This window comes from Muricoprocola aceti (assembly GCF_025567005.1).
GTDB classification, from domain to species: Bacteria; Bacillota; Clostridia; order Lachnospirales; family Lachnospiraceae; genus Marvinbryantia; species Marvinbryantia aceti.
Genome location: NZ_JAOQKE010000007.1, coordinates 782 through 58452 on the forward strand (window position 1 = coordinate 782; position 57671 = coordinate 58452).

The following is a 57671-nucleotide window of genomic DNA, read 5'->3' on the forward strand; positions in this document are numbered from 1 at the left end:
GCCGACCAAAGGCATCGACAGCTTCTTCAAGCAGAAGTTTGCAGATATCATGATGAAGTTAAAGGAGCGGGGCGTGACCATCATTATGGTGTCCCACGATGTGGAATTCTGTGCCCGGTATGCGGATCTGGTCAGCATGTTCTTTGATGGCGGCATCGTCACCACCAACACGCCAAAGCGGTTCTTCTCCCGCAACAGCTTCTATACCACGGCGGCCAATCGTATGAGCCGGCATGTATTTACCAATGCCATTACCAATGAGGATGTGATCGAATTATGTCAGAAAAACAGATAGAAAAAAATAAGAAAAAGATACCAGCCCATACCTGGATCAGTGTAGTGGTGATCTGCCTGATGATTCCGGTGGTGCTACTGGCTTCCCGTTACTTTGGCAACCGGAAGTATTACCTGTGCAGCATGGTGCTGATCATTTTATCCATGGTGCCGTTCTTCTTAAGCTTTGAAAAGCGCAAGCCGGAAGCCCGTGAGATCGTGACGCTGGCGGTGATGTGTGCCATTGCCGTGGCCTCCCGTGCAGCTTTTATCATGCTGCCGCATTTTAAGCCGCTGGTGGGTATCGTCATCATTACCGGGATGGCATTTGGGGCAGAATCCGGATTCCTGACCGGTGCAGTCAGTGCCTTTGTCAGCAACTTTATTTTTGGACAGGGACCGTGGACCCCGTGGCAGATGTTTGCCTATGGAATCGCAGGATTTCTGGCAGGCCTCCTGACCCATGCGGGGGTACTGAAGAAGGACAAAAATGTGCCGGCAGCCATCTTTGGCGGACTGGAAGTACTGCTGGTGACGGGGCCTCTCCTGGATACCTGCTCGTTATTCCTGATGACCAATGAGATTAACAAGGCTTCGGCAGCCGCTATTTATGCATCCGGACTTCCGGTAAATGCCATCCATGCACTGGCGACCTTCCTGACGGTACTGCTTCTGGAGAAGCCGATCATGGAGAAGCTGAACCGGATCAAAGTAAAATACGGTATGATGGAAGAGGATGAAGCATGAGATTTGACAGTTACCATCCAATGATCAACCTGATCTATTTTGTGACCGCCATCGTCTGTGCAGTGAACTTCGACCACCCGGTTTATCTGGCCATTTCGTTCCTGTGCGCCTTTGTCTATTCCATCAAGTTAAATGGGAAGCGGTCGCTGATTTTTAACTTGTGTCTGATTCCGCTGATCGGGGCTTACACAGCCTGGTATTCTTATTATAACCACTTTGGAATTACCAATCTGCGGATGAATTTTATCGGCAATCAGATCACGCTGGAAGCTGTGACGGTGGGGATTGTCAGGGGAACGAAGATCGCCACCGTACTGATGATCGTTTCCTGCATCTTTGCAGTGGTATCCGCAGACAAAGTAGTCTATTTATTTGGCAGAATTTCCCCAAGACTGTCCCTGTATCTGTCTATTCTGCTCCGGTTTGTACCGAGGGTAAAACAGAGGGGACGAAGAATCGAGCTGTCCCGCAGAGGCATTGGCAAAGGCTGTTTTCAGGGCAATCCGCTGCAGTGTCTGCTGCATATGTGCAGCTTTCTTTCCATTTTAATTACCTGGACACTGGAGGACTTCATGGACAGTGCGGCTTCTATGAAATGCCGTGGATATTCCCTGCGGGGACGGACGGCATTCTCCATCTACCGGTTCGATAACCGTGACAGGAGCTTTGTCATTGCCATATTTGCCTGTATCACAGTTACTTTTATGGCGGTGGCATTTAACCAGACAAGCATTCAGTATAATCCGATGATTATGATGAATCGGATCACGGGAATGTCGGTGGTGTTCTATGGAGCTTACGCAGTATTGTTATTGCTGCCGATGGGGCTGCAGATGATTGGAGAAAAACGTTTTTCAGCAGCAACCTCAAAAAAAGCTTAAAGAAAAGTTCACAATTTTAAGATAGGAAAACCGAACTGTCCGTGTTATACTGAGGAATAGAAACCGTACCATGAGAGAATGGAGGATATCAAATGAGACATAGATGGAAAAGGGGAGCGGCAGCATTGCTGACGGTCTCTATGTTATTTTCAAATATCAGTATGACCGGTCTGGCTGAGGAAGAGTCTGCGCAGGCAGAGGAGATTGCTACGCAGGCAGAGGAAGCACCAACGGAGGCACCAGCCACGGAAGCCCCGACCGAGGCGCCAGCCACAGAGGCTCCGACAGAAGCACCAACGGAGGCACCAGCTCCTGCTACAGAAGCGCCAACGGAGGCACCAGCCACGGAAGCTCCGACAGAAGCGCCAGCTCCTGCTACAGAGGCACCAACGGAGACTCCAACAGAGAAGCAGAGCGAGAGCAGTACGCAGGCAACCGAAAAGCAGACCGATACCGAGAAAAAGACGGAAAAAGAAACGGAAGATGGTATCTACACAGCTGGGGAGAAGAACTATACCGTCAGCATAGAGGTTCCAGATGACATGGATCTGCCAGAAGGGGCAGAACTGGTAGCAGATGTTGTAAAAAAGGATACGAAAGAAGCAAAAGAGGATCTGAAACTGGCAGAAGAAGCTGCTGGCCGGTATGAGATCACCGGCTATCAGATCTACGATCTGCACTTTGAAAAGAATAACAAAGAGATCGAGCTGACACCGAGAGAAAAAGCAGACATTAAGGTGACAGTAGTGATCGATAAGAAGGAATTCCAGAAGGATCTGAAAGAAGAAGGGCTGGAAGTATTCCATATCCGTGATCTGACAGACGAAGAACTGGATGCAATAAAGAAGCAAAATGCAGAAGGCGAAGAGACAGCGTCTGAAGCAGAGACTGAGAAGACAACAGAAGCTGGATCCACCAGTGAAAAAGAGCAGACTGCCGAGAAGCTGGAGATAAAAAAAGCAGAAGAAAAAGATGGTAAAGAGACCATCACATTTTCTACCGATGGATTTTCTGATTATCTGTTTGCAGTAACCAAAGAAAAAGAGACAGAAAAACAGAGTGAATCCGAGACAGTGAAAGAGACAGAAGTTCCGGCTACCGAGGTTGAGACTACGGCCCCAGAGACAAAGGAACCGGAAACTGTAACATCAGAGACGACGGCACCGCAGATTGCAGTGCAGGAAGGCGAGACACAGGCGCAGCAGGCCGATCTCACACTGACAGTGCAGTCTGTTGGAACTGATAAACCGACAGCAAAAGATTTGGTTATCAGCGCAACGAATATTGCAGATCTGCAGAATGCCGTGCCTGCAATAACAATTGCGCAGATTACAGACACCGGTGAAAAGGATATCACGACTGATACAAATGCAGCCCAGATAACAGGCAGCCAAATAACAATTGCGGCAGCTATTGTAAACAGCAGTAAAGGAATTAAGATTTCTGGCCTTCCTGTAAATGGAACAGCAGCAGAAGGCGAAGTAGTGCCGAAAGCGACATATACCATCAATGCCGGTGGCAATTATATCAGTAACAATACATTTGTCGGAAATGCAGATTATTATACCATATATAAGAATACAGCGGGTGTTGCCCTGACATCAGGTGCAGACGGAAGCAGTCAGTTCAGTCTGGATGGAGATTTTGGTATTACCATCGAGAATGTATATTCTGAGGTTACGCTTTCTGCAACCGGAACAGACAAGCCAGATAAAAAGTTTGACGGTATGAAGTTCAGTGTCACACCAGAAGGTACGACAACACCGGTGATTACCGCAGCAGCAGACAATAGCGGGATTGCTGTGATCAGGGGACTCCCGGAAGGAAAGTATACAGTAACCGGAGATGCGGGTACAATTCCGGCACAGTACTGGATGGAGAGCAAATCACAGGAGATCACAGTGGATGATCAGAAGAGTCTGACTCCATCCGCAGTATTGTCCTATAAACCGATGACATTGACGGTAAAATCCGTAGACAGCAGAAGTGGCAAAGCAATGGCCAACACCAAAATTACGGTGAAGAAGTATGTCAGCAGTGATAAGACCACTACCGTAGCCTCTGCTACCACAGACAGCAATGGCCAGGCAAAGCTGGTTGGCGTGCTGGAGCGCGGAGAAAAATACAGCATTACACAGAACAGAGTCAGCGGACATTACAGTGCCACGACTTCGGATCTGAAGAGCGGCACCTATACGGTGGAGAAACAAGGCGCAGATCCAACCATTACGTTTTCTAATCAGCCAACCGTAGTAAAGGTAGGAGTGATTGACAATGTATCCAAAACATCTCCATATTCAGGAAGCTATGTAAGTGGAGCAACCATTGCAATTAAAAAAGAGAATGCTGTGTTGAAGACGATTACCACAGAAGGACAGCTGACAGAAGTTGTGGGACTGCTTGATCCTAACACAAAGTACCAGATAGTGCAGACCTCAGCTCCGGCAGGTTACATTATAGGGGCACCTACAGCGTCAGGATCTTACAGTGTCGGTAAACAGTTCGCACTTTCTTCCAGAACCAGACAGGAAAAAACGGTAGCGATTTCAGCAGATACCGTAAAAGTTCTGGTAACCAGAAAAGGTTACGACAGCAGAACACAGGTGACCAGGAATGGAAAAAAAGCTTATGAATATACGAATCTGAAGATTCTGTCCGGTGCAAAGCTGGAGATCCGTGACAAGGATGGCAATGTAGTAAAAGATAAAAATGGAAATGCGGTATCCTGGACATCCAGTGAAAAGGGCGGCCATCTGGTAGAAGGTGTACTGGCAGCAAATACGGAGTATACTCTGGTAGAGACCGGAGCTCCAACCGGATATGATCTGGCGGGCTCTGGTGTGTTCCACACTTATAAGAGTGGAAATCAGGCAGCAGTTACCATGCAGACCAGAAGAGCCAGCGGAACCATTCGGGTAGTGATGCGTGCTGCTTATAAAGGAAATGCCATCAAGGTGAATGGAACTTATTACTGTGCCCTGTTTACCGATAAGAATCTGACAAAGAGATATACAGCAGCAGGTGTGCGCAGACTGACCATGACTACCAGTCAGGTCTATGCGGAAGCAACTTTTGAGAATATACCGGCAGGAGTATATTATGTAGCGGAGACCGATAAGAACGGCAATCCATTAAAGGATAATGCGACTTTCAAGGTAAACAATCCGGAAGATGGACTGCATATGGACACCAGCAAGGATCTGATTGCGGAGATCACCAATGATTATGTAACAGAACCAGCGGGCGCACAGGCAGTATCTTCCAGTGAACTGAGGAATTCTTACAATGCAGAATACGCCGGATATGGGGGATCTGCATCAGCGGCAGCAGAACTGGCGGCCGGTGGCAATTCCGTACAGACAGGAGATACAACAAATGTGGCACTCTATCTGTCTATGTTGGCCGCTGCATGTATCTTGTTTGCAGCAGTACTCATAAAAAAACGAAGAAAAGAATAATAGAATCAGACACCCGGGACATAGACTGTAAAAAGTAGATGTCCCGGGTGATTTTATGGAAATCCTGAATTATGTATCTGTACTGACAATTCCGTTACTGGTCACTGTGATCGTGATGGACGGGATATTAAAAAAAAGACCAGTATATTCGATCTTTTTAAAAGGAGCGGCAAAAGGTCTGAAAACAACTGCGCAGTTACTTCCTGCGTGGATTGGACTGTTGACAGCAGCAGGAGTCCTGCGTGGGTCCGGGCTGCTGGATAAAATTGTGGATTTGCTGGGAGCTCTGCTGAAAAACAGTGGGTTTCCGACAGAAATTCTGCCGGTATTGGTGGTGCGGCTGTTTTCCGCCAGCGCAGCGACCGGGCTGACGCTGGATCTGTTTCAAAAGTATGGACCAGATTCTGACATTGGTCTGCTTGCGTCTATATTTATGAGCTGCACGGAGACGGTTTTTTACACAATGAGTGTTTATTTTGCGGCAGTTTCCATAAAAAAAGGACGCTATACGAGAAATGGAGCATTGCTGGCTACGATGGCAGGGATTCTGGCAAGTTTTGTGATTGTTACATATTTGTAAAATAATGGAATAGTAGTAAAGTGTGAAAACAGGTGGGTTTCCCTTTGACAAGGCTATATGTCTGTGATAGAATTGTTACAACTATGTTAAATGATAATACCAGATATCATCCAGATCAATGGAGATCTGTGGGTATCAGGATAGTAAATAAATATAAGGGGTGCATGAAAGTGGATAAATACGAATACCAGGCAAAGCTGGAAGAGATGAAAAAACTGGTGGATAAAGAAGAATATGAAGAGGCAGTTGCCATTGCAGATACCATTGAATGGAAGAGAGTCAGAAGTGTACGTACCCTTTGTCTGGTGAGCGAGATCTATGAGATCGTTGGCCGGGCAGAAGACAGCAAGAATATTTTATATCGTGCTTACAGACGTTCTCCAGGCAGCAGACAGATTCTGTACCGCCTGACAGAGGCATGTGTGCAGACACAGGATTTTGATGACGCAGTAGAATACTATACAGAATATGTGAATCTTGCCCCTCATGACAATAATAAATACATTTTGAAGTATGAGATTTACAAAGGAAGAGGTTCCTCTGTAGAAGAACAGATTCAGGTACTGGAAGAACTGAAGAGTCAGGAATATACCGAACAGTGGGCGTATGAACTGGCCAGGCTGTATGCACAGGCAGGTATGATTGATAAGTGTATTGCAGAATGCGATGATCTGGCATTGTGGTTCCACAATGGGGAGTATGTGGTACAGGCGCTGGAACTGAAGAAGAAGTATGCACCGCTGACACCGGAGCAGCAGACAATTTATGATAATCCAAGCAGTATTGTAGATATGGAGACCAAGGAAGCTGCTATTGAGGCAGCAGTGCCTACACTGGATGAAGAGATCACTAAGGAACTGCCGAAGTCTGAGACAGAGGTGATCGCAGACAGTATTATGATGAATACAGAAAAAGAGATCGCAGCAGCCGTTGCAGAACATAAAGAAGAGACTACACAGGAAGAACAGACGGCAGAACCAGCCAGACCAAAGGATTTTAATACAGTTGAGATGCAGAATGAACTGGCCAACAGTATGAGACAGATTCTTTCTGGTATGAGAGGAAGCAAGCCTGCAGCAGAACCAGAACCGATTCCGGAAGCAGCAGTAGCAGCAACGCAGGAAGAAGAACCAGAAGAAGAACAGCAGATGGAAGGCCAGATGTCAATTGATGATATTCTGACGGGTGCCGCTGAGGAACCGAAGCAGTCTCCTGTATCCGAAGCAGCCCCGGCGGCACAGGTGGAGGAGACACAGCCACAGGATATCCTCAGTGCAGAAACGATTAATCTGTCTGACAGCATTCACAGAGAGATCGGTGACAGAGATCTGCGTTCCTATGCGACAGAACTGGCAGCAAGGCAGAGAGAGGCAGCGGCAGTACAGATTCCTGTACCGGAACCAGTAAAAGAACCAGTGTTGAAAGATGTTCCGGTTATGAATAAAGAAAAGAAAGAGAAGCAGCAGCCTGTGCAGGAAGAGGTGCAGGATGTACAGCCAGTTCAGGAAACAGTTCAGAATGTACAGCCAGTTCAGGAAGCAGTTCAGGCAGTAGAACCTGAGAAGCCAGCAGAGGCAGCGGAAGCTGCAGAAGAGACTCCTGTTCAGACAGCACAGCAGGAAGCAGAACCTCAGCAGCCGAAGATTGATCCTATGAGTTATGTGAGAACCGGACTGGATGAGAAGGAAAAGAGCCTTCTTGGATTCTGGAGCAGTATTCGTGGCATGAATGAGCAGGTCAATGAAGTAGTGACTCTGATGATGCGCAGCATCCTGACAGATAAGACATCCTCTCATGGAAATGTACTTCTGATCGGAGACGCAGGAAATGGACGTACCACACTGGCCCTTGGCATGGCAAAGATTCTCGGAAGATGCAAAGGTCTGCAGAGTCAGAAGGTTGCCAAGATTTATGCAGAAGATCTGAATGGCAAGGACATTGCTGCAACAGTAAATAAGATCGCAGGTGGTATCCTGATTATCGAGGAAGCAGGAGATCTCAGTGATAGTGCGGCAGCACAGCTGTCTATGGCAATGGATTTTAAGACAGACGGCCTGATTGTATTCCTGGAAGACGAGAGAAGATATCTGATGGATCTGCTGGGACGCAATCCACAGTTTGCGCAGAAGTTTGATATCACATTGAATGTACCGACCCTGACGAATGATGAACTGGTAGAGTTTGGTAAATATTATGCACTTCAGAATGACTGTGTCATGGATGATTCTGCAGTACTGACACTGTATGACGGTATCGGAGTTCTGCAGAATTCGGAACAGCCGGTAGCGATTCTGGATGTAAAAGAGATCATGGACAAGGCGATCAAAAAGGCAAATAAGTTCAGTCTTGGCAAGCTTTTCTCCACAGTATCCGGCAAACGTTATGATGCAGAAGACCGCATCATCATTAAAGGAAAATACTTTGGAAAGATAAAGTAAAAGTTATACAAAAAATACCTTGTAAAAATGGCAGGTTGCTGATTTTACAGGGTATTTTTTTATTCTTCTTGACATAGAATATACCGTTCGGTATACTTAAATTTAGACAATGAAGAACTTAACAGCAAGGGAGAAGGAGCAGACTGGCCTGGTGGTGGAGAGCAGGAAAATGGATAATCGAGAAAACATACTGACATGTACATTAGAACTTTTTTATCAGAGAGGCTATGATGCAGTCGGCATACAGGAGATCTGTCAGGCTGCCGGGATTACCAAGCCAACGTTATATCATTATTTTGGAAGCAAGTACGGACTGTTAGAGGTACTTCTGGAGCGGGAATTTTCCGGATTTTTCGGAAGATTGTCAGAAAATGCACGGTTTCAGAATGGCATAGAGGAATCCTTAACTGCATTTGCCGGGACACTGATTGATTTTGCCAATGAGAACCGCAAGGCGTATATGCTGTTTATGGCATTCAGCTATTCAGCCAGGGAGAATGAGGTATATACCGCTGTGCGGCCATATATTACGCAGCTGTATAATCTGACGGTGCAGCTTTTCGAACAGGCATCCGGACAGCTGGGAAATATGAATGGCAGACAGAAGCAGTTCGCAATTGGTTTCCTGGGATTGATGAATCATTACATATTGTTTCTGGGATATCAGGATGGCGGCGAGGATAACATTACGGTATCAGAAGAGCAGAAGGGCAGTCTGATACATCAGTTTATGCATGGAATCTGGACATAACGGCGAGGAAGAAGTACCGGAATATAGGTTAAAAGATATTAGAAAAAGGGGGACAGAATCATGGAATTAAAAGAAGTGCGGATTGGAGAACTGGATCAGTATCTCTTTGGGCAGGGCACACATTATGATATATATAAGAAGCTGGGAGCGCACCTGGCGACCAATGAGGGCAAAAAAGGTGTTTATTTTGCCGTGTGGGCACCGCATGCTGCCAAGGTACACGTAGTAGGTGATTTTAATGAATGGGAAGAACGGGAAGCTTATGAGATGACCCGTGTCGGTGAGATCGGTATCTATGAGATCTTTGTAGAAGGAATCGGTGTGGGAGAACTATATAAGTTCCTGATTACTACCAGTGATGGAAGAAAGCTGTATAAGGCAGATCCATATGGCAATCAGGCAGAGTTCCGTCCGGGAACTGCTTCCAGGGTGACGGATATCTCTCGTCTGAAGTGGGCAGATGCCAGATGGCTGAAGGCCAGAGGGAAACAGAATGTGGATGAAATCCCGATGGCAATTTACGAAGTACATCCGGGTTCCTGGAGAAAGCATCCGGTGACAGAAGAGGATCCGGATGGATTTTACAATTATCGTGAATTCGCCCATGAACTGACAGAGTATGTAAAGGACATGGGGTATACACATGTGGAACTGATGGGGATTGCCGAGCATCCATTTGATGGTTCCTGGGGCTATCAGGTGATTGGCTACTATGCACCGACAGCCAGATATGGTACACCGGAAGATTTCCAGTATATGGTGAACTACTTCCATAAGAATGGAATAGGTGTGATTCTGGACTGGGTACCGGCGCATTTTCCGAAGGATGCCGCAGGTCTGGCAGATTTTGACGGACAGGCACTGTATGAATATGCAGATCCAAGAAAGGGCGAGCATCCGGATTGGGGAACCAAGGTATTTGATTATGCTAAGAACGAAGTAAAGAATTTCCTGATTGCCAATGCTCTGTACTGGGTAGAACAGTTCCATATTGACGGATTGCGTGTAGATGCGGTGGCCTCCATGCTGTATCTGGATTATGGCCGCAGTGCAGGCAACTGGGTGCCGAATATCTATGGAGAGAATAAGAATCTGGAAGCGATCGAATTCTTCAAACATCTGAATACAGTAGTGACTGGACGAAATCACGGAACCATGATTATTGCAGAGGAATCCACAGCATGGCCACAGGTGACCGGAAGACCGGAAGACGGCGGACTGGGATTTACCATGAAGTGGAACATGGGATGGATGCACGATTTTCTTGATTACATGAAGCTGGATCCATATTTCAGAAGCTACAACCATAACAAGATGACATTCTCTATGACTTACGCATTTTCAGAAAAATATGTGCTGGTGCTGTCTCACGATGAAGTAGTACATATGAAGGGCTCCATGATCAATAAGATGCCGGGAGAATATGATGATAAATTTGCAAACCTGAAGGCAGGATACAGCTTTATGATGGGACATCCTGGTAAGAAGCTGTTGTTTATGGGACAGGATTTTGCCCAGTTCCGTGAATGGAGTGAAGCGAGAGAACTGGACTGGTATCTGCTGGCGGAAGAAAAGCATGTTCAGATGAAAGAGTATGTGAAGGAACTGCTTCATCTGTATCAGGGAAGCCCGGCTCTGTATGAGACTGATGACAACTGGGAAGGCTTTGAGTGGGTCAATGCAGATGACAGCGAACGCAGTATCTTCAGCTTTATCCGTCATTCTAAGGATGGCAAGAACAACCTGCTCTTTGTAGTGAACTTTACACCGGTAGAACGACCGGAGTATCGTGTAGGGGTACCGCAGTCTGGAAGCTATAAGCTGGTATTGAACAGTGATGAGGCTCGCTTTGGCGGAAGCGGAGAAAAGAGAGCATCCAGCTATCGCTCTAAAAAGGGAGTCTGCGACAATAAACCATATTCCATCGGATACAGCCTTCCGGCATATGGGGTGGCCGTATTCCAGTATGAAAAAAAGGACAAGACTGTAAAAAAGGCTACAGCACGTAAAAATGCTGTAAAAAAAGAGACGACAGCCAGAAAGACATCAGCAGCAAAAAAGACAGCTGCTAAGAAAAATGCATAAAAAAACAGCATAAAAAAACAGAACATTCTGCCGGAAAGTTTGGCTCCCGGCAGAATGTTTTTTTGTGGAAAATTTGAAATGCCTGTGATAGACTGAAGCCAGATAGAGACTTATGAAATGGACTGCTTAGGAAAAGGGGAAAACAGTGAAAAAAATCAAATCATATCACAGACAGAAAAATTTCAAATGGCAGATACTCCACGTATGTGTTTTGATGGGACTTTTACTGGTAATGTTATCCAGTATGGGAGATGCACAGGCGTATGACTGGCCAATAGAGGGGCAGGATAGCATTTTTGCCAATGGCAGTCTTCAGCCGAAGGCGAAGACCGAAGAGAATAACAGGCAGGATGATTCTCCGGAAAATACATTGAAACTGTACCGGAACGGAGTGGCGGCCTATTATGGTGCACAGCTGGAAACGGCAAATGAACAGACGGTTTATACGGAGCTGGTCGCGGCGCAACAGCAGAATCGGATTAAAGGAGCTGTTTCACAAAGCAGCGCCATCGAGATTACTCTGGCCAGACAGGTAGTATTGCCCCTGGTGAACAGCACGGGATCCAGTGCTTATCAGAATCTGTGCAGTGAAGTGGGAAAAGCGGTCGATGCGTTCCTGTTTGATTACAATGAGAATTACTGGATTTATGGTTATCGGTGGGTGCCGGAGGGAGCCAGCAACCAAATCAGTAAGATCCGAATGTGGTTTACCGATTATTACAGTGATATTCGTTCTGAACTGAATCTGACAGATGAGGAACTGAGCAGACTGGAGCAGAAGATAACAGGAACTAACCGATATGAAGTGGTAAAGAGAGCTTATGAAGAAGTGATTCGGCTGGTGGTTTATCCAACGGATGATCGAATGGCCTATCATACCATTACCGGTGGTTTGCTGGAAAAGTACAGTCACAAGGGCGTTTGTGACTGTTATGCAAGATTGTTCAAGCTATTGTGTCAGAAAAAAGGAATCGCATGTATTCTGGTGCCAGGCGGGTCTGATATGATTGATGGAGAGGTGCAGATGGACCACATCTGGAATTATGTGCAGATGGAGGATGGAAAATGGTATCTGGTGGATTGTACATGGGATGACCTGGGAACTTCCACACCGCGGATGACCCATTTTCTGGCAGGATATCAGACCCCCGGACTGTATTCAGAGACAGTTGGCCAGAATCATCTGGCTGTGGGCAGATTCACAAGCAGCAGTTATACTCCATTTTCCGTACCACAGCTATCTGCCACAGCCTATCGAAAAGATGGCAGTTATAGTTCTATACCGTTTAGCGCATATTTCACACCAGGCAGCCTGACGATGAATATTGGAAAAAGTGAGAAATTGACAGCAACGATTCAACCAGCCTCTGTGCCAACGGACGAACTGAAATGGCACAGCTCTAATACAGCGGTAGCCAGTGTGATTGAAGTAGGAGGAGCCGATCAGGCTTATATTACTGCAAAGGGAGCAGGAACAGCACAGATCACACTGTCCTATGTATCCAGAGTGCTGGCTTCCTGCCAGGTGACAGTGAAGGGAAAACAGAACGCTGCGGCGTCTTATAAGATCAGCCTGAATGTCACCAGCCTTCCGATGCAGGCGAAGAAGAGTACAAAAGCATTGAAGGTAACTTCGCTGCAGGCCGGGGACAGCGTCAAAGTGTGGAAGTCTTCCAACAGCAAAGTAGTAAAGGTAGATCGTCGTACTGGAAAACTGACCGCACTGAAAAAAGGTACGGCAGTCATTACTGTAACCAGTCGGAAGGGTGCGAAAGCCTCCTGTAAGATAAAGGTGCAGAAAGGGAAAGTAGCTACAAAAAAGATTAAGCTGAAAAAGACCTGTGTGGAACTGAAAAAAGGAAAGTGTTTTTCTATAAAATATACACGTACGCCTCTGACTGCAAATGATAAGGTAACTTATAAGACTTCGAATAAAAAAGTGGCAACAGTCAGTGCCAGCGGGAAAGTAAAGGCAAAAAAGAAAGGAAAAGCAACGATTACAGTTCGAAGTGCCAGCGGAAAAACAGCAAAACTGAAGATAAAGGTAAGATAGAGATAAGCATAATGGCGGTATTCTGGCATATACTTACACAAACAAAAAAGGTTGGTGGAGTATGTCAGAATATCGCCATTTTATAGCATATATGTATGAATATGAGGATGGAAAAAAGACAAAGAATGCCGGATTTGTGAAAGTAAATATGCGAAATGGAATCTGTCGGATGCAGCTAAAGATCAGGGGCGGAAGAAAAGAGCCGATGGAATGTCGGATTTATGGATTTTTTCATGAGAGAGAATGGCTGTATGGAATTCTGATGGGCAGATCGGTAATGCGTGGTGGAAGTTGTGAGTGCACCGTGACGACATCAGAAAATGTTTTTCAGGAGCAGGGATATTCTTTTACACAGATCAGCGGAGTGTGGATACAGGCAGAGACTGAAGAAAAACAGCCAGGAGGCCTGTTCCTTACCGTATGGGATGAACGGCCGGTGGACAGCAGAAAGCTGACAACAGAACATTTTACAGAGAAGAAAAAGGATGAAACAGAATCTGAAGCAGAGCCTGAAGCTGACAGCAAGAAAGAGGCAGAAGAGCAGCAGGAACTTGAAGCACAGAACCGGCAAGGCGACCAGCCAGAAAAATACAGTCTGAGCGGTCGCTGGGAACAGTTTCAGTTTCATTATCCGCATATGATACCATTTACAGACAGTGAGATTACGGAATGCATTCAGATCGCTCCGAAGGATATTATGTTTCTGGGAGAAAAAGAGAGTGTGTATGCGTCCAGTCCATTTGTACAACAAAAATATATGAAATATCATCATTTGATGCTGGGGCGTCATGAGAGTGGGCAATACATACTGGCAGTGCCGGGACTGAACCGGGGAACACAGGATCGGAATCTGGCGGCCATGTACGGATTTCCGGAATACAAAGCGGCAGAAGAAAAAGAATTTGGGTACTGGTATCATTTTTTATAAAAACAATGCAACAAAACCATACTTTTTTTACACTATATAAGTGAACAGAAGAAAAGGAGAAAGAAGATGGAAAAAGAGACGGCACTTGTGCGGAAGGCACGAAGAGGAGATGCATCTGCATTTGCTGCTCTGTATCAGGAATATTATCAGGATCTGTATCGGTTTGCTCTTTATACATTAAAGAACCGTCATGATGCAGAAGATATGGTCGGTGATACAGTGGCAGATGCCTGGGCACAGATGAGTGGCCTGAAGAAGGCAGAGTCATTTAAATCCTGGATATTTCGTATACTATCCAACAAATGCAGAATGCGGTTAAAGGATTATTTGAATAAGACAGAAGAGATACCGGAAGATCTGAAAGCGGCAGGAAGAGATGTCGAAGAGTCGGCAGATGTGCGCGCAGCATTTGCCAGACTTGGGGATGAAGAGAGACTGATTCTGTCACTGAATCTGTTCGGCGGGTACACCAGCAAAGAGATTGGCAGAATCTTAGATCTGAATGATAATACCGTGCGTTCCAGACAGAAGCGGGCACTTGCGAAGATGGCAGAATATTTGGAAAAGTAGGAGGAGACCAGAATGGATCAGAAGGAATTACTGGATAAGATAAGACATTCTGCGGAAGGAATAGAGATACCGGAGCAGCTGACTCCGCAGAGTGTAGAGGAGAAGCTGAAGAGGGAAGCACAACAGAAGAAGATACAAAGGAGGAAGATCATGATCAGATGGATGGAAGCAGCAGCGGTGCTGGCTATTGTGGCAGCAGGCGGGACACAGACAGAGTTGTATAAGCAGTGGAAGGAACCAGCATTGTCTTCCGAGGCTGATATGGAGAAGCCTGTGGCAGAACAGGATACAGAGAGCAGTGTACAGCCGGAGGAAGTCGATGCATCAGGTGAATTTAAGCAGGCTGACAGTGAAGAAGAACTGTATAAGACATTGCAGGAACTTGAAAAGCAGACGGGCAGTTATGCACGGGGTGGAGATGTAATGCTGCTGGAAGAATCAGCAGAGATCACCACGATGGATGCCGGAGCCGCTGATACAGCAGCAAATCAAAAAGTGACAGGAGAAGCTGATTATTCACAGACAAATGTGCGGGAGGCAGGTGTAGATGAAGGAGATGTAGTGAAGACAGATGGAAGCTATCTGTATATATTGAAGTCTTCCGGAAGTGTACGGATTGTGGATATCCGGGGGACGAAGATGAAGGAGATTGCTGAGATTCAGCCAGAGAAGCTGAATGAGAGTATAGAGGATCTGTATCTGGATGGGGACAGGCTGATGCTGGTAACCACCGGATATGAGAGCAGTATGGAAGAAGCTGAGAGCGATATGTATACAGTGAATCGTTATCAGTACACAGCCCTGACTGTTTATGATATCACAGAACGTGAGCATCCGGAGATGACCGGAAGGATCACGCAGGAGGGGGATTACCGGCAGAGCCGGAAAAATGGAGATTATGTGTATCTGCTGACACAGTACAGCCCGTCTTTAGGGGATTCTTTTGAAGACAGCAGCGTGATGCCTCTGGTCAATGAACAAAAGCTGGCAATATCCGATGTCTATCTGCCAGATCAGACCAGCCAGCCAGACTATCTTGTGGCATCTGGAATCAATATTCAGGATCCGGAAAACGTGATCAGTTCCAAGGCTATTGTATCCGGCGCAGCGGATTTTTATATGAGCAGTGACAATCTGTTCATCTGCAACAATAATTGGAATGACGGAAAGAGTAGTACGGAGATTCTGCGGTTTGCCTGTGAGGATGGAGAGATTACAGCTGGTGCAATGTGTGAATTACCAGGATTTCTGAATGATACGTTCTCGTTGGATGAATATCAGGGGTATCTGAGGGTATTATTGACAGAGGACAGCAACGGGGAAAGCAACAGCCTGTATATACTGGATGCAGATATGCAGGTGACAGGAGCTATTCGAGATCTGGCGGATGGCGAGACGATTCGATCTGCAAGATTTATGGGAACAATAGCATATTTTGTCACATTTCGTCAGACGGATCCGCTGTTTTGTGCAGATCTGTCCGATCCGGACAATCCCCAGATCTTAAGTGAACTGAAGCTCACGGGATTTTCTTCGTACTTGCATCCGTATGGAGATCATCTGCTTTTGGGAGTTGGCTATGAGGCAGAGGAAGAAACCGGAAGCCAGACAGGAGTGAAACTATCTATGTTTGACATCTCAGAACCGTCACAGGTAGAGGAACTGGATAAGTATGTGATCAAAGGGGCATCCTATTTGCCATCCGATTATGACTATAAGGCAATTCTGGCTGATGGAGAGAAGAATCTGATTGGATTTGTCTGCGATGGGGAATATCTGGTATTTTCTTACGACGAAGAGAAGGGATTTCAGAATCTTCTGACTTACACTATGAGTGACTGGGAGTACTGGGATGGTGATGCCAGCTGCAGAGGAGTCTATGCAGGGGATGAGTTCTATATTGTAGATCAGGATGAGGTACTTTGCTTCGATATGAATCAGGATTTTACATTGACAGACCGGCTCGCCTGGAATTGACGGAATACTCTTAAAAATGGTATAATTTTTCTGCACCAGGATAAGAATCCTGGACAAAAAACAATGGTTGCAGGAGGATAAGCACGATGGAAGAAGAAAGACAGGAACTTGCAGAAAAAGCAGATACAGCAGCTCATACAGAGAGCATGGCTGACTTTGAGGAGGAACTGAATGCATCTTTAAAACAGATACATGAAGGTGATGTGATCACAGGTACCGTAATTGATGTGACAGAAGATGAGGTAGTTCTGGATCTGAAGTATTATACGGAAGGTGTAATCAGACGGGAAGATTTCAGTGCAGATCCTACCCTGAACTTAAAAGAAACAGTACAGGTGGGAGATGAGATCTCTGCAACTGTAGTCAGAAGAGATGGGGGACAGGGACAGATTATGCTGTCAAAGAAGGATGCAGCGAATCTGGTTGCCTGGGATAAGTTAAGAAGCCTGAAAGAGACCCAGAGCAATATTCGTGTAAAAGTAGCAGGTATTGTGAAATCTGGTGTGATTGCTTATGTAGAAGACATCCGTGGATTTATCCCGGCTTCCAAGCTGGCGTTGGATTATGTGGATGAAGATGATCTGAATGACTGGCTGGGAAAGGAATTGGAAGTGCGTGCTATTACCGTAGATGAAGAAGATGGTAAGCTGGTACTTTCTGCAAAAGAAATCTTGCGTGAAAAAGAAGCAGAAGAGAAGAAAGCCCGTATCTCCAATGTACAGGTGGGATTGGTAACAGAAGGAAAAGTAGAGTCTATCCAGCCATACGGTGCGTTTATTGACCTTGGAAATGGACTGACTGGCCTGGTGCACATTTCTCAGATCTGTGAGAAGAGAATTAAGACTCCTGCAGCAGTACTTCATGTAGGAGATGAAGTAAAGGTAAAGGTCATTGCAGTCAAAGATGGCAAGCTGAGTCTGAGCATGAAGGCTCTGCAGGATGTGGCAGCAGAAGAGATCCAGGAAGAGAGCGTAGAACTTCCGGAATCAGAAGAGCTGACCACGAATCTGGGTTCTCTGTTTGCAAATATTAAGTTGAACTAAGAAAGAATTATCTGGTTATAAGTTACAAAAAAAGTTTGGAGGAGAAAGAAAAAATATAAAAAATAACAAGAAAATTATAAAATATTCATAGAATGTTCATAATTACTTGTTATCATATAGACAGTCACAAAAGATGGAACAGACAAATAGATAAATTTTTTCATAATTGCCTCCGGTGCACCAGACATCGGGGGCACTCCTCATTTTTAAGGACTTTTTTCTGGAACAGGGAATGCAAAATGAAGAGTACAAAATGAAAAACAAAGAAAAAAATTTCACAGATGAAATCGTATGTATGGTATATTGTAGTTATGGAGCAATGATTCTTTTGATGGCAGCAAAAGAAAAATGCAGGAGGGTGTATGGAAGAGAACACAAAGAATCAGATTTATGTGATAGGTCATAAGAATCCGGATACAGATTCGATCTGTTCGGCGATCGCATATGCATATTTGAAGAATCAGACAGATGATGGAGAATTTGTACCGAAACGGGCAGGCAGTATCAGTACTGAGACACAGTATGTACTGAACAGATTTCAGATAGAGACACCAGGGTATGTGCCGAATGTGAAGACGAAGGTCAGCGACATGGAGATTCGTCATACAGAAGGTGTGAAGAAAAGCATTTCTCTGAAGAATGCATGGACGATCCTGAACGAGACCAAGGGCACGACCCTTCCGATTGTGACGGATGATAATATGCTGGAAGGTTTGATCAGCATTGGTGATATTGCGAGATCCTATATGGCGGTTATTGACAGTGCTATTCTCTCTAAGGCTCATACGCAGTATAAGAATATTCTGGAAACACTGGACGGTACGCTCTATGTGGGAGACGAAGAGGCCTATTTTGACAAAGGAAAAGTTGTGGTAGCAGCTTCCAGTCCGGAAGTGATGGAGTCTTACATAGAACCAAATGATATGGTTATCCTGGGCAATCGCTATGAGACACAGCTCTGTGCCATCGAGATGAATGCAGGCTGTATTATTCTCTGTGGAGATGCCAAAGTGACCAAGACCATTCAGATCCTTGGCCGGGAGAAGAACTGTACGATTATTGCCACACCATATGATACCTATACAGTAGCGCATCTGATCAATCAGAGTATGCCGATCAGCTATTTTATGAAGGCGGAAGATCTGATCCTGTTTCATGAGGATGATTTTACAGATGATATCAAGGACATCATGGCCAGCAAACGGCACCGTGATTTCCCGATCCTGGATAAAAAGGAACAGTATGTGGGTACCATTTCCAGACGAAATCTGTTGGGTATCAAGAAGCGCAGACTGATTCTGGTGGATCATAATGAGGCAACACAGGCAGTGGATCATATCGAAGATGCACAGATTCTGGAGATTATCGATCATCACAGACTGGGATCTCTGGAGACGGTAATGCCGGTGTTCTTCCGTAATCAGCCAGTGGGATGCACGGCAACGATTATTTATCAGATGTTTGTGGAAAAGGGAATCGAGATCCCATCGCATATTGCAGGGCTTTTGTGTGCAGCGATTATTTCAGATACGCTGTTATTCCGTTCTCCGACCTGTACGTCGGTGGATTGCGATGCAGCAAGATATCTGGCACAGCTGGCTGGTATTGACTGTGAGAAATTCGCCTTGGAAATGTTCGAAGCCGGAAGCAATATGAAGAGCAAGACAGCAGAACAGATCTTTTTCCAGGACTTCAAGGTCTATGAAGTAGAGAAGATGAGTGTGGGAGTGGCACAGATCAGCTGTATGGCGAAGACAGATCTGGATATTGCCAAGAGTAAGCTAAAAGAATATCTGAAAAAGGCCAGAAAAGAGCAGGGACTGAATATGCTGTTCTTTATGCTCACAGATATCATGAGCGAGACCACAGAATTGCTGTGCGAAGGCGATGGGGCTGAACGGACAGCAAAAGAGGCATTTGGCGTTGAGGTGGAGGAAGGTTCCGTCATACTGCCGAATGTGATTTCCAGAAAGAAACAGCTCATACCGAGCCTGTTAAGTAAATTACAGAAATAGAAAGAAAGATTATGTCAAAACAGATTTGGAAAGCAGGAAATATGGTATATCCTCTGCCGGCGGTGATGGTGAGCTGTCAGCGCCCGGGAGAGAAAGCCAATATTATTACAGTAGCATGGACCGGTACCGTTTGTACGAATCCGGCCATGCTTTACATTTCCGTAAGACCGGAACGGTATTCTTACGGTATCATCCGTGAGACTGGTGAATTTGTAGTGAATCTGACTACGGAAAAGCTGGCCAGAGCCACGGACTTCTGTGGGGTACGTTCCGGCAGGGATGTAGACAAGTTTAAGGAAATGCATCTGACAGAAGAACCATCTGTACAGATCAGTGCACCGGGAATTGCCGAATGTCCGGTAAACATCGAGTGCCGGGTAAAAGAAGTACTGGAGCTTGGCTCCCATCACATGTTCCTGGCTGATGTGCTGCAGGTGCATGTGGATGAGGATTACATGGATGAAAAAGGAAAGTTTCATCTCAATGATACCGGGCTGATGGCCTATTCCCATGGGGAATACAAAGCACTGGGGGAATCACTGGGAACCTTCGGGTATTCAGTGAGAAAGAAGAGAAAGTAAGATGAAGCATATCGCTTTATGCAAAAAACGCATTAACGTGATAAGGTATTTGAATTAGACAAATCTCCTGCCAAAGGATATAATAACTTTAGTGTGTTGTACGTGAACAGTTGTACAGGAAACACGTACACGAAAGGAGAGAGATATTATGAAGAAACTCAAAACCGCCGTTGTAATGACAATGGCAGCGGCAAGTGTACTGGGTGCATCTGCTATGGCCTCTGATCTGAATGTCATGGTTGAGACCCCGGTAGAATCTCTGGATCCACAGATCGCAACAGATGGTACTTCTTTTGAAGTGATTGCAGACTATACCGATGGTCTGATGCAGATGGATGCAGATGGAAAAGCCGTAGAAGCATTAGCGGAATCTTATGACCTTTCTGATGACGGAACCGTTTACACTTTCCATATCCGTGAAGATGCAAACTGGAGCAACGGAGAACCGGTTACTGCAGCAGACTTCGTATTTGCATGGCAGAGAGCGGTAGATCCGGATGTAGCCTCTGAATATTCCTATATGATGAGCGATATCGGACAGATCAAGAACGCAGCAGAGATCATCGCAGGTGAGATGGATAAGAGCGAACTTGGTGTAACAGCAGTGGATGACAAAACACTGAAGGTAGAACTGAATGTACCAGTCAGCTACTTTACATCCCTGATGTATTTCCCGACATTCTATCCGGTAAATGAAGCATTCTTCACAGAATGTGGTGATACTTTTGCAACCAGTCCGGACACTATCCTGTCCAATGGTGCATTTGTAATGGATGACTATGAACCGGCAGCTACTGCATTCCACCTTACTAAGAATGCAGATTACTACAATGCAGATTCTGTTTCACTGGAAGGTATTAATTATCAGGTAATCCAGGATTCACAGACAGCCCTGATGAGCTATCAGACAGGTGCTCTGGATATGACCATTGTAAATGGTGAACAGGTTGATCAGGTAGAAGATGATCCTGAATTCTCTTCCACAGGTGCTGGTTACCTTTGGTATGTAAGCCCTAATATCTCAGCGGTAGAAGAACTGCAGAATCTGAATATCCGTCTTGCAATGACGATGGCGATTGATCGTGAAGCCATCACAAATGATGTATTAAAAGATGGTTCTATTGCTACTTACACAGCGGTTCCAATGCAGTTCGCAGCAGGGCCTGACGGATCTGACTTCTCCGCAGATCAGGAAATGTTCTCTGATGTATGCGCATCTGATCCGGAAAAAGCAGCTGAATACTGGGCAAAAGGTCTGGAAGAACTGGGAACAGACAGCATCGAACTGGATATGATCGTAGATGCTGACGATGCACCACAGAAGGTGGCAACTGTGCTGAAAGAACAGTGGGAGACTACACTTCCTGGCTTAACCGTAAACCTGGTAGTAGAGCCTAAGAAACAGCGTGTAGAAGATATGCAGGATGGTAACTTTGAAGTAGCACTTACCCGTTGGGGACCGGACTATGCAGATCCAATGACATACCTTGGTATGTGGGTAACAGACAACTCCAACAACTATGGTCTGTGGAGCAATGCTGATTACGATGCGATGATCGATGAATGTACAACTGGTGATCTGTGTACGGATGCAGAAGGACGTTGGGCTAAGATGTATGAAGCGGAAAAGATCGCTATGGACGATGCAGTCATCTTCCCATTGTATACAGCAGCAAATGCACAGATGATATCCAGTAGTGTAACAGGTCTGGAACAGCATCCGGTAGCACTGAATCGTGTATACAAGAATGTTGTAAAAGAAGACTAATTTAATAAAAAATATCTTTTTGTAAAAGGTATGGAAGCCGCGCGAAGGGATGATTTCCTTTCGTACGGCTTTCCGTTTACGTGAGCAATCTGACGTAATACAGGAAAAAAGATAAAGCAGGAGAAGAAAAGTGAAAAAGTATACGATCAAACGAGTGCTGACCTTCATATTTACTTTATTGGCCATTTTGCTGATACTGTTTATACTGATGCAGCTGATGCCAGGTTCCCCATTTAATGATGAAAAGCTGAATGAGGACATGAGAGCTGCACTGTATGCTAAATATGGACTGGACAAGCCGATTATTGTTCAATTTTTTAACTATGTAAAAAATATGCTGCAGGGAGATTTTGGCGTCAGTTATAAGATTTCCAAGAATACGCCGATTTCCCAGCTGATTCAGACCCGTCTTCCGATCTCTATCGGCATCGGTGGTATGGCAGTTGCCCTTGGTGCTATCGCTGGATTACTCCTCGGACTTCTGGCAGCACTGAAGCATAATACGATCTGGGATACACTGGCTACTATCATTTCTGTTATTGGTGTGTCAGTTCCTTCTTATGTATTTGCGCTGGCATTAAGCTATAACTTTGGTTTCAAATTACAGTGGTTCCCGATGTTATTCAGTCAGAAAGATATTATGGGATCCAGTGTACTGCCAAGTATTTCATTGTCCATGTTCACCATGGCTTCCATTGCCCGGTTTACCCGAAGTGAGATGCTGGAGGTACTGGGAAGTGATTATATGCTTCTGGCAGAAAGTAAGGGCTTATCCGGTCCGGCATTGATCTTCCGTCATGCCCTGCGTAATGCCCTGATTCCAATCGTAACGGTACTGGCACCGCTGATTGTAGACCTGATGACCGGATCCCTGGTCGTAGAGAAGATCTTTGCGATTCCAGGTGTAGGAAGTCTTCTGGTCAATGCGATTCAGTCTAATGATTACAACGTGGTTATCAGCCTGAGTTTTATATATTCTGCAATGTATATTGCAATTATGCTGGTAGTAGACCTTCTCTATGGCGTTATTGACCCGAGAATCCGACTGGCTAAGAAAGGAGATTAACGTGATGAGTGAACAGACGATCAAGACTACACAGAATGCATATGTTCCGACAGACGCTGATTTCCGACTGAAGGACAATGCAGGAGAGATCACCATTGATACTAACTTTGCGGCACAGAGCTTCTGGAAAGACGTAACGCTCCGATTCTTCCGAAAGACCAGCGCATGGATAGGACTATTTTTGATTATTATTATTACTGTGCTGGCTATTGTGGGACCGGGCATGAATGAATATACCTATTCCGGACAGGAGCTGAGTCAGAAGAACTTTGCACCGCGTGTACCTGGACTGGAAAAGCTGGGAATTTTTGATGGCGTGGAGAGAATGACTACTTCTTCAGGAACCAAAGAATTTGATAAATACACAGAGAATAATCTGACGGATGTGTATTACTGGTTCGGAAGTGATAATTTTGGCCGTGATATCTGGACCCGTACCTGGGAAGGAGCCAGAGTATCTCTGATCATTGCGGTGGCTGCAGCCCTGATTGATATGATCATTGGTATGAGTTACGGCTTGATCTCGGGTTATTTTGGTGGACGAACCGATATGATCATGCAGCGTATTCTGGAGATCGCCAATGGTATTCCCCGGCTGGTTATTGTGACGCTGCTGCTTCTGGTGTTAAAACCAGGTATGCTGACCATTATTTTCGCATTAATGCTTACAGAATGGGTAGGTATGAGCCGAATTGCCCGTGCAGAAATGCTGAAGTTAAAAGAGCAGGAATTCGTTCTGGCTTCCAGAACCCTGGGGGCAGGACATTTCTTCATTATTTTCAAGCAGATTTTGCCGAATATCATTGGACCGATCATTACACAGGTAATGTTCTCCATTCCGACAGCAATCTTCACAGAAGCATTTTTAAGCTTCGTAGGTCTTGGTATTCCGGTACCGCAGTGTTCTCTTGGATCACTGATCTCAGAAGGATTTAACAGTTTTACCACGCATCCGTTCCAGATCATTCCGCCGGTTATCGTTATGGCGCTGCTGATGCTGAGCTTTAACCTGGTAGCAGATGGACTTCGTGAAGCACTGGATCCAAAACTGAAAGAAATGTGAGGTGCGTGTAGATGTCAGAAACGAAAGAAAAGATTCTTAAAATTAATGACCTGGATATTACGTTTAAGACAACAGCCGGACCGGTGCATGCCATTCGTGGTGTGAATATCGATCTGTATAAGGGAGAAACGGTAGCGATTGTAGGTGAGTCCGGATCTGGAAAGTCTGTTACGATGAAAGCTGCTATGGGAATCCTGGCTTCCAATGCTGTTGTAGACAGCGGAAGCATTGAGTTTACCTATAGCCATGCAGATGGCAGCAAAGAGACGGTAGATATCCTGACCCAAGATAAGAAATGGATTCGTAAACATATCAACGGAAAACGGATTGCCATGGTATTCCAGGACCCGATGACCAGTCTGGATCCAACCATGACCATCGGAAAACAGATCATGGAAGGAATGATCTGGCACTTTAAGACTCCGAAAAAAGAAGCCTGGGACAAAGCAGTAGAGCTGTTAAAAGAAGTTGGTATTTCTGATGCAGAAAAGCGTATGAAAAATTACCCGCATCAGTTGTCCGGTGGTATGAGACAGCGTGTGGTGATCGCCATTGCTCTGGCCTGCAATCCAGATCTGCTGATTTGTGATGAGCCGACTACTGCACTGGACGTAACCATTCAGGCAAAGATTATCGAGCTGATCAAAAAGATTCAGGATGAACGCGGCATTTCTGTTATTTACATCACCCATGATCTGGGAGTGGTGGCCAAAGTAGCAGATTATGTTAATGTTATGTATGCCGGCAAGATTGTGGAAAAAGGTACTATTGATGAGATTTTCTATGACCCGAGACATCCATATACCTGGGGCCTGTTATCCGCTATGCCGGATCTGAATACCGATGATCACAGACTGTATACCATTCCTGGATCACCGCCAAACCTGCTTCATGAAAAGACGGGAGATGCATTTGCACCACGTAACCGTTATGCACTGGAGATTGATGATAAGCTGGAGCCGCCAATGTTCCAGGTTTCCGATACTCATTACGCAGCAACCTGGCTGCTGGATGAACGGGCACCGAAGGTGGAGATGCCGGCAGAACTGAAGGCACGAATTGAACGAATGAAGGAGGAGGCAAAGAAAAATGGCAGTGAATTATAATGCAGAGCCGATCCTTACCGTCAATGGCTTAAAACAGTATTTCAAAGTCAGTAACACCTTTACCGTGAAAGCTGTGGATAATGTATCTTTTAAGATTTATCCAGGAGAAACTTATGGACTGGTAGGAGAATCCGGTTCCGGGAAATCCACCATTGGACGAAGCATTATCCGCCTGTATGATCCAACTGCAGGAGAGATCCATTTTAATGGAAGAGATATCAGCGGGAAGCTTTCCAGGGCGGATAACCAGGCGTTGAGAACACAGATGCAGATGATTTTCCAGGATCCAATGGCCTCTCTGAATCCGAGAAAAAAGGTGCGCGATATCCTGGGAGAAGGTCTGGATATTCATCATCTGTATAAGACAAAGGAAGAAAGAGAGACCATCATTAAAAACATTCTTGCAAAAGTAGGACTGGCACCGGAACATGCGGCCCGTTATCCGCATCAGTTTTCCGGTGGACAGCGTCAGCGTGTGGGAATTGCCCGTGCACTGATTATGAATCCGAAGCTGATCATCGCAGATGAATGTATTTCTGCACTGGATGTATCCATTCAGGCGCAGGTAGTCAATCTGATGAAGGATATTCAGGAAGAGACAGGGCTGGCCTATCTGTTTATCGCCCATGACCTGTCCATGGTAAAATACATTTCCGACCGTATCGGAGTACTGCATCTGGGACACCTTCTGGAGACAGGAACTACAGATGAGATCTTCGCCAATCCGGTACATCCATACACCAGAAGCCTGCTGTCTGCTATTCCGGAGCCGAATCCGAGACTGGAAAAAGATCGGAAGTCTGTGACTTATGATTATGCCACAAGCGGCATTGACTACAACGTAGGAAGCTATCACAGTATGGGCGGTCAGCATCAGGTGTTTGGTACCGATGAAGAGATCCAGAAGTGGACAAAAGAAAAGTTTTAATTGTATATTAACAAAAATTCAAAAACAGGATATGTGCAAAATAGAAAAAATTGCGCATATCCTGTTTTTACCTTGTGTAAAAATTGCGCGAAAGGTTACTATATATGGTAGATGACAAGGGAAAACAAGACAAGTAGCACAAGATAGTGTTGCAAAATAATTGCAAGAAAAGTCGCAATTATTGCGAAATATGAATTCTTGTTTACAAATTTTAAGATTGTGGTATAATAGATAAAGATATTTTTATAAGGGGTAGAAGCGGACAGGGGAAAAAGCCGCTTCGAGAATATCAAGTAACCTGAAAATGGGAAGAGTATAAATATAATTCAGAGGTGTCAAATGGAGCAGTATATAATCAAAGGCGGAAATCCGCTTGCCGGTGAAGTAGAGATCGGCGGTGCGAAGAACGCGGCATTGGGTATTCTTGCTGCAGCAATTATGACAGATGAGACTGTACGGATCGAGAATCTTCCAGATGTACAGGACATTAATGTGTTATTAGAAGCAATCAGTGAGATCGGCGCCAGTGTCACCAGAGTAAGCAGAACTTCAGCACTGATTAACGGATCCGGTATCGGAAGCGTCAGTGTTGACTATGAATATATAAAGAAGATCAGAGCATCCTATTATTTGCTTGGTGCATTACTTGGCAAGTATAAGAAGGCAGAGGTGCCGCTTCCGGGAGGATGCAATATTGGAAGCAGACCAATCGACCTTCACTTGAAGGGATTCAAGGCGCTGGGGGCCAAGGTACGCATCTCTCATGGTGCAATCATTGCAGAGGCTGATCATCTGAGAGGAAGCCATATCTATCTGGATACCGTATCAGTTGGTGCTACCATTAATATTATGATGGCAGCGGCTATGGCTGAAGGCCGCACGATCATCGAGAATGCAGCGAAGGAACCTCACGTTGTTGATGCAGCGAACTTCCTGAACAGCATGGGAGCTAATATTAAGGGAGCAGGTACTGATGTGATCCGTATCCGTGGTGTAGAAAAACTTCATGCTACCGAATATTCGATTATTCCGGATCAGATTGAAGCTGGGACCTTTATGTTTGCAGCAGCAGCTACCAGAGGAGATGTCATCGTGAAGAATGTTATTCCGAAGCATCTGGAAGCCACAACGGCGAAGCTGGTAGAGATCGGATGCCAGGTGGAAGAGTTTGATGATGCAGTACGTGTGGTAGCGACCAAACGCTTGAATAATACCAATGTGAAGACCCTGCCATATCCTGGATATCCTACCGATATGCAACCACAGATCGGTGTGGCACTGGCGATTGCGAAGGGAACCAGTATTGTGACGGAAAGTATCTTTGAGAATCGATTCAAGTATGTGGACGAGCTGATTCGTATGGGAGCAGACATTAAGGTAGAAGGTAATACGGCAGTGATCTATGGTACGGAGAAGCTGATGGGAGCCAGAGTCAGTGCACCGGATCTTCGTGCAGGAGCAGCTCTTGTGATTGCAGGACTGGCTGCAGAAGGGATCACCATTGTGGACGATATCGTATACATTCAGCGAGGATATGAAAATTTTGAACAGAAGCTTCGTGGACTTGGCGCTGAGATCGAGCGTGTCTCCAGTGAAAAAGAGATTCAGAAGTTCAAACTGAGAGTTGGATGATTTACCAACTTGTATTATAAAAAAACTATAAAATGCCCAGATTACTCTTGACGAAAGAGAAATCTGGGTATATCTTTATATATGCGTGTGATACAGATGTCACACAGAAAACAGCATAAAGTATGTTGTAGCTATTCAGGTTCTATTATCTTGTATGGGGACTGAATAGATACGGTATTTCTCTTATTCAGAGTGGTGGAGGTACAGAGGACCTGAGAAACCACGGCAACCCCGCACAACGGAAGGTGCCAACCTGAGCGAGCAATCGAACAATAAGAGGATGAACTGTCATATATGATAGAATGTCCGCTTATTTGAGTGGACATTTTTTGATGCACCAATGTCGAAAAGTGAATTCCTCGAAAGCAGGAAATGCCGGATCAGTACATCATACTAATATTAACTGGACTAATGTGGTACAGTTATTTACAGGATGATGTACGAAATACTATTAACCAATGAATTATTTTTACGAGAGGAAAAGAAAGATGGAAAGACGTTTATTTACATCCGAGTCCGTTACAGAAGGACATCCGGACAAAATGTGTGATGCGATCTCAGATGCGATTCTGGATGCATTACTGGCACAGGATCCAATGAGCCGTGTAGCCTGCGAGACTGCTACCACTACAGGTATGGTTCTGGTTATGGGTGAGATCACCACAAAAGCATATGTGGATATTCAGAAGATCGTTCGTGATACGATTCGCGAGATCGGTTATACCAGAGGTAAATATGGATTTGATGCAGATACCTGTGGTGTGATTACAGCCATTGACGAGCAGTCTAGTGATATCGCCATGGGCGTAGATAAGGCTCTGGAAGCAAAAGAAAATCAGATGACTGATACAGAGATTGAAGCGATTGGTGCCGGAGACCAGGGTATGATGTTCGGATATGCGACCAATGAGACAGAAGAGTATATGCCATATCCGATCGCCCTTGCACATAAGCTGTCCCGTCGTCTGACTGAAGTCAGAAAGAATGGTACACTGTCATATCTTCGTCCAGATGGAAAGACTCAGGTAACAGTGGAATATGATGATAATGGCAAACCGGTAAAACTGGATGCAGTAGTATTATCCACACAGCATGATCCGGATGTGACACAGGAACAGATCCATGCAGACATTAAGAAATATGTCTTTGATGAGATTCTGCCACAGGAAATGGTGGACGAGAATACCAAGTTCTTCATCAATCCGACCGGACGCTTTGTAATCGGTGGACCTCACGGAGACAGCGGACTGACCGGACGTAAGATTATCGTAGACACTTATGGTGGATATGCAAGACACGGCGGCGGAGCATTCTCCGGAAAAGACTGTACAAAGGTAGACCGTTCAGCAGCTTATGCAGCACGTTATGCTGCAAAGAATGTGGTTGCAGCAGGTCTGGCAGATAAATGTGAAGTTCAGCTTTCCTATGCCATCGGTGTAGCACAGCCAACATCTGTTATGGTAGATACATTTGGAACAGGTAAACTTTCTGATGAGAGAATCACCGAGATTGTACGTGAGAAATTCGATCTTCGCCCGGCTGGAATCATCAAGATGCTTGATCTGCGCCGTCCAATCTACAAGCAGACAGCAGCGTACGGACATTTTGGAAGACTGGATCTGGATCTCCCATGGGAAAAACTGGATAAAGTAGAAGATCTGAAAAAATATCTGTAATAGTTCACAGAAAATTTAGAAAACACCATCTTTGTTTAGATGAATTCAAAACTCCTTTATGGTATACTGAATAAGGAATACCGTAAGGGAGTTTTTTATATGAAGTTAAAGACAAGATTATTTATCGCATTTGCGGCGATACTGATTATTCCGATTATGTTGATGAGCATGGTTATGCTGACTGTAGGGAATCGTCAGTTTAAGGCACTTGAGAAGTATGCGCAGAAGTATCAGATCTATCAGGGACAATATGAAGTGGAACAGAAGAATTCTATGGATGCGGATGAACAGGAACAGGTTCAGGATAATGAAGATACGGATGGAGGGAGCCTGTCAGAGGATGTGACCGATTATGCGTCGGGAATCGTACCGGAGTTCCGCAGCTTTTTATATGATATGGCGACGATCATCATCGTGATTCTGGTGGTGACAGCAGCGATACTGATGTTATGGATCTATGCAGGGATTAGCGTGCCGTTGAACAAGCTGCGTAATGCCACCCACAAGATTGCAGAGGGAAATCTGAATTTTACCATGGAGGTCACCGGAGAGGATGAGATCAGTGATCTGTGCCGGGATTTTGAAGAGATGAGAAAGCGGCTGCTGGAGAGTACGGAGCAGAAGCTGGAGTATGATCAGGAGAGCAAGGAACTGATCAGCAACATTTCCCATGACCTGAAGACTCCGCTGACAGCAATCAAGGGTTATGTGGAAGGGATCATGGATGGTGTAGCTGATACGCCAGAGAAGATGGATCGCTATATTCGAACTATTTATAATAAGACTAATGATATGGATCGCCTTATTAATGAATTGACTTTTTATTCCAAGATCGATGCGAACCGTATTCCATATACATTCAATAAGATTAATGTGAAGAATTATTTTGAAGATTGTGTGGAGGAGATGGGAATCGAGCTGGAATCCAAAGGTTTTGCCTTTTCCTATAAGAATGAAGTAGATGACAGCGTGGAGGTCATTGCAGATGCAGAACAGATCAAGCGTGTTATCAACAATATTGTTAGCAATTCTGTAAAATATATGGATAAGAGTGATCCAAGGATCGACATCCGTGTAAAGGATGTGGGAGATTTTGTACAGATCGAGATCGAAGACAACGGACGGGGAATCGGAACGAAGGAACTTCCGAATATCTTTGAGCGTTTCTACCGTGCGGATGCCTCCAGGCATTCGGCCGGTGGAAGCGGAATCGGATTGTCTATTGTCAAAAAGATTATTGAAGACCATGGCGGAAAGATCTGGGCCAGCAGTACACTGGGCAAAGGAACCGTGATGTACTTCGTATTAAGAAAATATCAGGAGGTGCTGCTCTGATGAGTAAGATTTTAATTGTAGAAGATGAAGAAAGTATTGCAGAACTGGAGAAAGACTATCTGGAACTCAGCGGTTTTGAGGTTGAGACAGAGAAAGATGGAAAGGCGGGACTGGAAAGAGTCCTTGCTGAGAAATACGATCTGTTGATTCTGGATCTGATGCTTCCTGGCGTGGACGGATTTGAGATCTGTAAAAAGGTCAGAGAAGAAAAGAATATTCCGATCCTCATGGTATCGGCCAAGAAGGATGATATTGATAAGATTCGTGGCCTTGGCATGGGTGCGGATGACTATATGACAAAGCCATTCAGCCCAAGTGAACTGGTAGCCAGAGTAAAAGCTCATCTGGCCCGTTATGAACGTCTGGTGAATTCCAATGTGAAGGAGAATGATATCGTAGAGATTCGTGGAATTAAGATTGATAAGACTGCCAGAAGAGTCTGGATCAACGGGGAGGAGAAGAACTTTACAACGAAGGAATTCGACCTGTTGACCTTCCTTGCAGAGAACCCGAATCATGTATATACCAAGGAAGAACTGTTCCGTGAGATCTGGGATATGGAGTCCATCGGAGACATTGCAACGGTTACGGTGCATATCAAGAAGATTCGTGAAAAGATCGAATTTGACACAGCCAAGCCTCAGTATATAGAGACAATCTGGGGTGTTGGATATCGGTTTAAGGTGTAAACATATATATAAATGGAATATATATAAAAAGGAGGCCACTTTTCAAAAATACGAAAAGTGGCCTTTTTGAGCTATAAATTAGTAAATATTGTGGCACATCGTGTCTCAACCTTGCATTCTGTTGATCGTATTCTGGTATTTGATCATGGAGAATTGGTACAGACAAAAGGAGTCAAAGCTGTCAGTGCCATATAGATTCCGCACAGTGTATCGATACCGGAAGAATGACCGATGCTGGAAAAGGCCAGATAGATCTGTCTGGCTGTTACATCAGGATCAGTCAGGAGATGCACTGGAGCACTGAATTGTCCAAGCACTGCACAGCGTAAAAATGTAGCACTGATTTCGTTGGTGCGATCCAGGGTATGCAGAATATGCTGCTCCAGAAATGGCAGAAATACAGAACTTCCATCTGACAGTCTCAGCCCGGCAAGAAAACCGCATAGAAAGTCATCACCGCTTGGAGTCAGACCAATCCCCAGCCCAATCAGATGACACAGGCAGTCGGCCATTTCGTAAAAGTCCTCAGATGCCTGGAGAATCTGGATAAACTGTGTCAGATACTGACTGGCAGCGCGCATATAGAGGGAGTTTTCGAGCAACTCTGGCTGATTCAGGATCAATTCCATTCCACGCATATGAGCTGGAAGCGGGGAAGAACCTGCCATGGCAATAGCCTCACGGATTTTGGTATCCAGTCTGGAGAGATGCAAAGAAGACTGCACTGTCTCTGAGCCAGAAAGAGGTAAAAACAGATCCTGGCAGCAGGTATGACTGGTATTTAGATGGAAAGTCAGTTGTTGGCCGACCATAAAAGTGAGGTCAGCCAGCATCTCTTCCGTATAATCGGTAATCAGACTGACAGGGGAAAGGACGGAAGCCCTTGGCTGAAGTGTCAGCATCTGATCGCCGGTTCTCAGATTTACGGCTTTGTGATAAACCGAGTGAACGGTGGGCACAGAGGCTTTTTTTAAATTGTCAAGTGCAAAAGTGGAGGCCTGTAAGATCCTGAGTTGCATAGTGTTGTCCTGCCTGTCTGAAATAAAAATCTGGATTCTGCTGTAAAAGAAAGAAGCCAGTCCTGACTTCTATCATAGCAGACAGGGGGAAGGATGGAAAGAAAAATTCCAATTTTAATGAATTTTACTGGACTGATTAATTTATAAATCTGACAGCTTGCATAAATAAAGGAAAACTCAATATTTTGATAAATAAATAACGATTAAATTCTGGTTGTTTTTATAAAATTTTTATTATATAATGTCCATTAGAAAAACACATGGAACACAAAAAGGTAACTGAAGATTTCAACAAACGTGTCTGGCGGGACGAAGAAGACCCGGACAGCACAGCAGAAATGAGAACACCATTTCTGCAGGGTGAGAACCGGAGGTTACCATTTTTTTATGTATAATTACAGTGGGCAAAGGCCGGTACACATCTGTGCTTGCACAGAGATGAGTACATGACCCTGGAACCTGTAATGATATAGTGTAATGTGTAACACAAGCAGGAGGAGAGAATATGAAGACGAAGAAACTGTCACTTACAACATGGATTATCATTGCTACACTGGCTGGAATCATATTTGGTTCTATCGTAGGGCCGTGGGCATCTAATCTGAAATTTATTGGTACCATTTTTATCCGTCTGATTCAGATGTCTGTCGTATGTCTGGTTATGACATCGGTAGCAGCTGCGATTGGGGGAATTGAAGGAAAAGGCGCCGGTAAGATGGGTCTGGTAACTTTTATCTGTATTATTGTATTTACTCTGATTTCCGCAGGCTTAGGACTTGCTCTTGGACTGATTGTTAAACCAGGTGTAGGTGTAGCCATCGGTACAGAAGCTGCTGCCGTGGAAGTGGCATCGGCCAGCATTACGGAGACATTGACCAACTTTGTGCCAACGAACATTTTCAGTGCTATGGCGAATGGTGACATGGTACCTTGTATTCTGTTCTCTATTTTCTTCGGTGTATGTGCCGGATCTTATGGCAGAACAAGCGGTAATGATATTGTGATGGATCTGATCAAAGCGATTAATGGTGTCATCATGAACATCATCAAGATTGTTATGAACCTTGCACCAATCGGTATCTTCTGTCTGCTGGCGGATGTGGCTGGTGGTACAGGATTTACAGTTGTCCTTCCTATGTTAAAGTTCCTGGGGTGTCTGCTGATTGGTGATGTGATCCAGTTTATCATCTATGGCCCTTTTACCGCAGCATTCTGTGGTGTCAGCCCTGCAAAAATGCCAAAGAAATACTCTAAGATGTCTATGATGGCGGTCACTACCACATCATCTGCAATCTGCCTTCCAACCAAGATGGAAGATATGGTAACCAAGTTTGGTGTAGATCGTAAGGTGTCAGATTTTGTAGGACCGATCACCATGTCTATGAACAGTTGTGGTGCAGTGCAGTGTTATGTACTGGCTATGCTCTTTATGAGCCAGGCGACCGGCATGACTTTCACTATGGGACAGTTTGCCATGACCATTCTTCTGGCCTGCCTGATGTGCATGGGAACGATCGTAGTTCCTGGTGGAATGGTAGTTACTTATACATTTTTTGCAGCAACTATGGGACTGCCTACAGAAGCAGTCGCTATTCTGATCGGTATCGACTGGTTCTCCGGTATGTTCCGTACATTGATGAACGTAGATGTGGACGTTATGGTTGGTATGATCGTATCAAAGGTATGTGGTGTTTTTGATAAAGATGTATACGATGAGAAGAAGAAAGTTTCTTACGAAAATCAATAAGAGAGATTATGGCAAAGCAAATCTATAGGCAATGTAGATTTGCTTTCGCTGAATAATAAGGAGAAAGCACATGGATTTAAAGAAAATAACAACAGAGATCGCAGATGACCTGGATTTCCTGAAAACATTTACTGCAACACCTGGAAATGGCTGCACCAGAATGCCATTTACCAGAGAGACCAGAGATGCAGCGGAATATCTGAAAAAGATCATGAAAGAAGCCGGACTGGAAGTGAGAGAGGACTGCGTGGGAAATATATTTGGTGTACTTCCTGGAAAAGACAGAAGTCTTCCATGTATCATGGCCGGATCCCATTATGATTCAGTATATAATGGAGGAGATTATGACGGAATCGCCGGCGTGATCTGTGCAGTAGAACTGGCAAGACTCCTTCATGAAGAAGGTAAGAATCTGGAATGTGATTTTGTGGTAGCTGCATTTATGGACGAAGAGGGTTGTCGTTTTGGAACCGGATACTTTGGCTCCAAGTGTATGCTGGGTCAGATGACCATAGAAGAATGTAAACATTTTACCGATAAAGACGATATTTCTGTATATGATTCCATGAAGTCTTATGGACTGGTTCCGGAAGAACTGGTTAATGCGGCATGGCCGGAGGGATCGATTGGACATTTTATTGAACTTCATATCGAGCAGGGACCGGTTCTGGACGCAACAGGAATTGAACTGGGGCTGGTAGACTGTATCGTTGGAATTCAGAGATACATGATCACGGTAAACGGACGTTCCGATCATGCAGGAACTACCCCGATGGATATGCGTCAGGATGCAGTAGATATCGCAACGAAAGTCATCAGCAAGATTGGTGATATGGCAAGAGCAGAAAAGCCTGGTACAGTCGCTACCGTAGGCTATATGAAGGTAACACCCAGTGCTATGAATGTAGTGGCGCAGTCGGTAGATTTCAGCATCGATATCCGTTCCACAGAAAATGAGATCATCGACAAGATCGCATCTCAGATCATGGCTGAGCTGGACAAAGAGACACAGGCAACAGGGGCTACCTATAGCGTAGACCGTAAGCTGACGATTACACCGGTACAGTTAAGTGCACCTATGCTGGATATCATGGAAGGAAGCTGCAAGGATCTGGGGTATTCCTATAAGAGAATGCCAAGTGGTGCCGGACATGATGCACTGGCCATCGGACAGTCTATCGATACGGTCATGATTTTTGTGCCAAGTAAAGAAGGAAGAAGTCACTGCCCGGTAGAACACACCGAATATGAGGCATTCTCCAAGGCAATACAGGTATTATATGAGCTGATCCAGAAAATCTAAGCCATTGGGGACGCAAGTTTCCGGCTTTCCGGGGTCTATGGAAAGTGTAAAAATCTCCGGACAGATTTAATTCCCGGAGATAACTTTGATAAATAGTAAAATCAAGACAACAATGATAATGGGACGAACAATTTTCGTCCCGTTTTTCATGACCATACCACTGCCTATGTAATGTCCGGCAAGACAGAATGCTGCACCGGCGAGACCTGGGGCATATAGAATATATCCGCTGCATAAAAACGTAAACAGAGCGGCGATATTGGAAGATAAATTGATCAGTTTTACATTTCCGGATGCAGTTCGTATGTCCATGTGAGCGAGTCTGGTCAATGAAAGAAGAAGAAAAGTGCCGGTTCCGGGACCATAGAAACCATCGTATATGCCGATAAGAAAGGCACAGACAGAGACAATTGCCATGCGTTTTCTCAGGGAAAATGAAGTATCGTGCCGGATCTCCTTTTTGTCAGTCAGCACACAGACAGCCACGACAGGAAGAACCACTAACATGATTTTTTTCAGAATGACATCACTGGTCAGCAGCACCAGATGGGATCCACAGGTGGAACCGGCTAATGCACAGAGAATACCAGGAATAGCAATCAGCCTGTCGAAATATCCATGTTTGCAGTAGCGCACAGTGGATGCAGTCGTGCCAATGGAAGAAGAAAGTTTATTTGTGGCCAGTGCGTTGTGAGGCGGAAGACCTGCGAGCAAAAAGGCCGGAAGAGAAATCAGACCGCCGCCTCCGGCAATAGAATCCACCAGACCGGCAAGAAAAGTAAGCGGGCAGATAATCAAAAATGGAATGAAATTCATGGCTGGATACCGTCCTTATATCAGAGTATGTAAAAATATAATTGTTTCTTTCAGCAGTTCTTTTGTCTGGGCACTGCTGGTGTCCCGGTCAAAGTCGTGTTGACTGCCGGAGGCAATAAAACGCTTTGCGTGATATTTTTCCGTCAGTTTCTGGAATTCTGTAAATGGCACATCGGTATCTCCGGTGCTGTGTGCGCAGAAAACAGGACATGGCAGTTCGCTGCACAGACGCAGAGAATAGTATAATAAAAAGTATTTTTCCCGATCATGGTAGAAAAGAGACTTCCATTTTCCGGACTGCCTTGCATAAACATAGGCAGAATAGTGGGTATCCAGTGGTCCTTCTGTATGTGGCTCAGATGGTAGAGAGTCCAGAATCGCTTCGGACACCGTCGGAAGCGTCTGGTAATAGTGACTTGGATTTTCATACCAGAGATCTTCCAGAAAACCATATCCATAATAAGAGAGGACACCGACAGGTGCTTTTTTTAATACAGGCATATCATCTGGTATGGGAAAATCATGTTTTCCCATGCTGGCAGCAGCCAGAAGCGTCAGATAAGCGCCACTGGAACGCCCCAGGAGCACATAAGGCAGGGGATCAGCCCCCGGCGCAGTTATCTGGAACAGATCTGGCTCAGTCAGATAGAGATTTACAGAATCTGTCACATCCTGCAGGATCGCTTTCACATCGCAGGCAGGTGCCAGTGGATAGTCAAAGGCAATCACCGGAAAACCCTCAGATGTGAACTGTTCCAGATGTGCTTCCGGAAGATCACACCGAGATCCATAGAGCAGACCGCCACCGTGAAAGTAGAGAATACAGGCTCTTGAGGTTGCGTCCGGGTTCTTGTATATCGTGGCAGATTTCTCACAGAATCTGCCCTTTATCGAAATCGTATTCATAGTATACATAATCTAAACTCCTCGTGTTAAGTCCATTATTGTTCCCATTGGATCTTAGCATAACAGGAGATTCATTTCAATCATGCATCACAGATATTCAAAAATTAATTTAAAAATCTATTGAAAAACAGCCTGCTTCTTGCCATAATAGAGATAGTAAAAAGTGGCTGACCACAACAGGAGGAATGTTCATGTTAAAGACAATTGTGAAAAAAGGCAGTTATCATGATTCCGTTGTTCTGATGCTTTTGACCAACCAGATTTCCGCACTGGAAGGCGTAAAGAAGGCATCCATCATGATGGCAACACCGGCAAATAAAGATATTTTCAGGCAGAGCGGACTAGATACACAGGAACTGATGGAAGCAACGGCCAATGATATGGTGGTAGTAGCTGATGTAGAGGACGACAGTCTTCTGGATCAGATTATGGAAACAGCAGAAGAATTTTTTAAAAAGCAGTCAACGGTCAGCGCAGGTAAACAAGAAGAAAGTGTAAAGTCCTGGGATAAGGCTCTGGATAAGCTCCCGGATGCCAATCTGGCAGTGATCTCCATTCCGGGCATGTACGCAGCGCTGGAAGCAGACCGTGCACTGGATGAAGGCATGAATGTCTTTATGTTTAGTGATAATGTAAGTCTGGAAGATGAAGTGGCGCTGAAGAAAAAGGCGCATGAAAAGGGACTTTCTGTGATGGGGCCGGACTGCGGTACCGGAATCATCCAGAGTGTGCCGATCGCATTTACCAACAAAGTAGCACCAGGTTCCATCGGTATCATCGGAGCATCCGGAACCGGAATTCAGGAACTGACCACGATCATCGACCGTCTGGGCGAAGGCGTGAACAATGCCATCGGAACCGGCGGAAGAGACTTATCCACAGCAGTAGGTGGTATCACGATGATGGATATGATTGATGCCATGGAAAAAGATGATACCGTAAAGGTACTGATCGTTATTTCCAAGCCACCTGCAAAAGAAGTCAGAGAAAAGATCTCAGATCGTCTGAGCAATTTCAGCAAACCGGTGATCACCCTGTTCCTGGGTGAAAAACCAGAATACCATGAAGAGAACTTTTATCATACGTATACGCTGGATGAGACTGCCCGTCTGGCAGTCAGCCTGGTAAGAGGCGAGGAGATCCCGGAGGCCACAGCAGATGTGGACAGTTCCGAATTCTACAAGGCAAAAGACAAAAAAACGATCAAGGCATATTATTCTGGAGGAACACTGGCCAATGAGGCTGCGATGCTGATCAAGGATGCCATGAACTGTGAGATCCCACCGGAAGATATCGAGGGATATATGCTGCAGTTAAATGGCAATGTTGTCATTGACCTGGGAGATGATGCTTATACCAAAGGCAAACCACATCCGATGATTGACCCGGCAAAACGTATCGAGTGTATGCAGGAAGCCGTAGACGATGAAAGTACCGGAGCTATTTTGTTCGATATTATGTTAGGTTACGGCTCTCATGAAGATATGGCAGGAGCGCTGATCCCAACGATTGAAGAGTTGAAGAAAAAGGCGGAAAATGCAGGAAGAAAGGTCTTCTTTGTAGCGACCGTATGCGGAACCAGAAAAGACTTCCAGGGCTATGATGAAGCTGTGAAGAAGTTAAAAGACGCTGGTGTGATCGTCTGCGAGAACAATAAACTGGCAGTTCGTACCGCTATTCAGGCCATTGGACTGGACTTTGAAGAACCGGCAAAAGAGATTCGCACAAAGAAAACAGCCATCGCAGAGAAAGCAGAGCCATCCGAGAAACTGATGCAGCTGCTTTCCCAGAAGCCGAAGATTATCAACATTGGTCTGAAGAGTTTTGCAGAAGTAGCAGAGGACTTTGGCTGTGAAGTAATACAGTATGACTGGATGCCACCGGCAGGAGGAGACGTACGTTTGATCAAGACTCTGAATTTTCTGAGAAACTACGAAGGTATTGACGAAGCCAACAGGCGTGTCATTGCCAAAGTGGTAGCCAGCCAGCCGGTAATCAAACATGTAAAACGTGCCAAAGAAGTGATCCCGCAGATCGCAGAAGGAAAAGTGATCCTTCATGCAGGTCCGCCAATCGAATACAAAAATATGCCGGATCCGGTACAAGGATCCTGTGTAGGCGCTGTTCTTTTCGAAGAATGGGCAGATAATGAAGCAGATGCCAGAGCACTTCTGGAATCCGGGGAAGTGAAGTTCATTCCATGCCATCACTGCAATGCAGTAGGTCCAATGGGAGGTATAACCTCTGCCAATATGCCGGTATTTGTAGTAAAGAATGAGACAGACGGCAATGAAGCTTACTGTACGATGAATGAAGGGATCGGAAAAGTATTAAGATTTGGTGCTTATTCAGAAGAAGTAGTCAATCGTCTGCGCTGGATGAGAGATGTCCTTGGACCGACACTGGATCGTGCGATTACAGAGCTGGGCGGTTTAAGTGTCAATCCTCTGGTTGCAAAAGCAGTGGCTATGGGAGATGAATTCCATCAGAGAAACATTGCCGCATCTCTGGCCTTTATGAAAGAGGTCGCACCAACCATCACCAGACTGGATATGTCCGAAAAAGATCGCTATGATGTGATCAAGTTCCTGGCAGATACGGATCAGTTCTTCCTGAACATTATGATGGCAACTGCAAAATCCGTCATGGACGGTGCACGTACCATCACAGACGGAACCATCGTCACATCTATGTGCCGCAACGGTGTGGAATTCGGTATCCGTATTGCCGGTATGGGAGATGAATGGTTCACAGGCCCTGTAAATACCCCGAAGGGGCTGTATTTTACCGGATATGACGAAGAAGATGGATGCCCGGATATGGGTGACAGCGCTATCACAGAGACCTTCGGTGTGGGTGGCATGGCCATGATCGCTGCTCCGGCCGTTACCCGGTTCGTAGGAGCCGGTGGATACGAAGATGCTCTTCGTGTCAGCAATGAGATGGCAGAGATCACCATTGATCACAATCCGAACTTTATCATTCCGACCTGGAATTTCCAGGGAACCTGCCTGGGTATTGATGCCAGACTGGTTGTGGAAAAAGGCATTACTCCGGTGATCAATACCGGTATCGCTCACAAGATCGCAGGCTACGGACAGGTAGGTGCCGGAACGGTTCATCCGCCAATGGAATGCTTTGAAAAAGCAATTCTGGCATATGCGAAGAAACTGGGGTTTGAAGCGTAAAAATACTGGTGTGAAACAATGAAAAAGAAAAAAGTAGTGATTGCTCTGGGCGGAAACGCCCTGGGCAAAAATGTGGAAGAGCAGAAGGAAGCAGTAGCAAAGACTGCAAAAGTAATTGTGGATCTGGCCTCCCAGGGACTTGATATTATCATTACCCACGGAAACGGACCACAGGTTGGCATGATACAGGATGCCATGGACAGCCTGGTGGTGCAGCACGAAAATTATAAACAGGTGCCTTTGCCGACCTGTGTGGCCATGAGCCAGGGATACATTGGCATCGATTTGCAGAACGCCATTAAATATGAATTATACAGCCGTGGAATTGACGGAAAGGTATCTACCATTCTGTCACAGGTAGAAGTAGACGAGCAGGATCCTGCATTTCAGAATCCAACCAAACCGATCGGCCGTTTCCTGACGAAGGAAGAAGCAGAGAAGAATATGGCACATGGCATTTCCTGCATGGAAGATGCAGGCAGGGGTTACCGCATTGTGGTGCCATCCCCGATGCCAAAACGGATCCGGGAGCTGGAGACGATCCGGACGCTGGTACAGGCAGGACATATCGTTATCACCTGTGGCGGCGGGGGAATTCCGGTGGTATCCAGAAATGGTCGTCTGGAGGGCGTTAATGCAGTTATTGATAAAGACAATGCCAGCAGCCTGCTGGCAGAGAAGCTGGATGCAGATTATCTGGTGATTCTGACGGCGATAGAAAAGGTTGCTATCCATTTTGGAAAGGAAGACCAGCAGTGGCTTTCGGATCTGACCGTGGAGCAGGCAGAAAAATACATGGAGCAGGGAGAATTTGCCAAAGGCTCTATGCTTCCGAAGATCGAGGCGGCGGTACGCTTTGCCAGATCCGGGGAAGGAAGAAGTACCCTGATTACTCTGCTGGATAAAGCGGCAGAGGGAATTGCAGGAAAAACAGGAACTATGATACATTCCTGATGGATTTGAGAAAGAAAAAGACTCCGGGGTTTTGCGGCAAGAGCAGAGCTCCGGAGCATTTTTGCAAAAGAAAAGGAGAAATTATGAACATACCGGTAACACCATTTATGTGGCTGATGGCATTTTTGCCGATCATTGTTTTGCTGATTTTGATGTTGAAGTTCAAGTGGGGAGCCACAGAAGCGGCTCCGCTGGGATTGATGATTGCGATTGTAACAGGGCTTTGCTTTTATAAAGCAGATGTGCGGCTTTTGGCAGCGGAGAGCGCCAAGGGATTCTGGAGTGCGCTGGTGATTCTGATTATCATCTGGACTGCCGTTTTGCTGTACCAGGTGGGAAATGAGGCCAATGCCTATCAGGTGATTCGAAACGGACTGAAGAAGTTTCTGCCAAACGAACTGCTTCTGGTACTGGCAATCGGATATGTATTTACCAGCTTTTTACAGGGAATCACCGGATTTGGTGTTCCAGATGCGGTAGGTGCGCCTCTGCTGATCGGAATAGGAGTCAATCCACTGTGGGCCGTAGTCCTTCCTCTGTTTGGAGAGTCCTGGGGAAATACCTACGGAACACTGGCAGCAGCATGGGATGCCCTTGCCATGTCAGCGGGCCTGACGCAGGGAACTGGTGTCTACCTGATGACGGCGTTTTGGACAGCCGCCTTCATCTGGTTCTGGAATGCAGTCAGCGGATTTGCAGTCTGCTGGTTCTATGGAAAAGGCAAAGCCATCAAAAAAGGCTTTCCGGCAATTTTGCTACTGTCTGCAATTCAGGGTGGTGGAGAACTTCTTCTCAGTCAGATCAATACCACGCTGTCCTGTTTTGTGCCGGCCTGCGTCTCACTGATTGCAATTTTATTCCTGGGACGGACCAGATTTTACGGAGAAGAATGGTGTGTGGAAGACAGCCCGATTATGAACCGTCAGCATACGGAAAAAGAAAACAGCCAGGTGTCCACAGATATGACACTGTTGCAGGCATTTGTGCCGTATATTCTGCTGTCGGTGATTACACTTGCAGTACTGCTGATTAAGCCATTGAACAATGTTTTGAATCAGGTGGCACTGGGGCTGCCGTTTCCGGAGACTGTCACCGGCTATGGAAGAGTGAATGCAGCATCTGACTGCTACTCACCGATCCGGCCCTTCACCCATGCAGGCATGTTCCTGTTTTTATCTGCGGTGATCGGTCTGGTATACTATCGAAAAAAGGGGTGGATCAAAAAAGGCGGCGTGAAAAAAGTATTTGTAAATGCTATTTCTATGACCATGCCGTCCGGCATTTCCGTCATTGGTCTGGTTATGATGTCAAAGGTCATGGACGGAACCGGACAGACCATTGTGCTTGCCAACGGTATTGCAAGTGTACTGGGAGGAGTATATGTACTGCTGGCACCATTTATAGGTCTTCTTGGAACCTTTATGACAGGAAGTAACATGAGTTCCAACATTTTGTTTGGCGGCTTTCAGGCAACTACGGCAAATTTGCTGAATGTGAATGCATCGGTAGTACTGGGCGCCCAGTCAGCCGGAGGCGCAGTGGGAAGTACGATTGCACCGAGTAAAATCATTTTGGGAACCACTACAGCTAATATTCTTGGACAGGAAGGCGAAGTCATCAGGAAGATCATGCCGATTACATTGACGGGTACTGCGATTATCGGTATAATAGGGTACCTGCTTACGATTATTTAGGGGGGAAAAACTATGGAACAAAATGGATTTTTTCAGACAAAAGCAGGACATCTGACCATTGCATTTCTGGTGATTGCAGTGGCATTTGTACTGATTGTAACAGGACTGCAGTCTGATGGAAACGGACTGTGCACGGTGGGATTCCTGATGATTGTAGCAGCTATGTTATATTCACCGGTGAAAGTGTATCTTATTGACCGGATGTATAGAAAATAGAGAGAGGGTAACTGTTCAGAGCCTGTGGTGTCTGCGAAGGTACTGAACGGATGTGAAAGAAAGTATATGGAATCGACAAATTTAAATTCGAGCCACAAAAAAAATAATCTGAGATATTTAAGACGGTATCTTGGACTGACACAGAAGGAATTTATAGAGCGTTTTTTAAGTGAACCGGACGGAACAGCGAAGATGAGCATTGCCACTTATTCTAATCTGGAATCCAGAGGAGGCGTAAGACTCAATGACGTGGTACTGATGGTGGCAGATCAGTTATCTGTCAATTCTATGATTTTTTCCATGGAATCCACAGAGTTTGCAGAGAAGATCGATATGCTTCTGCCGAGTCAGGAGCGTACCAGACAGATTCAGGAAAACGGCATGCGAAAAGGAAATATTAACCAGCTCCTGTATCGTCTGACCATGTATTTTGCAGATCAGATCTTTGATCATAAGCTGAAAAAAGGAGATCAGATCGAATCTGACCGTGTGCTTGCGGTGAAGCTGGGCGTGGGGCGTTCAGCGATCCGGGAGGCTTTAAAGGTACTGGATGTGCTGGGGATGATCGATATCCGTCCGGGACAGGGCACTTATATCAGCAACGATGAGACGAACTTTTTTATTATCCCATTATCCTGGTCCCTGTTTTTGAACGGAAAACAGGTGGAGAACATCCTGACGGTGCGAAATCTCCTGGAAGTAAAGGCAGCGGAGCTGGCGGCAGAGTGCACGGACGCAGAAGCACTGGAAAACTTAAAAGCGGTAGATGCGAAGATGAACCGTGCCTACGCAGAACAGGATTACAAGGCATTTCTGGAGACAGACCTGGAGTTCCATCAGGGGATTGCCAGATGTTCCCGGAATACAGTGATTCTGAGCATGATGCAGACCATCAGCAGCCTGATGAAGCATGTCAGCGGAAGTGGTATGGTCAATGCACAGCAGCTAAAGGAAAGTGAAGAAGAACACAGTCAGATCTATGACTGCATTCTGCAGCATGACGGAAAGGGTGCAGCGGAGGCCATGCAGTATCATCTGGAAAGAGCAGCGGGAAGATATAATTATCGGTAAGAGAAAATGGCTGCCGGGCATAGAAGAGTGGACGGCAGCAAATTTTATCCAGAGCGTTATAGAACGTGAAAGGACATGAACTAAACGGGAGAAGAGACAGAATACGGAGGAATTTGCTATGATGAAAAGAAACATATATGCAGTAACAGCGGCGTTCTGCCTCTTGAGCGCAGCGACTGGAAGCAATGTTCTGGCAGCAGGCGGAGGAACAAAGCAGTTGATCGGAATCGGAAGTGGCAGTGCTTCTGCGACAGAGCTAGATAAGACCAGAGCAGACGAGGATGCATCAAAGATATCTGGAGATATAGAAAAGAGTACAGAGTCCGTGACGGAGAAGCAAAATGGCTGGAAAGTGGCTATTGATCCGGGACATCAGGGAAGCTGGGTGGATATGAGTGCTCAGGAACCATCGGCGCCGGGATCATCCGAGACGAAGGCGAAGGCCACGACCGGAACCACCGGAAAGTTCAGCGGTCTAAATGAATATGAATTAAATCTGCAGGTATCTCTTTTATTAAGAGATGAGTTAGAGGATCGTGGCTATGAAGTAGTAATGACCAGAGAAGACAACGATACAGCCATCAGCAACAAGGAGCGGGCAGAACTGGCAGCAGCGGAAGGCGCCGATATTTTGGTCCGGATTCATGCCAACGGAAGTGAGGATACTTCTGTGAACGGGGCGCTGGCCATGGTGCCGTCCCAGAGTAATCCTTATGTGGGCTATATGTATGATGAATGTTATGAACTGGGAGAAGATATCTTAAAGGCCTATTGTGAAAGTACAGGGATCGCAGATGACGGAGTGCAGTATTACGATAATATGTCTGGTATCAACTGGAGCACCATACCGGTTACCATTCTGGAGATGGGATTTATGAGCAATCAAAATGATGACCTGTTAATGGCAGATGAGAACTTTCAGCCAGTGATGGCAGAGGGAATTGCCAACGGGATAGATGCTTATTTCTCTTCTTCTGATATGGACAGAATTGAAAACGAACTGGCAGAGGATCTGGCAGTCCGTGCCGGAGCCGGAGAGACCTGGTCGGCAGCAGTCGTGAATCTGGATACAGAAGACAGCTGCACGGTGAACAATCAGTCCATGCAGGCGGCCAGTCTGATTAAGCTGTTTATTATGGGCGCGGTATATGACCGGTACGACAGCCTGACAGTAACTTACGGTGAGGATCAGATACAAAGTCTCTTATCTGATATGATTACCGTCAGTGACAACATGGCAGCCAATACCCTGACGAACTATCTGGGAGACGGGGACGATGCTACAGGCCGTGGGGCAGTGAATGAATACTGTGCGTCCAACAATTATGAGAGCACTGCCATGGGGCGGATGCTGCTGGCTCCGGCTGACAAAGGAGATAATCTGACTTCGGTCAGTGACTGTGCAGAATTCCTGCGGAAAGTATACAAGAACGAACTTCCGCATGCAGAGGAGATGCTGGGCTTTTTGAAGAATCAGCAGCGTACCCACAAGATCCCTGCAGGACTGCCGGATGGTGTGGAAAGCGCCAATAAAACAGGCGAACTGGATACAGTAGAGAATGATGCGGCGATTGTATTTGCAGATACACCTTATATTCTATGTATTATGTCAGAAAATCTGTCTGATGTGGGAGCGGCGCAGAATAACATTGCAGGAATCTCTTCGGATATATATAATCTGATCGAAGAATAATAATGGAGCAGATATCTGTTTCATGCAAAAATGAGCGCCAATGGAATGTACAGTAAAGATACTGTATGGAGTAATATAGGAAAAGAGGAAAACTATGAAAAATTTACTGAGTGGATTTATTGGAAAGAAGAACTTCTGGCCAAGACTTTTAATTGCTTTGCTGGCTGTTCTGAGTATGGGTGTGACATTATCTTTTCTGATACAGGTAAATCTGGGAACTGACCCATGTACGCTGCTGAACCGTGCTGTTGCAGCCAGACTGCATATGAGCCTGGGAAACTGGCAGGCACTGATGAATATGATTCTTTTGATTATTGTACTGATCTTTGGTGCAAGAAACTTTGGATTCGGTTCCTTGTTTAATATGTTTTTAATAGGCTATACGATAGATTTCTGTACCTGGCTGTGGAACCAGATTCTGCCGATGGAGATATTTCAGTTATGGAGTGTACGGATTGGAATATTAATTCCGTCGATCATTCTGTTTGTATTATCCGCAGCACTTTATATGGATGTGGACATGGGAACAGCACCTTATGATGCCATCCCATATCTGATTTCTGTAAGACTGCCGAATGTGTCTTTTCAAACTATTCGAATCGCATTCGATCTGATTGTGACATTGATCGGATGGGTGCTGGGAGAGACACCGGGAGCAGTTACCGTACTGATGGTACTCATGCTTGGACCGGTCATCAGCTGGATGGGAGAATGGCTGACAAAACATTTTGAACTGTTTAGGGATCTATAAGCCATTGGGGACGGAGTTTTCTGGCCTTGTATCTGAAATGCTGGAGGAAGAGAGATGCAGAAAATTGACCGAGGAGATATGCTAGAGCTGACCAGACGAATGACCGTGAAGCGCAACTGCTTTCACAGAATAGCAGGTGCTTATCTGGATGCAGATGGATTTATTGACGGAACCTTCAATATTCATTTTCAGAAGCTGTCATTGCCAGATCAGGAAAAGAACCTGAAGATTGCCAAAGCAATTCCTTTTTCAGAGACAAACGAAGAATTAAAATTATACCATTTTTCAGAAGAAGCAAAAAAACCGGGGAATATCTGGAGTGTGCTGATGGAGCTGCGCAACTGTGAATTAAAAAACGATGCTCTGTTGGAATCCTTTTATGAATTCGTAGCAGATCAGTATTCCTCATCTGGGAATTATGCTATCTATATGTTTTATGGAAGCTACGATGTGCCGGTAAAGGCAAAGGACAAAGAAAGCCTGTGGGATTCAGAGGAAGTGTATAATTTCCTGATCTGTGCCATCTGTCCGGTATCAGGAGATTACGAACCGGGAGATGCCGAATGTGGTTTTCTGTTTCCGGCGTTCATTGATCACAGCAGCGATCTGTATGGCATGGATGTGTTTCGGGCAAAATAAGCTATGGAATCGGTTGTAAAAGATGAGTCTTTCAGATAGAAATAGAAAAGCAAATATGCTAAACTAAAGCATAATAGCCAAGAATAAACCACATACCAAAATGCAAAGTGCACGAACATGCACCCATTTGTTTAAAATGAAATTAGCCTGGAATTACAATAAAAATGAAGACTTTATAAAAGTTCAAAAAATTGGAAGAGAATCAATGTATGTAGATTCTCTTCCGATTTTTTTCTAAAAAGCAGAAAGTACTGCTCAATCACCTGTTTGGGTGATTTTGCGTCAATCTTTTTTATAGGAACTAATATGTAGTAGACTCACGGATGATTAACTCTGTATCTAAAATAAATTGTTGAGCTTCTTTTTGGGGATTACTAATTAAAGAGATTAATTGCGTGCAAGCCATGAATCCCATATCATATCGTGGCTGATTAATAGTAGTGATATTGGGCGTTGTCATTACAGAGATATCAATATTATCAAAACCTGCAATCAAAATATCACGTGGTATCTGAAAACCTTCCAGTACACATGCTCGAAGAGCTGCGGCAGCCATAATGTCTGAAACGCAAAAAATAGCATCTGGTTTTCTGGAAATTTTCAGCATCGCTGAAACGGAGGAGACGGTTGTTGAAAATTTACCGTCAGGAACATATACAATATGAGCTGGATCTGGTGAAAGATTGTAATACGATAAAGAATCCAAGTATCCTTGAAAACGCAAATCAGCAAACCCAAAACGTTTTTTATCATAGTTAATTAATGCAATATCCCGACAACCAGTTGAAAGAAGATAACGTATAAGCTTCTGAGTGGCATCGTAATTATCAATGGTGACGTAAGAAACACCAGCATCATTATTATATTCACTGCACTGAACAATAGGAACACGCATTTTAAGCTGCTCAAGAATTTGAATATCTACTTTTTGCATAATGATAACTCCGGATATATCAGATTGGGTAATTAGATGCAGAATTTCCTGAATATTGAATTGTGAGAGCATTTCTGTAATCATAACCATTTGATATCCATTTTGCCTGGCAGCATCTTGGATACCTTGGACAATATCAGTATAAAAGGGGTTGTTTAGTATTGGAACAATTGTAAGAATACGGCTATCCTTTGGCAACATGCTCACAGAATCAGGAAGAGTGCCGCCTAATTCGTTGATGGCAGCGTAAATTTTCTTTAGAGTGGAATGCTTTACAAGGTGAGGTTGACGTAAAGCACGAGATACGGTTGAAGGCGAAACGTTGGCAATTTCAGATATTTGAGAATATGGAAGATCGGATTTGTTCATATTTGTAAAGTTCACTTTCTATTAGTTTATTAATTATATTCTATATAGTATATTTGATTGTGTCAAGAATTCTTTTCATAATTATGAAAAGAATTCATGCGCATGAAATGAAAAATGAAAAATATTGGTGAAAATGAATAAAATAATACAAAAAACATTGTGAATATTGATAATGAGTACAAAAATAGTGAGAAAAAATTCAGAAAAAACATGAAAAAAATGAAAAAAATGATTGACGAAAAACAGAAGCCATGTGATAATTAAATCACAAAATAAAAAAAGCAATGGGTGTTGCAAAAAGGAGGAAAATATGAGTACATTGAAAAAAACACTTATTATTGCAGGTGCAATATCAGCAGCTTTCACAGTTGGTTCGGCAGTATCGGCAAAAGATATTGGTGAAGTAAAAATTGGATATATTTCACCTGGACCAGATACTTGGTATCTGAGAGCTGAGGAAGGGGCTACATGGGCCAGTGAAGTAGCTGGTGCGGAAATTATTACTGTAAATTCGAACAGGGACTCAGAACAGGAACTTACAAACATTGATTATTTGATAGATGAAGGTGTAGATAGTATTGTTATACTTTCATGGAATGAGGCTGGATGTGTAAAAGCAGCTGAAAAATGCGCAGAAGCAGGAATTGGATGCGTAGTCTTTGATGCGTGTGGTGTGATGTCAAATCATGACGTTGATATTACTGCACAGGTTGACTTTGATTGGGCAAGCATGGGAGAAATGTACGCAAACTGGATGAATGATACATATCCAGGAGAAGGATATGTGTTCATTAGTGGAACCATGGATAGTGTAGTATGCCAAACATTGGAGAAAGGACTGAAAGAAGAAACTGAAAAATTAGGCTCAAATGAGTGCGTGGATGTTAGATACGGACAGTATGATCCTCAGACTGCTGCAGATGAAATCGAAGATTTGGTTAATTCTGGGGCAGAATTCTCCATTATTGGTGTAATTAATGAAGATTGTGCTGCAGCAATTATTACAAGACTGGAAGATATGGGAGTCGCAGATCAGTATCATGTATTTGCAGAGAATGGATCAGATGTTGGGGTTGATTTGATGAAAGCGGGAAGCCTTGAATTTACGGTAGCATCTTCTCCGGGACTGGAAGGGGCAGTAGCAACATTTGTTGCGATTGATGCAGCGGCAAATGGCTCAGAGAAAAATACATCTGTACCATGCCCTATTGCTGCAGTTTCGCCTGATAAAGTAGATGACCCGACAGTAGTTATCCCATGGGCAGTAAATGAAGAGGCATGGTCATCTATTATTAAGGATAGTTTTTCAGATTACGCATATTTTTTTGAAAAATAATGCGATACAAAATCAGCAACAAGGCTGTCTTAGCAGCCTTGTTGCTCTATGGAGGGGTGTTACATATGGAAAAACTGTTGGAATTAAAAGATGTAGCGAAATCTTATTCTGGTGTAGAAGTTTTACGTGGAGTTAATTTGTTGCTAAAAAAGGGTGAAGTGGTTTGCCTTGTTGGAGAAAATGGGGCAGGAAAATCAACATTGATCAAAATAATATCTGGTGCAATTGCGCCAGATCGCGGTACACGAATTTATTTTGGAAAAGTTTATGACAAAGTCCATCCAAGGCAAGTGATAGACATGGGGATAGCAACGATTTATCAGGAAATTGATTTGATTGACAATATCAGCGTTGCGGATAACATTTTTTTGGGTAGTGAAATAAAAACAAAATTTGGATTTATAGATGGAAAAAAACAGGAAGATCAGGCAAACGAGTTGTTAGATGAACTGAAACTTACTCACATAAGAGGAAGTATGCTGGTAAAACAGTTATCTACAGCACAGAAACAATGCGTTCAAATTGTAAAAGCATTAAAAAATAAAGCACGTGTTTTAATCTTGGATGAACCTACGGCTTCATTGGGCGATCAGGAAACAAAATTATTATTAGAACTTGTAAAAAAATTATCGAATGCAGGAATTGGAATAATATATATTTCGCATTATATTGATGAACTTTTCGAAGTAGGAGATACTTTTCTGATTTTGAAAGATGGAGAGCAGACAGCATTAAGAAAAAAAATAGAAACAAATCCGGAAGAAGTGATCCGCGATATGATAGGAAGAGATGCATCAAGTTTTTATAAGAGAGAATATTTTCAATCAGGGAAAAGAACATTAGAGATTAAAAATTATGAAAATGAAAAAACTGTTTACAATGTAAGTTTTAAAATAAAATCAGGAGAAATTTTTGGACTTGGAGGCTTGGTTGGTGCGGGACGAACAGAATTGGTTCGCATGTTATATGGGGCAGACACGAAAAAAGGTGGAGAGCTGTATATAGATGGGAAATTGGTTAGCATAAAAAATCCAAAAGAAGCTATCGAAAAAGGTATTTTTATGATTTCCGAAGACCGTAAAGGAGAAGGGCTTTTGGGAATTCGGTCTGTAAAAGAAAACATAATGCTTACGCATAATGAGAGAAGGGAGTGGATCCATCTTTTACAAGAAGAAGAAAGAGTAAATAAGGCAATAGAATTATTTAATATAAAAACTGCAGGTATGGATGCAGAAGTATTCAGCTTGTCTGGTGGAAATCAGCAAAAAGCCATTATTGCCAGGTGTGTAGAAGATATGGGGGAAGTATATATATTTGATGAGCCAACTAAAGGTGTAGATGTGGGGGCGAAGGAAGAAATATATGGATATATTGTCAATTTGGCAAAGCAGGATAAATTTATTATTCTCATTTCATCGGATATGCCAGAACTTTTGTCAATGAGTGATCGAATAGGAATTATGCGTGAAGGACATCTTGTAGATGTTGTAAATACGAAAGAGGTAAATGAGGAGATTTTGATGAGAGAATATTTGGGGGTAAAATAGGAGGTACAAAATGAAGCAACAAAGTATGAAATCCAGAATTATAAAAGTGGTTACATCACAATCATTTATATTATTTGTTTTTATTATATTAGTAGCAATTGTGACAAATTTTATTAATCCCAAATTTTTGACACGAAGTACAATTAATAGCATTTTGGGACAGGCGGCAGGATTGGGACTTATCTCAGCGGGAGCAACAGTATTAGTAATATCAGGTCATTTTGATATTTCCACAGGAAGAATGGTTGGATTGTCTATGTGTTCGATGGCATTAATGATGAATGCAGGAATTCATCCAGTGATTGCTTCGATAGCTGGAGTTGCAATTTGTATAATTTGTTCGTTGTTTAATGGAATTGTTTCCATAGCATTTAATGCTCCTTCATTTGTAGTTACATTAGCTACACAAAATATTTTTTACAGTATCGCATTATTAATAACTAATGGTTATATGCAGACTCTTTATGGAAAATACAGAACATTAGCATCCGCAAAACTTTTTGGTGTAATTCCGTTAATTTACATAATTTTGTTTTTGGGTTTTGTATGTATATTTGTATTATTGAAATATACAAGAACGGGAAGAGAAGTTTATGCGATTGGAACGAATCAGAGATGTGCTTACATTTCTGGAATAAATATTAATTTCAGTAAATTAAAGTTTTTCCTGATTAGTGGAGTTCTCGTAGGAGTAGCAAGTATGCTTATGTTATCCCGGATAAGCGCTGCACAGGCAACAACCGGGTATGGAATGGAAACAGAGGCAATTGGTGCAGTCGTAATAGGCGGATCATCTATTAATGGAGGAAAAGGCGGTGTTGTAGGAACGTTTTTTGGTGTGATTTTATTAAGCATGATTTCGACTGCAATAAATATGCTCCATATTAATGCATTCTATGAATATATGGTTTATGGTGCAGTTATTTTGTTAGCGCTTGGTATTACTGCACTTCGCAATTATACAGTTGCAAGAAAGAATGGCTGATAGAAAGGAGAGTTTATATGTATCATATAGGCATGACGCAGTGGATTGTTGGGAATGAACCACTCGAAGAAAGTTGCAAAAGATTAGAAAAGTATGATTATGACGGAATAGAATTTGCAGCAGATCCTTATCATTTGGATATTGCAAAGTGCAGAGAACTTATGGAGAAATATCATTTAAACTGCCATTCTTTATGTGGATTATTTGATGAATCCAGGGATCTGACGGATGACGGAGAAGCGGGGAAAAATGCGATTAGATATTTGAAGGACAGTGTGAAGTTTGCCAAAGCTATAGGGGCTAAAATTATAATAGTAGTTCCATCGCCAGTAGGGCGAACAGCGAAAGCGGAAAATGTTTCACTGGAAAATATAACTGCAAATGCTATAAAGAATATCAGGGAAGCGGCAGATTATGCGCAGAAATATGATATAAAATTTGCAATAGAGGCAATCAACAGATATGAAACATATTTTATAAATACATTAGAAAAAGCACTTGATTTCGTTAGAAAAATTAATCATCCGGCAGTGGGAATTATGGCAGATACTTTTCATATGAGTATTGAGGAAAGGAATATAGCAGATAGCCTGTTGATGGTGAAAGATTATCTGTTACATGTTCACATTGCGGATAATACAAGAGAAGCAGCTGGTATGGGTAATATTGACTTTAAGGAAATTTTATGTGTGCTAAACAGAATTGGATATGCAGGATCATTAACAATGGAATTTATGTATCGTATGGCTAATCCTTATAGTGCGCAAGAAATGAATACACAGTCAATGTTAATAGATCAGTATGCGAAGCAAGCTATAGAATACATTCGAATGGTAGAGAGAGAACTAGAAGAATTTAAATAAACAGTATGACGGGGGAAGAATATGATCGGAGTAGGCATTATTGGATGCGGGAAAATCGCACAGGTTCGCCATGTACCAGAATATATGGAAAATAGTGAAGTATGTTTAAAAGGTTTTTTTGATAAGAATTACGAAAGATCAACGCAGTTGGCTGAAAGGTATGGCGGGAGAGCATATAAAACGTATGAAGAATTATTGGCAGATTCCGAAATTGAAGCTGTATCTATATGTGTAGCAAATAGTGCACATGCCGAAATTACGATTGCAGCACTTAAGGCAGGGAAGCATGTATTGTGTGAAAAGCCAATGGCAACGAATTTGCAGGACTGTGAAGCCATGGTAGAAGTTGCGAAGGAAAATGGCAAGTATTTGATGATAGATCAAAATCAAAGACTTGCAAAGGCACATGTAATGGCAAAGCAAATGTTGGAGAATGGAATAATTGGAAAAGTTGTTACATTTCGTACAACATTTGGACACGGTGGACCGGAAACGTGGAGTGTTGATCCTGGAAAAAATACATGGTTTTTTGATCGAAAAAATGCTGTTATGGGAGCAATGGCGGATCTTGGAATTCACAAAACAGATTTGATACAGTACCTCTTATCACAGACAGTAATGGAAACAACAGCAAAATTATTGACATTGGATAAACGTGGAAGTGATGGAAAACTGATCGGCGTAGATGATAATGCTTTTTGCATATATAAAATGTCAGATGGATGTGTTGGAACGATGACTGCATCATGGACGTATTACGGTGCAGAAGATAATTCGACAATTTTATACGGTACAAAAGGAATTATGAAAATATATGACGATCCGAAACATTCAATTATAGTAATTTCAGAGGATGGAACACGAAGTGAGTATGATGTTGAGGCAATTCAGACCAATGATAATCAGACTAATTCTGGAATAATTAATTTATTTGTAAGTAGCATATTAGAACAGAGAGAACCGGAAATTTCTGGAGAATCAGTTCTTACGGCAATGAGAGCGGTATTTGCAAGTATAGAATCTTCTGAGAAAGGATGTAGTATTCAATTATAAGGCATGATGGGGGATTGCGATGAAAGTAGGATTATTGACATCAATTTTAGAACAATGGGATTTTGAGGAAGTAGTGGATATAGCTTCGAAAATAGGATTTGAAAGTCTTGAAGTTGCATGCTGGCCTATTGGAGATGCTGAACGAAGATATGCTGGTGTTTCACATATAGATGTTGTTCGCATTGCAGAGGATGAAGAATATAAACAACATATATTATACTGTTTAAACGAAAAAGGAATTACAATATCTGCATTGGCATATTATCCAAATACCATGGATCCTGATTTAGAAAAACGAAAAATAAATATTCAGCATTTAAAAAAAGTAATTATTGCAGCAGATCTTTTGAATGTTGGGATGGTTACAACATTTATTGGAAAGGATCAGTTCAAAAGTATAGACGATAATTTAAAATTATTAGAGCAAGTGTGGCCAGATATTATTAGTTTTGCTGAAGCTCATAAAGTGAAAATTGCAATAGAAAATTGTCCTATGTTGTTTGGAAAAGAGCAGTGGCCGGGAGGGCAGAATTTGATGTCAACGCCAATATTGTGGAAAACAGTATTTGAAAGATTCCCAAGCGATTATTTAGGACTGAATTATGATCCAAGTCATCTTGTGTGGCAGCAGATAAATTACATTAAACCAATTGAAGAGTTTCGTGATAAAATTTTCCATGTACATATTAAAGATATAAAACTATTAACGGATAAATTGGAAAAATGTGGAACAATGGCATATCCGCTGGACTATATGATTCCGAAAATTCCGGGATTGGGAGATGTAAAATGGGGGAAATTTATTTCGGCGTTAACTGATATCGGATATGATGGAACCGCATGTATAGAAGTGGAAGACAAGACATTTGAGAATGAAAAAGAAGATATTATAAAATCTATTGAAATATCCAAGAGATATATTCAACAATATATTTAGATAGCAGGTGAGATGTATTGCATGAAACGGAGTAAACAGATGTCATTAGTGTATATGCATGAAAATAATATATGAGTAAAATGCAGAAAAAATGCAGTTTCCAATCGGAATTAAGAATTGCTCTAATTAGTGGGCATTAAAATGTATGCATTTTTCCACTAATAGATAAAATATCCGGGGACTGTAAAGTCACCCGGATTTTTTACTATAAACATGAATGGGGAAAGCCAGAAAACTCCGTCCCCAATGGCTTATGCGTTTTTGTATACCTGAAGTGCTGCAGCAACTGCTTCGCCAGCCGGTACTTTTACACCGTTGTCAATCAGGACTGCTTCGATAGCGCCTAATGTGAAGAGAATGTTTCTCTTCTGGCTTGAATAACCCATGTTACCGATACGGATGATCTTGCCATCCAGAGGACCGAAGGAAGTAGCCATCTCGATACCGAAGTCACGCAGAGCCTGTCCACGAAGAGTAGGTCCATCGATACCTTCTGGGATGCAGATAGCAGTTACACATGGCATTTTGTGTTTCAGATCACCGAAGATCTTCAGTCCCATAGCCTGCAGACCGGCACACAGAGCCTTGTCATTCAGAGCGTGACGTGCGAAACGTTCCTGCAGACCTTCCAGCATAATGCAGCGAAGTGCTTCATGTACAGCGTACTGCATGGAAGTTGCTTCTGTATGATGGTTCAGATGACGTGGGCTCCAGTAATCTTCCAGCTGAGCGATATCCAGGTAGTTACTTGGAATCTGTGGAAGAGTACCATCGATATCACTGCTGGTACGGATACCCTTTTCTACTTTCTTTCTTTCGTTTACGATCTTGGAGATCTTGTCATTGTATGTGATCAGTGCAGATCCGGATGGAGCGGAGATACATTTCTGGGTACCTGCGATACATCCGTCAATGCCCCATTTGTCAACCGGGATATCCACACCACCCATGGTAGCAACGGTATCGACGATCAGCAGAGCGTCATATTTCTTACAGATTTTTCCAAGCTCTTCCATTGGCTGCATCATGGAAGTAGATGTTTCACCATGGATGCAGGCTACTGCTTTGTAGCCACCCTTCTTTAATTCTTCTTCGATTTCTTCCGGATCAAATACAGTTCCCCATTCTCTTTCCAGAAGTGTGATATCAGCGCCACATCTTTCCAGAATCTCGCTGAGCAGATATCCGAAACGTCCAAATGCAGGGATCAGCACCTTGTCTCCAGGGCAGATCGCACCGGTCAGAACTGCTTCCAGACCACCACGGGAAGTGGTATCTACGCAGTAAGTCTGTTTGTTCTCTGTCTGGAACAGGATACGTGCCATTTCCTGAGTCTCAGCCATCAGATCAGTGAATTCAGGATCAAACTGACCAAGAATGTGAGAGGACATAGCCTTTAATACACGAGGATCTGCTTCAACAGGACCTGGTGTCATCAGTGTACGTGGAGATGGATTGATTTCTTTGAAAGTCTTCATAATAGTACTCCTTTATTTTATTACCTAATGTATAGTGCTCAAATTTGTTCTGTGGATAGTATATACTGATCCTTTTTGAATTTCAATATAAAATCATGAAAAAACTTGGAAATTATGAATGAAAATAATGAAAAATACAGATAATAAAGGCATTTGGAGAAAATTCAAAAATAAAAAATAAAAATTAAAACCGGTTGACCACAAACAGGGTTTTCAAGAGAATGCGGGAAAGTTCGTGTAATTCAGCTTGCACCATATTTCAGAATGGGATATACTAGACTCAAGTATGCAAATTAAAGGAGTATGGAGATATGGACTTGATTACAGTAAGAGAAATCTATAGAAATAGAGAACAGTACCTGAATCAGGAAGTAACCGTAGGCGGATGGGTAAGAAGCATTCGAGATTCTAAGACATTTGGATTCCTGGTACTTCATGACGGTACATTTTTTGAGACACTGCAGGTAGTGTTTGCAGACCAGCTGGAGAACTTTGCAGACATCTGCAAGCTGAACGTAGGTGCAGCCGT

Annotated in this window: 46 protein-coding genes, 1 pseudogene and 1 riboswitch (1 of these 48 cut by a window edge); of the genes and pseudogenes, 42 read left to right on the plus strand and 5 right to left on the minus strand. The window is 44.0% G+C overall.

What is annotated here, in order from left to right; genetic code table 11:
- The 25 genes and pseudogenes from OCV47_RS07670 to OCV47_RS07790 all read left to right on the plus strand — a co-directional run.
- Positions 1 to 295 (plus strand): annotated as a pseudogene (locus OCV47_RS07670) (ABC transporter ATP-binding protein); the annotation flags it as partial.
- Complete coding sequence (locus OCV47_RS07675; protein ID WP_256297989.1) at positions 277 to 1020, plus strand: ECF transporter S component; 744 nt, start codon at positions 277 to 279, stop codon at positions 1018 to 1020. The pseudogene OCV47_RS07670 and the gene OCV47_RS07675, both read left to right, overlap by 19 nt.
- Positions 1017 to 1901 (plus strand): energy-coupling factor transporter transmembrane component T, encoded by an 885-nt coding sequence (locus OCV47_RS07680; RefSeq protein ID WP_262654572.1) that lies wholly within the window; start codon positions 1017 to 1019, stop codon positions 1899 to 1901. The genes OCV47_RS07675 and OCV47_RS07680 overlap by 4 nt, the downstream gene beginning before the upstream one ends.
- Positions 1902 to 1993: 92 nt before the next feature.
- Positions 1994 to 5359 carry a SpaA isopeptide-forming pilin-related protein gene (locus OCV47_RS07685; protein ID WP_262654573.1) on the plus strand — a complete coding sequence of 1122 codons (3366 nt, stop codon included), beginning with the start codon at positions 1994 to 1996 and terminating at the stop codon, positions 5357 to 5359.
- A 55-nt stretch (positions 5360 to 5414) separates the two neighbouring features.
- The gene (locus OCV47_RS07690) at positions 5415 to 5939 is read left to right on the plus strand and encodes a nucleoside recognition domain-containing protein (RefSeq protein ID WP_262654574.1); all 525 of its coding nucleotides are present in this window, start codon (positions 5415 to 5417) and stop codon (positions 5937 to 5939) included.
- A 170-nt stretch (positions 5940 to 6109) separates the two neighbouring features.
- Positions 6110 to 8377: a hypothetical protein gene (locus tag OCV47_RS07695; RefSeq protein WP_262654575.1), complete on the plus strand. Its 2268-nt coding sequence runs from the start codon at positions 6110 to 6112 to the stop codon at positions 8375 to 8377.
- A 169-nt stretch (positions 8378 to 8546) separates the two neighbouring features.
- Positions 8547 to 9128, plus strand: coding sequence for a TetR/AcrR family transcriptional regulator (locus OCV47_RS07700; RefSeq protein ID WP_262654576.1), 582 nt, complete (start codon positions 8547 to 8549; stop codon positions 9126 to 9128).
- 60 nt (positions 9129 to 9188) lie between these two features.
- Positions 9189 to 11213: a 1,4-alpha-glucan branching protein GlgB gene (glgB, locus tag OCV47_RS07705; protein WP_262654577.1), complete on the plus strand. Its 2025-nt coding sequence runs from the start codon at positions 9189 to 9191 to the stop codon at positions 11211 to 11213.
- Positions 11214 to 11358: 145 nt separating this feature from the next.
- Positions 11359 to 13266 carry an Ig-like domain-containing protein gene (locus OCV47_RS07710; RefSeq protein ID WP_262654578.1) on the plus strand — a complete coding sequence of 636 codons (1908 nt, stop codon included), beginning with the start codon at positions 11359 to 11361 and terminating at the stop codon, positions 13264 to 13266.
- Positions 13267 to 13327: 61 nt separating this feature from the next.
- The gene (locus tag OCV47_RS07715) at positions 13328 to 14194 is read left to right on the plus strand and encodes a hypothetical protein (protein WP_262654579.1); all 867 of its coding nucleotides are present in this window, start codon (positions 13328 to 13330) and stop codon (positions 14192 to 14194) included.
- A gap of 66 nt (positions 14195 to 14260) precedes the next feature.
- Entirely contained in the window at positions 14261 to 14764 is a 504-nt protein-coding gene (locus OCV47_RS07720; RefSeq protein WP_262654580.1) for an RNA polymerase sigma factor, read from the plus strand.
- 12 nt (positions 14765 to 14776) lie between these two features.
- Positions 14777 to 16741, plus strand: coding sequence for a beta-propeller domain-containing protein (locus OCV47_RS07725; protein WP_262654581.1), 1965 nt, complete (start codon positions 14777 to 14779; stop codon positions 16739 to 16741).
- Positions 16742 to 16827: 86 nt separating this feature from the next.
- Entirely contained in the window at positions 16828 to 17784 is a 957-nt protein-coding gene (locus OCV47_RS07730; protein ID WP_262654582.1) for a S1 RNA-binding domain-containing protein, read from the plus strand.
- Between the two features lie 253 nt (positions 17785 to 18037).
- Positions 18038 to 18190 (plus strand): hypothetical protein, encoded by a 153-nt coding sequence (locus tag OCV47_RS07735; RefSeq protein ID WP_262654583.1) that lies wholly within the window; start codon positions 18038 to 18040, stop codon positions 18188 to 18190.
- Positions 18147 to 19799 (plus strand): putative manganese-dependent inorganic diphosphatase, encoded by a 1653-nt coding sequence (locus OCV47_RS07740; RefSeq protein WP_262654584.1) that lies wholly within the window; start codon positions 18147 to 18149, stop codon positions 19797 to 19799. The genes OCV47_RS07735 and OCV47_RS07740 overlap by 44 nt, the downstream gene beginning before the upstream one ends.
- Before the next feature lie 11 nt (positions 19800 to 19810).
- On the plus strand, positions 19811 to 20380 hold the full coding sequence (locus OCV47_RS07745) for a flavin reductase family protein (protein WP_117448820.1): 570 nt from the start codon (positions 19811 to 19813) through the stop codon (positions 20378 to 20380).
- A gap of 148 nt (positions 20381 to 20528) precedes the next feature.
- The gene (locus OCV47_RS07750) at positions 20529 to 22148 is read left to right on the plus strand and encodes a peptide ABC transporter substrate-binding protein (protein ID WP_262654585.1); all 1620 of its coding nucleotides are present in this window, start codon (positions 20529 to 20531) and stop codon (positions 22146 to 22148) included.
- Positions 22149 to 22278: 130 nt separating this feature from the next.
- Positions 22279 to 23214: an ABC transporter permease gene (locus OCV47_RS07755; protein ID WP_262654586.1), complete on the plus strand. Its 936-nt coding sequence runs from the start codon at positions 22279 to 22281 to the stop codon at positions 23212 to 23214.
- 4 nt (positions 23215 to 23218) lie between these two features.
- The gene (locus OCV47_RS07760; protein WP_262654587.1) at positions 23219 to 24277 is read left to right on the plus strand and encodes an ABC transporter permease; all 1059 of its coding nucleotides are present in this window, start codon (positions 23219 to 23221) and stop codon (positions 24275 to 24277) included.
- Positions 24278 to 24288: 11 nt separating this feature from the next.
- Complete coding sequence (locus tag OCV47_RS07765; protein WP_262654588.1) at positions 24289 to 25383, plus strand: ABC transporter ATP-binding protein; 1095 nt, start codon at positions 24289 to 24291, stop codon at positions 25381 to 25383.
- The gene (locus OCV47_RS07770) at positions 25367 to 26311 is read left to right on the plus strand and encodes an ABC transporter ATP-binding protein (protein ID WP_262654589.1); all 945 of its coding nucleotides are present in this window, start codon (positions 25367 to 25369) and stop codon (positions 26309 to 26311) included. The genes OCV47_RS07765 and OCV47_RS07770 overlap by 17 nt, the downstream gene beginning before the upstream one ends.
- A 339-nt stretch (positions 26312 to 26650) precedes the next feature.
- Positions 26651 to 27943 (plus strand): UDP-N-acetylglucosamine 1-carboxyvinyltransferase, encoded by a 1293-nt coding sequence (locus tag OCV47_RS07775; protein ID WP_117448819.1) that lies wholly within the window; start codon positions 26651 to 26653, stop codon positions 27941 to 27943.
- A gap of 180 nt (positions 27944 to 28123) precedes the next feature.
- Positions 28124 to 28222, plus strand: a riboswitch (SAM riboswitch).
- A 209-nt stretch (positions 28223 to 28431) separates the two neighbouring features.
- Positions 28432 to 29619: a methionine adenosyltransferase gene (gene metK / locus OCV47_RS07780; protein WP_117448818.1), complete on the plus strand. Its 1188-nt coding sequence runs from the start codon at positions 28432 to 28434 to the stop codon at positions 29617 to 29619.
- A gap of 99 nt (positions 29620 to 29718) precedes the next feature.
- Positions 29719 to 30954, plus strand: coding sequence for a sensor histidine kinase (locus OCV47_RS07785; RefSeq protein WP_262654590.1), 1236 nt, complete (start codon positions 29719 to 29721; stop codon positions 30952 to 30954).
- A complete protein-coding gene (locus OCV47_RS07790) occupies positions 30954 to 31643 on the plus strand; it encodes a response regulator transcription factor (RefSeq protein ID WP_117448816.1) in 690 nt (229 codons plus the stop codon). The genes OCV47_RS07785 and OCV47_RS07790 overlap by 1 nt, the downstream gene beginning before the upstream one ends.
- A 143-nt stretch (positions 31644 to 31786) precedes the next feature.
- Here OCV47_RS07790 and OCV47_RS07795 read toward each other — a convergent pair whose 3' ends face one another.
- On the minus strand, positions 31787 to 32662 hold the full coding sequence (locus tag OCV47_RS07795; protein ID WP_262654591.1) for an oxamate carbamoyltransferase subunit AllH family protein: 876 nt from the start codon (positions 32660 to 32662) through the stop codon (positions 31787 to 31789).
- 505 nt (positions 32663 to 33167) lie between these two features.
- Here OCV47_RS07795 and OCV47_RS07800 point away from each other — a divergent pair.
- Together OCV47_RS07800 and OCV47_RS07805 are read left to right on the plus strand one after the other, a co-directional pair.
- Positions 33168 to 34409, plus strand: coding sequence for a dicarboxylate/amino acid:cation symporter (locus OCV47_RS07800; RefSeq protein ID WP_262654592.1), 1242 nt, complete (start codon positions 33168 to 33170; stop codon positions 34407 to 34409).
- Between the two features lie 70 nt (positions 34410 to 34479).
- Positions 34480 to 35712, plus strand: a complete 1233-nt coding sequence (locus tag OCV47_RS07805; protein ID WP_262654593.1) for a M20 family metallo-hydrolase — start codon at positions 34480 to 34482, stop codon at positions 35710 to 35712.
- 66 nt (positions 35713 to 35778) lie between these two features.
- On the opposite strand, the gene OCV47_RS07810 is transcribed toward OCV47_RS07805, so the two are convergent.
- Positions 35779 to 36528, minus strand: coding sequence for a sulfite exporter TauE/SafE family protein (locus tag OCV47_RS07810; RefSeq protein WP_256297925.1), 750 nt, complete (start codon positions 36526 to 36528; stop codon positions 35779 to 35781).
- A gap of 15 nt (positions 36529 to 36543) precedes the next feature.
- Complete coding sequence (locus OCV47_RS07815) at positions 36544 to 37443, minus strand: alpha/beta hydrolase (RefSeq protein ID WP_262654594.1); 900 nt, start codon at positions 37441 to 37443, stop codon at positions 36544 to 36546.
- A gap of 182 nt (positions 37444 to 37625) precedes the next feature.
- Here OCV47_RS07815 and OCV47_RS07820 point away from each other — a divergent pair, with 182 nt between their 5' ends.
- From OCV47_RS07820 to OCV47_RS07860, 8 genes are all read left to right on the plus strand, one after another.
- Positions 37626 to 40622: a bifunctional FdrA/YlbE family protein gene (locus OCV47_RS07820; protein WP_262654595.1), complete on the plus strand. Its 2997-nt coding sequence runs from the start codon at positions 37626 to 37628 to the stop codon at positions 40620 to 40622.
- 18 nt (positions 40623 to 40640) lie between these two features.
- Complete coding sequence (arcC, locus tag OCV47_RS07825; protein ID WP_262654596.1) at positions 40641 to 41576, plus strand: carbamate kinase; 936 nt, start codon at positions 40641 to 40643, stop codon at positions 41574 to 41576.
- A gap of 83 nt (positions 41577 to 41659) precedes the next feature.
- Positions 41660 to 43270 (plus strand): L-lactate permease, encoded by a 1611-nt coding sequence (locus OCV47_RS07830; RefSeq protein WP_262654597.1) that lies wholly within the window; start codon positions 41660 to 41662, stop codon positions 43268 to 43270.
- A 12-nt stretch (positions 43271 to 43282) separates the two neighbouring features.
- On the plus strand, positions 43283 to 43486 hold the full coding sequence (locus tag OCV47_RS07835; protein ID WP_262654598.1) for a hypothetical protein: 204 nt from the start codon (positions 43283 to 43285) through the stop codon (positions 43484 to 43486).
- Between the two features lie 66 nt (positions 43487 to 43552).
- Positions 43553 to 44557, plus strand: coding sequence for a FadR/GntR family transcriptional regulator (locus OCV47_RS07840; RefSeq protein ID WP_117448808.1), 1005 nt, complete (start codon positions 43553 to 43555; stop codon positions 44555 to 44557).
- Between the two features lie 118 nt (positions 44558 to 44675).
- Positions 44676 to 46250, plus strand: coding sequence for a serine hydrolase (locus OCV47_RS15780; protein WP_317244172.1), 1575 nt, complete (start codon positions 44676 to 44678; stop codon positions 46248 to 46250).
- 94 nt (positions 46251 to 46344) lie between these two features.
- Positions 46345 to 47001 carry a YczE/YyaS/YitT family protein gene (locus OCV47_RS07855; protein ID WP_262654599.1) on the plus strand — a complete coding sequence of 219 codons (657 nt, stop codon included), beginning with the start codon at positions 46345 to 46347 and terminating at the stop codon, positions 46999 to 47001.
- A 54-nt stretch (positions 47002 to 47055) separates the two neighbouring features.
- On the plus strand, positions 47056 to 47640 hold the full coding sequence (locus OCV47_RS07860) for a DUF4317 domain-containing protein (protein ID WP_262654600.1): 585 nt from the start codon (positions 47056 to 47058) through the stop codon (positions 47638 to 47640).
- A gap of 301 nt (positions 47641 to 47941) precedes the next feature.
- Here the strand turns inward: OCV47_RS07860 and OCV47_RS07865 are convergent, their stop codons facing one another.
- Positions 47942 to 48943 (minus strand): LacI family DNA-binding transcriptional regulator, encoded by a 1002-nt coding sequence (locus OCV47_RS07865; protein ID WP_262654601.1) that lies wholly within the window; start codon positions 48941 to 48943, stop codon positions 47942 to 47944.
- A 310-nt stretch (positions 48944 to 49253) separates the two neighbouring features.
- Between OCV47_RS07865 and OCV47_RS07870 the strand changes: the two genes are divergently transcribed.
- The 6 genes from OCV47_RS07870 (at position 49254) to OCV47_RS07895 (ending at position 55664) form a co-directional block, all read left to right on the plus strand.
- Positions 49254 to 50279: a sugar ABC transporter substrate-binding protein gene (locus OCV47_RS07870; protein ID WP_262654602.1), complete on the plus strand. Its 1026-nt coding sequence runs from the start codon at positions 49254 to 49256 to the stop codon at positions 50277 to 50279.
- A gap of 65 nt (positions 50280 to 50344) precedes the next feature.
- Positions 50345 to 51826, plus strand: coding sequence for a sugar ABC transporter ATP-binding protein (locus OCV47_RS07875; RefSeq protein WP_262654603.1), 1482 nt, complete (start codon positions 50345 to 50347; stop codon positions 51824 to 51826).
- Between the two features lie 10 nt (positions 51827 to 51836).
- The gene (locus OCV47_RS07880) at positions 51837 to 52811 is read left to right on the plus strand and encodes an ABC transporter permease (RefSeq protein WP_262654604.1); all 975 of its coding nucleotides are present in this window, start codon (positions 51837 to 51839) and stop codon (positions 52809 to 52811) included.
- Between the two features lie 17 nt (positions 52812 to 52828).
- Positions 52829 to 53674, plus strand: coding sequence for a sugar phosphate isomerase/epimerase family protein (locus OCV47_RS07885; protein ID WP_262654605.1), 846 nt, complete (start codon positions 52829 to 52831; stop codon positions 53672 to 53674).
- 21 nt (positions 53675 to 53695) lie between these two features.
- Positions 53696 to 54727, plus strand: coding sequence for a Gfo/Idh/MocA family protein (locus OCV47_RS07890; RefSeq protein WP_262654606.1), 1032 nt, complete (start codon positions 53696 to 53698; stop codon positions 54725 to 54727).
- Between the two features lie 19 nt (positions 54728 to 54746).
- The gene (locus OCV47_RS07895) at positions 54747 to 55664 is read left to right on the plus strand and encodes a sugar phosphate isomerase/epimerase family protein (protein ID WP_262654607.1); all 918 of its coding nucleotides are present in this window, start codon (positions 54747 to 54749) and stop codon (positions 55662 to 55664) included.
- 251 nt (positions 55665 to 55915) lie between these two features.
- Here OCV47_RS07895 and OCV47_RS07900 read toward each other — a convergent pair whose 3' ends face one another.
- Positions 55916 to 57142, minus strand: a complete 1227-nt coding sequence (locus OCV47_RS07900; RefSeq protein ID WP_117448804.1) for a pyridoxal-phosphate-dependent aminotransferase family protein — start codon at positions 57140 to 57142, stop codon at positions 55916 to 55918.
- A 311-nt stretch (positions 57143 to 57453) separates the two neighbouring features.
- Between OCV47_RS07900 and asnS the strand changes: the two genes are divergently transcribed.
- A protein-coding gene (gene asnS, locus OCV47_RS07905) for an asparagine--tRNA ligase (protein WP_262654608.1) crosses the window boundary here: on the plus strand, positions 57454 to 57671 show its beginning. Its footprint extends 1174 nt past the window's final position; only the first 218 of its 1392 coding nucleotides appear in the window; its start codon is at positions 57454 to 57456; its stop codon lies off the right edge, out of view.

Coding starts and splice junctions, on each gene's coding strand:
- OCV47_RS07805 (WP_262654593.1), top strand. CDS start 34,480: ATGGATTTAAAGAAAATAACAACAGAGATCGCAGATGACCTGGATTTC.
- OCV47_RS07795 (WP_262654591.1), bottom strand. CDS start 32,662: ATGCAACTCAGGATCTTACAGGCCTCCACTTTTGCACTTGACAATTTA.
- OCV47_RS07900 (WP_117448804.1), bottom strand. CDS start 57,142: ATGAAGACTTTCAAAGAAATCAATCCATCTCCACGTACACTGATGACA.
- OCV47_RS07675 (WP_256297989.1), top strand. CDS start 277: ATGTCAGAAAAACAGATAGAAAAAAATAAGAAAAAGATACCAGCCCAT.
- OCV47_RS07880 (WP_262654604.1), top strand. CDS start 51,837: ATGAAGCAACAAAGTATGAAATCCAGAATTATAAAAGTGGTTACATCA.
- OCV47_RS07835 (WP_262654598.1), top strand. CDS start 43,283: ATGGAACAAAATGGATTTTTTCAGACAAAAGCAGGACATCTGACCATT.
- arcC (WP_262654596.1), top strand. CDS start 40,641: ATGAAAAAGAAAAAAGTAGTGATTGCTCTGGGCGGAAACGCCCTGGGC.
- OCV47_RS07680 (WP_262654572.1), top strand. CDS start 1,017: ATGAGATTTGACAGTTACCATCCAATGATCAACCTGATCTATTTTGTG.
- OCV47_RS07865 (WP_262654601.1), bottom strand. CDS start 48,943: ATGAACAAATCCGATCTTCCATATTCTCAAATATCTGAAATTGCCAAC.
- OCV47_RS07840 (WP_117448808.1), top strand. CDS start 43,553: ATGGAATCGACAAATTTAAATTCGAGCCACAAAAAAAATAATCTGAGA.
- OCV47_RS07875 (WP_262654603.1), top strand. CDS start 50,345: ATGGAAAAACTGTTGGAATTAAAAGATGTAGCGAAATCTTATTCTGGT.
- OCV47_RS07730 (WP_262654582.1), top strand. CDS start 16,828: ATGGAAGAAGAAAGACAGGAACTTGCAGAAAAAGCAGATACAGCAGCT.
- OCV47_RS07685 (WP_262654573.1), top strand. CDS start 1,994: ATGAGACATAGATGGAAAAGGGGAGCGGCAGCATTGCTGACGGTCTCT.
- OCV47_RS07760 (WP_262654587.1), top strand. CDS start 23,219: ATGAGTGAACAGACGATCAAGACTACACAGAATGCATATGTTCCGACA.
- OCV47_RS15780 (WP_317244172.1), top strand. CDS start 44,676: ATGATGAAAAGAAACATATATGCAGTAACAGCGGCGTTCTGCCTCTTG.
- OCV47_RS07860 (WP_262654600.1), top strand. CDS start 47,056: ATGCAGAAAATTGACCGAGGAGATATGCTAGAGCTGACCAGACGAATG.
- OCV47_RS07830 (WP_262654597.1), top strand. CDS start 41,660: ATGAACATACCGGTAACACCATTTATGTGGCTGATGGCATTTTTGCCG.
- OCV47_RS07690 (WP_262654574.1), top strand. CDS start 5,415: ATGGAAATCCTGAATTATGTATCTGTACTGACAATTCCGTTACTGGTC.
- OCV47_RS07790 (WP_117448816.1), top strand. CDS start 30,954: ATGAGTAAGATTTTAATTGTAGAAGATGAAGAAAGTATTGCAGAACTG.
- OCV47_RS07870 (WP_262654602.1), top strand. CDS start 49,254: ATGAGTACATTGAAAAAAACACTTATTATTGCAGGTGCAATATCAGCA.
- OCV47_RS07715 (WP_262654579.1), top strand. CDS start 13,328: ATGTCAGAATATCGCCATTTTATAGCATATATGTATGAATATGAGGAT.
- OCV47_RS07745 (WP_117448820.1), top strand. CDS start 19,811: ATGTCAAAACAGATTTGGAAAGCAGGAAATATGGTATATCCTCTGCCG.
- OCV47_RS07810 (WP_256297925.1), bottom strand. CDS start 36,528: ATGAATTTCATTCCATTTTTGATTATCTGCCCGCTTACTTTTCTTGCC.
- OCV47_RS07770 (WP_262654589.1), top strand. CDS start 25,367: ATGGCAGTGAATTATAATGCAGAGCCGATCCTTACCGTCAATGGCTTA.
- OCV47_RS07800 (WP_262654592.1), top strand. CDS start 33,168: ATGAAGACGAAGAAACTGTCACTTACAACATGGATTATCATTGCTACA.
- OCV47_RS07890 (WP_262654606.1), top strand. CDS start 53,696: ATGATCGGAGTAGGCATTATTGGATGCGGGAAAATCGCACAGGTTCGC.
- OCV47_RS07735 (WP_262654583.1), top strand. CDS start 18,038: ATGAAAAACAAAGAAAAAAATTTCACAGATGAAATCGTATGTATGGTA.
- OCV47_RS07720 (WP_262654580.1), top strand. CDS start 14,261: ATGGAAAAAGAGACGGCACTTGTGCGGAAGGCACGAAGAGGAGATGCA.
- OCV47_RS07765 (WP_262654588.1), top strand. CDS start 24,289: ATGTCAGAAACGAAAGAAAAGATTCTTAAAATTAATGACCTGGATATT.
- OCV47_RS07895 (WP_262654607.1), top strand. CDS start 54,747: ATGAAAGTAGGATTATTGACATCAATTTTAGAACAATGGGATTTTGAG.
- OCV47_RS07885 (WP_262654605.1), top strand. CDS start 52,829: ATGTATCATATAGGCATGACGCAGTGGATTGTTGGGAATGAACCACTC.
- OCV47_RS07700 (WP_262654576.1), top strand. CDS start 8,547: ATGGATAATCGAGAAAACATACTGACATGTACATTAGAACTTTTTTAT.
- metK (WP_117448818.1), top strand. CDS start 28,432: ATGGAAAGACGTTTATTTACATCCGAGTCCGTTACAGAAGGACATCCG.
- OCV47_RS07855 (WP_262654599.1), top strand. CDS start 46,345: ATGAAAAATTTACTGAGTGGATTTATTGGAAAGAAGAACTTCTGGCCA.
- OCV47_RS07775 (WP_117448819.1), top strand. CDS start 26,651: ATGGAGCAGTATATAATCAAAGGCGGAAATCCGCTTGCCGGTGAAGTA.
- OCV47_RS07785 (WP_262654590.1), top strand. CDS start 29,719: ATGAAGTTAAAGACAAGATTATTTATCGCATTTGCGGCGATACTGATT.
- glgB (WP_262654577.1), top strand. CDS start 9,189: ATGGAATTAAAAGAAGTGCGGATTGGAGAACTGGATCAGTATCTCTTT.
- OCV47_RS07820 (WP_262654595.1), top strand. CDS start 37,626: ATGTTAAAGACAATTGTGAAAAAAGGCAGTTATCATGATTCCGTTGTT.
- OCV47_RS07815 (WP_262654594.1), bottom strand. CDS start 37,443: ATGTATACTATGAATACGATTTCGATAAAGGGCAGATTCTGTGAGAAA.
- OCV47_RS07725 (WP_262654581.1), top strand. CDS start 14,777: ATGGATCAGAAGGAATTACTGGATAAGATAAGACATTCTGCGGAAGGA.
- OCV47_RS07750 (WP_262654585.1), top strand. CDS start 20,529: ATGAAGAAACTCAAAACCGCCGTTGTAATGACAATGGCAGCGGCAAGT.
- OCV47_RS07740 (WP_262654584.1), top strand. CDS start 18,147: ATGGAAGAGAACACAAAGAATCAGATTTATGTGATAGGTCATAAGAAT.